At 62.1% G+C, this 56,471-nt stretch carries 54 protein-coding genes (2 of these 54 cut by a window edge); 23 read left to right on the forward strand and 31 right to left on the reverse strand.

The genetic code is table 11. The features are described from left to right. Positions 1 to 459 carry the 3' portion of a glycosyltransferase 87 family protein gene (locus BLW50_RS26480; protein WP_090707906.1) on the forward strand. Its footprint begins 1,206 nt before the window's first position, so the window shows 459 of its 1,665 coding nt (coding positions 1,207-1,665); the start codon falls outside the window, past its left edge; the stop codon is at positions 457 to 459. A 137-nt stretch (positions 460 to 596) separates the two neighbouring features. Continuing rightward, positions 597 to 1,358 carry a sulfite exporter TauE/SafE family protein gene (locus tag BLW50_RS26485; protein WP_090707908.1) on the forward strand — a complete coding sequence of 254 codons (762 nt, stop codon included), beginning with the start codon at positions 597 to 599 and terminating at the stop codon, positions 1,356 to 1,358. Positions 1,359 to 1,362: 4 nt separating this feature from the next. Here the strand turns inward: BLW50_RS26485 and BLW50_RS26490 are convergent, their stop codons facing one another. After that, positions 1,363 to 3,177, reverse strand: coding sequence for a tetratricopeptide repeat protein (locus BLW50_RS26490; protein ID WP_090707911.1), 1,815 nt, complete (start codon positions 3,175 to 3,177; stop codon positions 1,363 to 1,365). A 208-nt stretch (positions 3,178 to 3,385) separates the two neighbouring features. On the opposite strand from BLW50_RS26490, the gene BLW50_RS26495 reads away from it, so the two are divergent. After that, complete coding sequence (locus BLW50_RS26495) at positions 3,386 to 3,667, forward strand: hypothetical protein (protein WP_090707914.1); 282 nt, start codon at positions 3,386 to 3,388, stop codon at positions 3,665 to 3,667. A 207-nt stretch (positions 3,668 to 3,874) separates the two neighbouring features. Here BLW50_RS26495 and BLW50_RS26500 read toward each other — a convergent pair whose 3' ends face one another. Further along, positions 3,875 to 4,057: a YdcH family protein gene (locus BLW50_RS26500; RefSeq protein WP_090707917.1), complete on the reverse strand. Its 183-nt coding sequence runs from the start codon at positions 4,055 to 4,057 to the stop codon at positions 3,875 to 3,877. 260 nt (positions 4,058 to 4,317) lie between these two features. On the opposite strand from BLW50_RS26500, the gene BLW50_RS26505 reads away from it, so the two are divergent. The 5 genes from BLW50_RS26505 (at position 4,318) to BLW50_RS26525 (ending at position 7,860) form a co-directional block, all read left to right on the forward strand. Beyond that, the gene (locus BLW50_RS26505; protein WP_090707920.1) at positions 4,318 to 4,536 is read left to right on the forward strand and encodes a YdcH family protein; all 219 of its coding nucleotides are present in this window, start codon (positions 4,318 to 4,320) and stop codon (positions 4,534 to 4,536) included. A gap of 244 nt (positions 4,537 to 4,780) precedes the next feature. Next, positions 4,781 to 5,242: a 5-(carboxyamino)imidazole ribonucleotide mutase gene (gene purE, locus BLW50_RS26510; RefSeq protein WP_090709770.1), complete on the forward strand. Its 462-nt coding sequence runs from the start codon at positions 4,781 to 4,783 to the stop codon at positions 5,240 to 5,242. A gap of 4 nt (positions 5,243 to 5,246) precedes the next feature. Beyond that, positions 5,247 to 6,362: a 5-(carboxyamino)imidazole ribonucleotide synthase gene (locus BLW50_RS26515; RefSeq protein WP_090707922.1), complete on the forward strand. Its 1,116-nt coding sequence runs from the start codon at positions 5,247 to 5,249 to the stop codon at positions 6,360 to 6,362. Between the two features lie 203 nt (positions 6,363 to 6,565). Next, positions 6,566 to 6,805 carry a 30S ribosomal protein S21 gene (rpsU, locus tag BLW50_RS26520; RefSeq protein WP_090707924.1) on the forward strand — a complete coding sequence of 80 codons (240 nt, stop codon included), beginning with the start codon at positions 6,566 to 6,568 and terminating at the stop codon, positions 6,803 to 6,805. 173 nt (positions 6,806 to 6,978) lie between these two features. Beyond that, entirely contained in the window at positions 6,979 to 7,860 is an 882-nt protein-coding gene (locus BLW50_RS26525; RefSeq protein ID WP_348272870.1) for a tetratricopeptide repeat protein, read from the forward strand. Between the two features lie 36 nt (positions 7,861 to 7,896). Here the strand turns inward: BLW50_RS26525 and BLW50_RS26530 are convergent, their stop codons facing one another. From BLW50_RS26530 to ettA, 10 genes are all read right to left on the reverse strand, one after another. Next, positions 7,897 to 8,874: a D-2-hydroxyacid dehydrogenase family protein gene (locus tag BLW50_RS26530; protein WP_090707929.1), complete on the reverse strand. Its 978-nt coding sequence runs from the start codon at positions 8,872 to 8,874 to the stop codon at positions 7,897 to 7,899. Positions 8,875 to 9,110: 236 nt separating this feature from the next. Further along, positions 9,111 to 9,377: a hypothetical protein gene (locus BLW50_RS26535; protein WP_139267755.1), complete on the reverse strand. Its 267-nt coding sequence runs from the start codon at positions 9,375 to 9,377 to the stop codon at positions 9,111 to 9,113. A gap of 95 nt (positions 9,378 to 9,472) precedes the next feature. After that, positions 9,473 to 10,282: an alpha/beta hydrolase gene (locus tag BLW50_RS26540; RefSeq protein ID WP_090707934.1), complete on the reverse strand. Its 810-nt coding sequence runs from the start codon at positions 10,280 to 10,282 to the stop codon at positions 9,473 to 9,475. Between the two features lie 21 nt (positions 10,283 to 10,303). After that, a complete protein-coding gene (locus BLW50_RS26545; protein WP_090707936.1) occupies positions 10,304 to 11,707 on the reverse strand; it encodes an NAD(P)(+) transhydrogenase (Re/Si-specific) subunit beta in 1,404 nt (467 codons plus the stop codon). A 7-nt stretch (positions 11,708 to 11,714) separates the two neighbouring features. Further along, a complete protein-coding gene (locus BLW50_RS26550; RefSeq protein WP_090707938.1) occupies positions 11,715 to 12,134 on the reverse strand; it encodes an NAD(P) transhydrogenase subunit alpha part 2 in 420 nt (139 codons plus the stop codon). A gap of 21 nt (positions 12,135 to 12,155) precedes the next feature. Then, positions 12,156 to 13,295 (reverse strand): Re/Si-specific NAD(P)(+) transhydrogenase subunit alpha, encoded by a 1,140-nt coding sequence (locus BLW50_RS26555; RefSeq protein ID WP_090707941.1) that lies wholly within the window; start codon positions 13,293 to 13,295, stop codon positions 12,156 to 12,158. Positions 13,296 to 13,436: 141 nt separating this feature from the next. Beyond that, positions 13,437 to 13,586, reverse strand: a complete 150-nt coding sequence (locus BLW50_RS26560; RefSeq protein WP_139267756.1) for an aa3-type cytochrome c oxidase subunit IV — start codon at positions 13,584 to 13,586, stop codon at positions 13,437 to 13,439. Between the two features lie 263 nt (positions 13,587 to 13,849). Further along, on the reverse strand, positions 13,850 to 14,815 hold the full coding sequence (locus BLW50_RS26565) for a DUF1775 domain-containing protein (RefSeq protein WP_090707945.1): 966 nt from the start codon (positions 14,813 to 14,815) through the stop codon (positions 13,850 to 13,852). Between the two features lie 50 nt (positions 14,816 to 14,865). Further along, entirely contained in the window at positions 14,866 to 15,267 is a 402-nt protein-coding gene (locus tag BLW50_RS26570; RefSeq protein ID WP_090707948.1) for a hypothetical protein, read from the reverse strand. Between the two features lie 81 nt (positions 15,268 to 15,348). Beyond that, the gene (gene ettA / locus BLW50_RS26575) at positions 15,349 to 17,001 is read right to left on the reverse strand and encodes an energy-dependent translational throttle protein EttA (protein WP_090707950.1); all 1,653 of its coding nucleotides are present in this window, start codon (positions 16,999 to 17,001) and stop codon (positions 15,349 to 15,351) included. Positions 17,002 to 17,187: 186 nt separating this feature from the next. On the opposite strand from ettA, the gene BLW50_RS26580 reads away from it, so the two are divergent. After that, positions 17,188 to 19,176 (forward strand): hypothetical protein, encoded by a 1,989-nt coding sequence (locus BLW50_RS26580; protein ID WP_090707953.1) that lies wholly within the window; start codon positions 17,188 to 17,190, stop codon positions 19,174 to 19,176. Between the two features lie 101 nt (positions 19,177 to 19,277). Beyond that, a complete protein-coding gene (locus BLW50_RS26585; protein ID WP_090707955.1) occupies positions 19,278 to 19,916 on the forward strand; it encodes a 2OG-Fe(II) oxygenase in 639 nt (212 codons plus the stop codon). A gap of 177 nt (positions 19,917 to 20,093) precedes the next feature. Here BLW50_RS26585 and BLW50_RS26590 read toward each other — a convergent pair whose 3' ends face one another. Next, a complete protein-coding gene (locus BLW50_RS26590; protein ID WP_170850365.1) occupies positions 20,094 to 21,344 on the reverse strand; it encodes an OpgC family protein in 1,251 nt (416 codons plus the stop codon). A 155-nt stretch (positions 21,345 to 21,499) separates the two neighbouring features. Here BLW50_RS26590 and BLW50_RS26595 point away from each other — a divergent pair, with 155 nt between their 5' ends. Further along, on the forward strand, positions 21,500 to 22,351 hold the full coding sequence (locus tag BLW50_RS26595; protein WP_170850366.1) for a CE1 family esterase: 852 nt from the start codon (positions 21,500 to 21,502) through the stop codon (positions 22,349 to 22,351). Positions 22,352 to 22,420: 69 nt separating this feature from the next. On the opposite strand, the gene BLW50_RS26600 is transcribed toward BLW50_RS26595, so the two are convergent. The 5 genes from BLW50_RS26600 to BLW50_RS26620 all read right to left on the reverse strand — a co-directional run bounded on the left by BLW50_RS26600 (position 22,421) and on the right by BLW50_RS26620 (position 27,165). After that, positions 22,421 to 23,626 carry an MFS transporter gene (locus BLW50_RS26600; RefSeq protein WP_090707963.1) on the reverse strand — a complete coding sequence of 402 codons (1,206 nt, stop codon included), beginning with the start codon at positions 23,624 to 23,626 and terminating at the stop codon, positions 22,421 to 22,423. 47 nt (positions 23,627 to 23,673) lie between these two features. After that, positions 23,674 to 24,519 carry a polysaccharide deacetylase family protein gene (locus BLW50_RS26605; RefSeq protein WP_090707966.1) on the reverse strand — a complete coding sequence of 282 codons (846 nt, stop codon included), beginning with the start codon at positions 24,517 to 24,519 and terminating at the stop codon, positions 23,674 to 23,676. A 15-nt stretch (positions 24,520 to 24,534) separates the two neighbouring features. Then, positions 24,535 to 25,230 (reverse strand): cysteine hydrolase family protein, encoded by a 696-nt coding sequence (locus tag BLW50_RS26610; RefSeq protein WP_090707969.1) that lies wholly within the window; start codon positions 25,228 to 25,230, stop codon positions 24,535 to 24,537. 85 nt (positions 25,231 to 25,315) lie between these two features. After that, positions 25,316 to 26,575 (reverse strand): MFS transporter, encoded by a 1,260-nt coding sequence (locus BLW50_RS26615; protein ID WP_090707971.1) that lies wholly within the window; start codon positions 26,573 to 26,575, stop codon positions 25,316 to 25,318. Between the two features lie 263 nt (positions 26,576 to 26,838). Then, positions 26,839 to 27,165, reverse strand: a complete 327-nt coding sequence (locus tag BLW50_RS26620; RefSeq protein ID WP_090707974.1) for a hypothetical protein — start codon at positions 27,163 to 27,165, stop codon at positions 26,839 to 26,841. 340 nt (positions 27,166 to 27,505) lie between these two features. Here BLW50_RS26620 and BLW50_RS26625 point away from each other — a divergent pair, with 340 nt between their 5' ends. Beyond that, positions 27,506 to 28,747: a GGDEF domain-containing protein gene (locus tag BLW50_RS26625; protein ID WP_090707976.1), complete on the forward strand. Its 1,242-nt coding sequence runs from the start codon at positions 27,506 to 27,508 to the stop codon at positions 28,745 to 28,747. Between the two features lie 16 nt (positions 28,748 to 28,763). On the opposite strand, the gene BLW50_RS26630 is transcribed toward BLW50_RS26625, so the two are convergent. Then, on the reverse strand, positions 28,764 to 29,960 hold the full coding sequence (locus BLW50_RS26630; RefSeq protein WP_090707979.1) for an MFS transporter: 1,197 nt from the start codon (positions 29,958 to 29,960) through the stop codon (positions 28,764 to 28,766). Between the two features lie 9 nt (positions 29,961 to 29,969). Next, positions 29,970 to 30,500, reverse strand: a complete 531-nt coding sequence (gene ruvC / locus BLW50_RS26635) for a crossover junction endodeoxyribonuclease RuvC (RefSeq protein WP_090707981.1) — start codon at positions 30,498 to 30,500, stop codon at positions 29,970 to 29,972. A gap of 64 nt (positions 30,501 to 30,564) precedes the next feature. On the opposite strand from ruvC, the gene BLW50_RS26640 reads away from it, so the two are divergent. After that, entirely contained in the window at positions 30,565 to 31,356 is a 792-nt protein-coding gene (locus BLW50_RS26640; protein WP_090707983.1) for a sulfite exporter TauE/SafE family protein, read from the forward strand. Positions 31,357 to 31,404: 48 nt separating this feature from the next. On the opposite strand, the gene BLW50_RS26645 is transcribed toward BLW50_RS26640, so the two are convergent. From BLW50_RS26645 to uvrC, 8 genes are all read right to left on the reverse strand, one after another. Then, positions 31,405 to 32,115 carry a L,D-transpeptidase gene (locus BLW50_RS26645; protein WP_090707985.1) on the reverse strand — a complete coding sequence of 237 codons (711 nt, stop codon included), beginning with the start codon at positions 32,113 to 32,115 and terminating at the stop codon, positions 31,405 to 31,407. Between the two features lie 467 nt (positions 32,116 to 32,582). Continuing rightward, positions 32,583 to 32,807, reverse strand: coding sequence for a formate dehydrogenase subunit delta (locus BLW50_RS26650; RefSeq protein WP_244544410.1), 225 nt, complete (start codon positions 32,805 to 32,807; stop codon positions 32,583 to 32,585). Then, on the reverse strand, positions 32,804 to 33,655 hold the full coding sequence (fdhD, locus tag BLW50_RS26655) for a formate dehydrogenase accessory sulfurtransferase FdhD (protein ID WP_090707988.1): 852 nt from the start codon (positions 33,653 to 33,655) through the stop codon (positions 32,804 to 32,806). Before fdhD ends, BLW50_RS26650 begins: the two co-directional genes overlap by 4 nt. Beyond that, positions 33,642 to 36,488: a formate dehydrogenase subunit alpha gene (gene fdhF, locus BLW50_RS26660; protein WP_090707991.1), complete on the reverse strand. Its 2,847-nt coding sequence runs from the start codon at positions 36,486 to 36,488 to the stop codon at positions 33,642 to 33,644. The genes fdhD and fdhF overlap by 14 nt, the downstream gene beginning before the upstream one ends. 21 nt (positions 36,489 to 36,509) lie before the next feature. Then, positions 36,510 to 38,048, reverse strand: a complete 1,539-nt coding sequence (locus BLW50_RS26665; RefSeq protein ID WP_090707993.1) for a formate dehydrogenase beta subunit — start codon at positions 38,046 to 38,048, stop codon at positions 36,510 to 36,512. Further along, on the reverse strand, positions 38,045 to 38,557 hold the full coding sequence (locus BLW50_RS26670; RefSeq protein ID WP_090707995.1) for an NAD(P)H-dependent oxidoreductase subunit E: 513 nt from the start codon (positions 38,555 to 38,557) through the stop codon (positions 38,045 to 38,047). Before BLW50_RS26670 ends, BLW50_RS26665 begins: the two co-directional genes overlap by 4 nt. Positions 38,558 to 38,724: 167 nt before the next feature. After that, complete coding sequence (locus BLW50_RS26675; RefSeq protein WP_210186135.1) at positions 38,725 to 40,308, reverse strand: ethanolamine ammonia-lyase reactivating factor EutA; 1,584 nt, start codon at positions 40,306 to 40,308, stop codon at positions 38,725 to 38,727. Positions 40,309 to 40,341: 33 nt separating this feature from the next. Beyond that, complete coding sequence (gene uvrC, locus BLW50_RS26680) at positions 40,342 to 42,447, reverse strand: excinuclease ABC subunit UvrC (RefSeq protein ID WP_090707998.1); 2,106 nt, start codon at positions 42,445 to 42,447, stop codon at positions 40,342 to 40,344. Between the two features lie 258 nt (positions 42,448 to 42,705). On the opposite strand from uvrC, the gene BLW50_RS26685 reads away from it, so the two are divergent. Together BLW50_RS26685 and BLW50_RS26690 are read left to right on the forward strand one after the other, a co-directional pair. Continuing rightward, positions 42,706 to 43,317 (forward strand): hypothetical protein, encoded by a 612-nt coding sequence (locus BLW50_RS26685; protein ID WP_090708000.1) that lies wholly within the window; start codon positions 42,706 to 42,708, stop codon positions 43,315 to 43,317. Positions 43,318 to 43,506: 189 nt separating this feature from the next. Next, complete coding sequence (locus BLW50_RS26690) at positions 43,507 to 44,451, forward strand: ribose-phosphate pyrophosphokinase (protein ID WP_090708003.1); 945 nt, start codon at positions 43,507 to 43,509, stop codon at positions 44,449 to 44,451. A 127-nt stretch (positions 44,452 to 44,578) separates the two neighbouring features. On the opposite strand, the gene BLW50_RS26695 is transcribed toward BLW50_RS26690, so the two are convergent. Further along, positions 44,579 to 45,241, reverse strand: coding sequence for a DAPG hydrolase family protein (locus BLW50_RS26695; RefSeq protein ID WP_139267758.1), 663 nt, complete (start codon positions 45,239 to 45,241; stop codon positions 44,579 to 44,581). A gap of 251 nt (positions 45,242 to 45,492) precedes the next feature. On the opposite strand from BLW50_RS26695, the gene BLW50_RS26700 reads away from it, so the two are divergent. The 4 genes from BLW50_RS26700 to BLW50_RS26715 all read left to right on the forward strand — a co-directional run bounded on the left by BLW50_RS26700 (position 45,493) and on the right by BLW50_RS26715 (position 49,680). After that, a complete protein-coding gene (locus tag BLW50_RS26700; protein ID WP_090708007.1) occupies positions 45,493 to 46,449 on the forward strand; it encodes an AraC-like ligand-binding domain-containing protein in 957 nt (318 codons plus the stop codon). A 137-nt stretch (positions 46,450 to 46,586) separates the two neighbouring features. After that, a complete protein-coding gene (locus BLW50_RS26705; protein WP_090708010.1) occupies positions 46,587 to 47,315 on the forward strand; it encodes a DUF1013 domain-containing protein in 729 nt (242 codons plus the stop codon). A gap of 123 nt (positions 47,316 to 47,438) precedes the next feature. Further along, positions 47,439 to 49,139 carry an AMP-binding protein gene (locus tag BLW50_RS26710; protein WP_090708013.1) on the forward strand — a complete coding sequence of 567 codons (1,701 nt, stop codon included), beginning with the start codon at positions 47,439 to 47,441 and terminating at the stop codon, positions 49,137 to 49,139. Between the two features lie 103 nt (positions 49,140 to 49,242). After that, positions 49,243 to 49,680 (forward strand): MaoC/PaaZ C-terminal domain-containing protein, encoded by a 438-nt coding sequence (locus BLW50_RS26715; RefSeq protein WP_090708016.1) that lies wholly within the window; start codon positions 49,243 to 49,245, stop codon positions 49,678 to 49,680. Between the two features lie 117 nt (positions 49,681 to 49,797). On the opposite strand, the gene BLW50_RS26720 is transcribed toward BLW50_RS26715, so the two are convergent. Further along, a complete protein-coding gene (locus BLW50_RS26720; RefSeq protein ID WP_090708018.1) occupies positions 49,798 to 50,229 on the reverse strand; it encodes a CBS domain-containing protein in 432 nt (143 codons plus the stop codon). 399 nt (positions 50,230 to 50,628) lie between these two features. On the opposite strand from BLW50_RS26720, the gene BLW50_RS26725 reads away from it, so the two are divergent. The 4 genes from BLW50_RS26725 to acs all read left to right on the forward strand — a co-directional run bounded on the left by BLW50_RS26725 (position 50,629) and on the right by acs (position 56,345). After that, positions 50,629 to 51,624, forward strand: a complete 996-nt coding sequence (locus tag BLW50_RS26725; protein ID WP_244544498.1) for an extracellular solute-binding protein — start codon at positions 50,629 to 50,631, stop codon at positions 51,622 to 51,624. Positions 51,625 to 51,629: 5 nt separating this feature from the next. Then, complete coding sequence (locus BLW50_RS26730) at positions 51,630 to 53,369, forward strand: ABC transporter permease (protein WP_090708023.1); 1,740 nt, start codon at positions 51,630 to 51,632, stop codon at positions 53,367 to 53,369. 194 nt (positions 53,370 to 53,563) lie between these two features. Next, positions 53,564 to 54,205, forward strand: a complete 642-nt coding sequence (locus tag BLW50_RS26735; protein ID WP_139267759.1) for an invasion associated locus B family protein — start codon at positions 53,564 to 53,566, stop codon at positions 54,203 to 54,205. A gap of 208 nt (positions 54,206 to 54,413) precedes the next feature. Next, a complete protein-coding gene (acs, locus tag BLW50_RS26740; protein WP_090708027.1) occupies positions 54,414 to 56,345 on the forward strand; it encodes an acetate--CoA ligase in 1,932 nt (643 codons plus the stop codon). A 65-nt stretch (positions 56,346 to 56,410) separates the two neighbouring features. Here acs and BLW50_RS26745 read toward each other — a convergent pair whose 3' ends face one another. Beyond that, a protein-coding gene (locus BLW50_RS26745) for an Hsp20 family protein (RefSeq protein ID WP_090709776.1) crosses the window boundary here: on the reverse strand, positions 56,411 to 56,471 show its end. Its footprint extends 419 nt past the window's final position; the window shows 61 of its 480 coding nt (coding positions 420-480); its start codon lies off the right edge, out of view; its stop codon occupies positions 56,411 to 56,413.

Raw genomic sequence — 56,471 nt, forward strand, 5'->3', positions numbered from 1 at the left:
GGCCTGATGGCGGAGATCGGCGCCTTTTCGGTCGTCGGCGCCATTGGCTTTGCGGTCGATGCTGGTTTGACCTTGCTCTTTGCCAAAGGCTTTGGCTTTTCGGGTTATGCGGCGCGTGTGCCGGCGATGATCATTGCCATCGTTGTCACCTGGCTGCTCAACCGGATCTGGACGTTCCGGTCGAGTGAACCGCGTCTGTTGCGCGAATTCGCCCGCTATGGCGCGGCCAATCTGCTGACGGCCGTGTTCAATTTCGGCATCTATACGCTGGTGTTGTGGTGGCTGTCGCACATGGGCTTGGGGCTCTCGGGCAGCGCCATTCTCGTGGCCCTCATTGCCGGCTCCGGTGCCGCTGCCGTGGCCAATTTCGTGTTGTCGAAATATTTCTCTTTCGCCAGCGGCGCGATCAAGCCCGAGATGGATAAGCCTGGGATCACGCCCTCTGCCGGGCCGATGTAGCGTTTCGCTCAGTCAAACGGCAAATCGCTATAGCTCTGTTCAGCCGCGCGCATTCTTTCTATAAGGGCGTTCTATAAACGTTCGATATTTTCGGCGACGACGGCGCTGAACATCGCAGCGATGGGGCGTCGGACCGCATGATCACGGATTGGCATTTCTACGCGGCGGCGATCCCAGGCACGATTCTGCTCGGTCTCGGCAAGGGCGGCTTCGCCGGTATCGGCATGCTCGCCTTGCCGCTGTTGTCCTTGGTGCTGCCGCCGCTGCAGGCGGCGGCGATCCTGCTGCCGATCCTGATGGTGCAGGATATCGTCGGGGTCTGGGCCTTCCGCCGCGATTTTTCCGCCATGCATCTAAAGCTGCTGTTTCCCGGTGGCATGTTCGGCATGCTGATCGGCTATTTCACCGCATCGCGGGTTTCGACCGGCTTCGTTCTGCTGCTCGTCGGCCTGATCGGCGCGGTTTTCGCGCTCTATCAGTTCCTGCGCTCTCCGCCCGCTGATGCGGCCCCGCGCACGCCAGGCGTGGCTGCGGCATCGTTCTGGTCGACGATTTGTGGCTTTACCAGTTTCATCGCCAATGCCGGCGGCCCACCTTTTCAGGTGGTGATGTTGCCGCAGAAATTATCGCCGCGTGTCTATGCCGGAACGCAGGCGATTTATTTCGCCGTCATCAACTATGTGAAGTTCGTCGGCTTCATTCATCTGGGCCAAGTGTCGATGACCAATTTGACAACGTCGGCGGTGCTGTTTCCGTTGGCGATTGTGGCGACGCTGGGCGGCGTATGGTTGCTCAAGCGCGTTTCTTCCGACAATTTCTATCGCGTCGTCGTGACGCTGACTTTTCTGGTCGGTTTGAAACTGATCTGGGACGGCCTGCGGCAGCTCGGGCTTTTTTAAGCTGTTACTTGTCGGCGGCACCGGTGCCGGTGTCGATGCCGGCTTCCGCCAGTTCGCTCAGCAGTCGTTCGGCAATCGCGTCCTTCATGCCCATGCGCTCAAATCCGCTGCGCAGATCGCCGGCGAACAAGGGGAACGATCTTTCCAGCGTGTTCTTTAAGTCCTGCTTTGTGACGATATCGCCGCGACGGTAAGCGGCGAGAATGCCGGCGAGCAGGGAGTAGGGATTGCGCGATGTCGCGGAGACGCGGCCCCAGTTCTGCACGCCGTTGCGATCGTCGTGCATCAATGCGCCGACAAAGAAATAGAAAGCATATTCATCGCGCAGCAATTCATTCTGCGCGATGGCGGCGTTCAAATGGGTCAGCCCTTCGTCGATCTGACCGAGCAGAATGGATGTGGCGCCTTGTTGCGCCAGCGCATAGGCGGCGGAGGGATTGAGATCGATCGCCCGTTGAATGCTCTCCTCATAACCCTGCTGGTTGCCGGACAGGAATTGGACCATGGCCATGGCGACATGGGGGCGGGGGTGTTGGGAATCGCTGGCGACGGCGCGGCGTGCCGAGGCCATGGCGTCGGCCAATGTGTAGCTACTGTCAGGCCCGTTGACCTTGGTGACATAATCGTCGGCGATCAGCATGGCGCGTAGCGCCGCACCCGTGGCGAAATCGGGCCGAGTGACGAGGGCGATGTCGAGGCAGCTTAGCGCGTCGCGGAAGTTTGCCTGGGTTCGGTCCTGGAAATAGTCGAAAGCGCGAATGACACAGAAGAACGGCCGACGCGCACCGCTATCGGGGCGCGTGCGGCTGCGATAGTCGGCGAAGATCAGTCCATAGGGGCGGGAGATGGCCAGGCCGATATCGGAGGGGCGCCGATCCTGGTCGAAAGATTTCGGGTCGAGCGGGAAATCGCGCAGGTTTCTCGACCAGATCAATTCGCCGCTGGAGACATGGGTGACGCGGACGCGCAGCACTGCCCGATTGTTGCCCAAAGACTCGATCGTCAGGTCGACGCGGTAATCGACCCGCGTGGCGCCGTTGCCGATTCGCTCGATGATGGACATGTCGTCGGCGCGCTCGAATTCATGTTCGATAGCGTCCTTGATGCGCAGCCCGAGCTGATTCAGCTCCGGATCGGTGTTTTCGCGCAGTGCTACGGCGATGGTCGGCTCGACTGGCCGGAAACTGTCGGCGGATTCCGGCGGGTCATTGTCGGCGAAACGCGGGGGAGGGGACGGATTCGCCTCGGGCCGGTCCCATTGTTGCCAGCCGATAAAGCCGGCGAGGCCGGTCAGCAGGATCACCCCGGCGACAAGGGGGAGCCAAAGATTGATGGAACGGGGGCGTCCGGCCGGAGGCGTCGGCCGCTCGGAACCGCGACCGCTGCTACGGTCGTCGGCCATCCGGGCGTCGTTGGAGCGATTTTCGTCGAGGCTCGGGCGGGCATCGGGCGCGTCCCGGCGGATGAATTCCGGAACGTAGCGTCCTTTCGGGATGCGGATCTCGATGGGGGCATCGCGGCCCTGCTCGCGGAAATAGCGCTCCAGCATCCGGCGCAGGCGGGTCGCCTCGACACGGACGATCGAATTGGCCTGGGGGTCGAATGTGTCGTCGCGGCCGTAGACGGTGACGGCGATGGTGAACGCCTTCAGGCGATCCGCCCGGCCTTCCAGGGTTTCGGTGACGATGAATTTCAGGAAGGCGCTGAGGCGGCCGGAGGCCTTGAAATCGTCCTGCGCCAGGATATCGCGCAGCGACGATTCTATCTGTTGCTGCTCGACGTCAGAAAAGAGAGGGCGTTGGGAGGGGCTGTCCGACATCACATTCTAATGTAGCACGTTAGTTCATCGTATAGCGCATCATGGGCCAAACCGAAGCAAAATGAGAGTTTTAATTTAGCGCCATGTAACGTGGCCGGCCGTTTCGCCGCCACTAGCAGGTGAATAACATCGTGGGCTTAGGTAAACTCCTGATATTATAGCACACTTTGTCTGGCTAGCGCGGGCCATCCGCGTCGGGAGACGACTTATGTTGCAGAGCTGCTCTAAGGCCATCGACATGGCCAGCGATCATCTGGATCGCGCCGCTCAGGAAATGGCGCGGGCGGTGGCGGCTCTGAGAAGCGTGTCCGAGGCCGTCAGCGGGGACCGTCGCGACCAAGCGCGGATGATCGGCGAGATGGCGCATGTTCAGGTCGAGATGGCGGCCGGATTGGCGATGCTGGTGCGGCACCTGCCGGCCGGAAAAGTCGACCTCCTGCTGAGCGAGCTGGCTCTGCCGATGACCCTTACCCAAGAGCACCAGCACTAGAGCGCACCAGCACTAGAGCTAGACGGAGCGTTAAGCTCGAGGCGGCCCCACGGCGCCAAAATCCGATACCAACTCCCCCAACATCGATCATCAACCAGCGCGGCCGGGTGCGAGTGCCCCCAGCCGCGTGGTCGTTTTGCCGATAGCCCTGGTCCCGGCGATTTGCCGGGATCCTAAAATGGGTGTTGGTGGATGCGGGATCGAGCGTCAGTGGACGGAGGTGCGACCTTTGCGCAGCTTTTCGATTTGGTCCCGAAGTTTGAGCTTTTTGCGTTTAAGTTCCGCGGTTTTAAGGGGGTCGGAGGCGGGGCTTAGGCGGGAAGTCTCGATCTCTTTCTCGAGGACCGTGTGACGGCGTTCCAATTCAGCAATGTGACTTGTCACTGTCATCCTGCATCTCCTTTCGGTGTTGCGGACATAAAAGTGTGCCACAAAACCGAGAAGGCTCAAGCGGATTTCTGTCGTCTATCCTTCACATTTGGTGAAAGGCGCGGCAAACCCCAAGGAAGCCTTCAAGCAAGCTTAAGAGTGAAATTCAGACTGATGCCAACGTGCGCATTGCAAGCGTTGTATAGGTTAATATCATTGCGAAACTGTCTGTCGGCTGGAGCGTCGTCGGGCGATTCGTGTCCTGCGGGTGCTGAAAAGAAATGCCGATCAGACTAAGCGAAGAAGAGCAGGCTGCTTTTACGGCAGAGCTTGAGCGGCTGCGAGAGGAGCATCGCGATCTCGATGCAGCGATTGCCGCCTTGCAGGCCGTGGGCACGGTCGATCAGTTGCAGATGCAGCGTTTGAAGAAGCGCAAATTGCTGTTGCGCGATCGAATCCAGGCCATTGAGGACCAATTGACGCCAGACATCATCGCTTGACCGCTCGTGCAGCGCGGCTTGCGAGGGCGCGACGCTTCGTCTAAGCGGGGTGCGAAAAAGTGGACACCGGTTTTTCGCTAAAATCCCACTCTACTTTTCGGAATCGATCACGTCCCATAGTTTTAGATCGATTCGATCCCAAACTATCGTGATCCAAAACTATCGTGATCTATGTCCGCCAGCGCAGCGGTCCCATAGGGGATATCCAATCGTGATTCAGACCTCCGTTCCGGTCGCCATCATCATGGGAAGCCAGTCCGACTGGGAAACCATGCGTCACGCCGCCGAGACGCTGGAGGTGCTTGGAATCAGCTTCGAGGCGCGGATCGTCTCGGCTCATCGCACCCCCGATCGGCTCGTTTCCTTCGCCAAAGGGGCGCGCGCGGCTGGTTTTAAGGTCATTATCGCCGGCGCCGGCGGCGCGGCGCATTTGCCGGGCATGACCGCGTCGATGACGCCGCTGCCGGTTTTCGGCGTGCCGGTGGAATCCAAGGCGCTGTCGGGCATGGATTCATTGCTCTCGATCGTGCAGATGCCGGCCGGTATCCCGGTTGGAACCCTGGCGATCGGCCGGGCCGGGGCGGTCAATGCGGCGCTATTAGCCGCTTCCGTTTTGAGTCTACAGGATGCGGCGCTCGCGGTTCGTCTCGATAACTGGCGGGCGGCGCAAAGCGACGGCGTCGCTGAAAAGCCGAGTGGTAACTGAGCGGATGGCTATTTCGCATACGCCGCTTCCGCCCGTCGCGCCGGGCGCCACCATTGGAATTCTGGGATCGGGCCAGCTTGGCCGCATGCTGGCGCTCGCCGCGGCCAATCTCGGGCTGAAAACCCATATTTTCGCGCCCGAGCGTGGGCCGGCCTGCGATGTCTCGACCTTTATGACGATCGCCAACTACGACGACGAGCAAGCGCTGGCGAGCTTCGCCGATGCCGTCGCTGTGGTCACCTACGAATTCGAGAACGTGCCGGCCGCGACCGCCGCCTTTCTGTCCGCGCGACTGCCGGTTTTACCCGACGCGCTGGCGCTGGCGACGACCCAGGACCGGCTGGTGGAGAAGGATTTTCTCAACGGCATCGGTATTCCGACAGCGCCCTATAAGGCGGTCGACGATGCTGGCAGCCTGGCCCGCGCGGTGGCGCAGATCGGCCGGCCGTCGATCCTGAAAACCCGCCGTTTCGGCTATGATGGCAAGGGCCAAGCCCTGGTGCGCGAAGGGGCGGATCTTTCCAGCGTTTTCGGCGGCCTCGGCGGTCAAGCCTGCATTCTCGAGGGCATGGTGTCCTTCGTCCGCGAGGTGTCGGTGATCGCCGCGCGTGGCCGCGATGGTTCCTTTGCCGCCTGGGATGTGTGCGAGAACGAGCACGAGCATCATATCCTCGCCCGCACCTTGGTGCCGGCCCGGATTTCCGCCGCCACCGCCCATCAGGCGACGGAAATCACCCGCCGAATCGTCGATGCGCTGGGCTATGTCGGCGTAATCGCGGTGGAAATGTTCGTCGTCGAGGACAAGCGCTCAGGCGCTGAGAGCCTTGTCGTTAACGAAATCGCCCCGCGCGTACACAATTCCGGCCATTGGACCATGGATGGCGCGGTCACATCGCAGTTTTCTCAGCATATTCGGGCGATCTGCGGCTGGCCGCTGGGATCGCCGCGCCGGCACGGGCGTATCGAAATGCGCAATCTGATCGGCGAAGACATCCATTTGTGGCGCGATATCCTGGGCGATGGCGCGGCTGGGCTGCATATTTATGGCAAGCATGAAGCGCGTAGCGGCCGCAAAATGGGCCATGTGACGCGCGTTTTGCCGGAAGAATCGGGCGACTGATCCCTAAAAGGCCCTGGTCAAGCTGCCGAAATTGAAAAAGCGGCGGTTTGGCGGGGGGATCCGTGTGGACATGCTGGACAGAGGGGGGCGATTCTGCTACTTCCGCGCCCACGGTACGGCGCCTCTGTCGCGCCGACAAAAGTCTTTTTCCCTTTTTCCGGGGCGGAAACAGAGTTTTCTGCTCCATAGAACAGGATCGACGCGTGCAAGTTCTCGTTCGCGACAACAATGTTGACCAAGCCCTCAAGGCGCTGAAGAAGAAAATGCAGCGCGAGGGTATTTTCCGCGAGATGAAGCTCCGCGGTCATTATGAGAAGCCGTCTGAAAAGCGCGCTCGTGAAAAGGCTGAGGCCGTTCGTCGCGCCCGTAAGCTCGCTCGCAAGAAAATGCAGCGTGAAGGCCTCATTCCGATGAAGCCGAAGCCGGTTATGGGCGCGCGCTGAGACGGTTAGCAGCGCGTTAAGATTTTTCGCGTTTTTGTAGCTGGCGCCCGTGGGAAAACTCCCTCCGGGCGCCGCCGCATTTAAAGGTTAATTTTGCCGGGCTCCGTGGCTATTTTGCTGGTGTGCCCAGGTTGGAGTGCGCCAGGCCGCTTAGTTGCGGCAGGCAGAAAGACGTGAGTATCAAAATGAATCTTCGCGCCGTTTCGCTGGACCGCCTGCCCGGTATGGGGTTTGTGGTAATCGCCTCGGTTTTGTCCCTGGCGTTGGCCGGGTGTGAAAGTGTCGGCGGACTTGGTTCACGCGGTGGCGTGACGCCTTCGAGCGAAATCAGCGAAGATTGCGCCGCGATCCAGACCAATGTCGCCTCGCTGACCGAAGTGGTGCAGCGCAATCCCAACGATCCGCAGGCCTACAACACCCGCGGCGCCGCTTACGCCAAATGCGGGCGCTATCAGGAAGCGATCACCGACTTCAGCAATGCGATCAAGGCCGATCCGCAGAATGCGCCGGCCTTTACCAATCGTGGTCTTGCTTACCAGCGCATCGGCCGCAACGATCAGGCGCAGCAGGATTTCACCCGCGCCATCGAAGCCAATCCGCGTCATGCGCCGGCCTATCTCGCCCGCGCCAATCTGCTGCGTTCGCAGAACCAGCTCGATCAGGCGATGAGCGATCTCAATCAAGCGATCCGCCTCAATCCGGAGCAGGCGCAGGCCTTTCACGCACGCGGCCTGATCTATCAGCGCAATGGCGATCATGCCCGCGCCATCACCGATTTCGACAATGCGATCGATCGCGATCCGTTCAACGCGCCGCCCTATCAGGCGCGCGGTCAGAGCCTGACGGTCGTCGGCAAGTATGACGCGGCGATCGAAGACTTCAACGCGGCGCTGAACATCAACAACAGCAATGCCGATGCCTGGGCGGGTCTTGGCCTGGCCTATGAGCGCAAGGGCGACCGGACGAAGGCGCAGGAAAGCTATGCCCGCGCTCTGGCGGTCAATCCGAACAATCAGTTCGCCCGGGAAGGCCAGTCGCGCGTCGGTCGCGGCTGAGCCAACTTATAGACGCCGCCTAATGGGCGGCTGTCTCTAGCGCTTCTGTAGTACGTCCGGGTTGACCACATTGGTTGGCGTTCCGGCGGCAAATGCAACGATCTGATCGAAAATGTCTGCGAACTGAAGATCGTACTCCTCGCGGGTGACGTAGCCGATATGCGGCGTGCAGATGACATTGGGCATCGCGAGCAAAGCATGTTTGCCGGGCGGGAGAGGCTCGACCTCATAGACATCGATCGCCGCGAAACCGGGGCGCCCATTGCGTAACGCCGACTCAAGAGCGCCCGGCTCGATCAATCCGGCCCGGCTGGTGTTGATCAATGTGGCGGATGGTTTCATCTGAGCCAGATCGGTCGCCGTGACGATGTGGCGTGTGGCCGGGACGAGGCGCATGTGAAGGGTGATAAAATCGCTCTCACGGAAGAGCGTCTCCTTGTCGGGAGCCGTCGCGTATCCATCCGTTGCCGCCTGGGCGCGCGTTGTCTCGCGTGACCAAACGAGGACGTTCATGCCGAAAGCCACGGCATAGCTGGCCACCGCTTTGCTGATGCGACCATAGCCATAAATGCCGAGTGTTTTGCCGCGTAGGGTTGTGCCAACGCCAATCTGCCAGCCGCCGCTTTGCAGCGACGTCATTTGCTGAGGAATGGCGCGCGCTGAAGCCAGCATCAAAGCGAAGGTCATTTCCGCCGTCGCGTAAGAAGGCGAACCTGCGTGCTGATCGGACGACACAACGATGCCACACTCCGTGCAGGCATCGATGTCGATATGTGGGTAGACACTACGCTGGCTGATTAATTTCAGGTGGGGCAAGCGCTCGAGCAACGGGCGACGGATGGCCGTGCGTTCGCGGAACAGGACGAGGGCCTCGGTGTCTTTCAATCGTTCAGCCAACGCATCGATATTCTCGACATGGTCGTGATGAACCGTGACATCGTGACCGTTCAGCTTTGCAAAACACGGCAATCCGCGCAACGTGTCCTGCCAGTCATCCAAAATCGTGACACGCATCGTTCAACACCACCGTTCTAAGAAGCTCTCCTTTGATTATCGGATTTCTTGTCTTGGCTCCACTCAAGCGGGATGCTGGAAAACTCTCCGTTGTCATTCCCGCCGCGCCGGAGGCGCGAGCGGAGAATCCAGAGCCAGTGGTAACGCCATGCGTTGTTGCCGCGCGTCACCTAAGCCTCGCAAGCAGCGCTTTACCGCTCGCTCCGGACACCCAGGTCTTGAACGTCATGCGCGGATTAAGCGCCGATGTGGCACTTGCGATAAAGTTCGAAGCGGTAGGACCTGACGGTCTGGCCGCCACGACTGGGTGGAATCACCCAACGGCCCCGTGAATTCCGCGCCGCGTAGATCGCGAAGACATCAGCGTAGCACTGCGCATTCTCGGCGAAGTGACCGCGGCGTTGAGCGACAAGCAGGCCCGCTTCCTTTGCGGTCCGCGCATCGGCAGGCGATGCGCAAGCAAGAACGCCAGCAACGCATGTCATCGTGAGAACAGATCGCATGAGAGTCCTCCCCAGTGGCTCACAGGCGCAAGTTAGCAGTGGCGTGCAGGGGCCACAATCAACTGGGTTAGACGAAGATTTGTCGATTTACGAGCTTATCGATTTACGATCTTATCAATCCAGTCCAGCGTGTGCGCCATAACATCGGGGACCGCCAGAACGAGATGGCCGCGTCCCGGCACGTGGATGAACTCCTTCGGCTGTGGCGCCAGCGCGAAGAGTTTTTCGCCGAAGCGGATTGGCACGACGCGGTCTTGATCGCCCTGCATGACGAGGAGCGGCGCTTTGATCTCGCCGATCTTCAGGTCAGAGCGGAATTGGTCGGTGAGCAGCAGTCCGACCGGAAACATCCAATAACGATCCGAGGCGACGTCGAGGATCGACGAATAGGGCGCATCGAGGATGACCCCGGCGGAGGCGAGGCGCGCGGCGAGCGCCACGGCGGGGCCGCTGCCAAGCGATTCGCCGACGATGATGAGGCGCTTGGGCGTGCCGACGATGGCGAGCGCGGCCGCATAGGCGGCCTCCGCATCGCGCATGAGGCCTTCTTCGCTGGGTGAGCCGGTCGAGCCGCCATAGCCGCGCCAGTCGATAGCGAGCAGGCCGTTGCCGTTGGCCGTCAGGCCGGCGAAGCGTGCCGTGCGGCCAGAGAGATTGCCAGCATTGCCGTGCAGATAGAGCAGAATCGGCTTGCCGTCAGCCGGCGGCACGTACCAGGCGTTCAGCGTCTCACGATCGGCGGTGGTGATCTGGCGGCTGACGGCGCCGGGCAGGGCGGCTGGAATCTCTGCCACCGCCGTGTTGGGGACATACAGCAATTGCCGCTGGGCAAAATAAAGAACGGCGGCCGCCCCAAGATAGGCGACCGCCGCGAGATAGAGCAGATATCGGAGCCAACGCATCATTGGTTGGCTCGCGTGTTGCGCTTAGTGCCCAAGAGCCTTGACGATATTTTCGACCATCTTCTTGGCGTCGGCGAAGAGCATCATCGTATTGTCCTTGAAGAACAGCTCGTTCTCGACGCCGGCATAGCCCGAACCCATGCCGCGCTTGATGAACAGCACGGTCTTCGCCTTCTCGACGTCGAGGATCGGCATGCCGAAGATCGGCGACTTCGGATCGGTCTTGGCCGACGGGTTGGTGACGTCATTGGCGCCGATGACGAAGGCGACGTCCGCCTGGGCGAATTCCGAGTTGATGTCTTCGAGCTCGAACACTTCGTCGTAAGGCACGTTGGCTTCGGCCAGCAGCACGTTCATATGGCCCGGCATACGGCCTGCCACCGGATGAATGGCGTAGGAAACGTCGACGCCTTCCTTCTTCAGCATGTCAGCCATTTCGCGCAGCGCATGCTGCGCCTGCGCCACCGCCATGCCATAGCCCGGCACGATGATGACCTTGCCGGCGTTCTTCATGATGTAGGCCGCGTCTTCCGCCGAGCCCTGCTTGACCGGGCGGCTTTCGACCGCGCCGGCAGCAGCCGCATCGGTTTCGCCGCCGAAGCCGCCGAGGATGACCGAGATGAACGAGCGGTTCATGCCCTTGCACATGATGTAGCTCAGGATGGCGCCCGAGGAGCCAACCAGCGCGCCGGTGATGATCAACGCCAGATTGCCGAGCGTGAAGCCGATGCCCGCCGCTGCCCAGCCGGAATAGGAGTTGAGCATCGAGACAACGACAGGCATGTCGGCGCCGCCGATGGGAACGATCAGCAGCACGCCCAGGGCAAAGGCCGCCAGGACGATCAGCCAGAAGGCGGCATGGCTTTCGGTCACCATGAAGATGATGATCAGGATGACGGTCGCCGCTGCCAGCGCGCTGTTGATGACATGACGCTGCGGCAGCATGATCGGCTTGCCCGACATGCGTCCGTCAAGCTTGGCGAAGGCGATGATCGAGCCGGTGAAGGTGATCGCGCCGATGGCCGCGCCGAGCGCCATTTCCACCAGGCTGGCGCCATGGATGGCGCCGACTGCGCCGATGCCGAAGGCCTGCGGCGCATAGAGCGCACCAGCCGCCACGAGCACGGCGGCAAGGCCGACGAGCGCGTGGAAGAAGGCGACCAGCTGCGGCATGTCGGTCATCTTCACGGTGCGGGCGCGCCAGGCGCCAATACCACCGCCGATGGCGATGCCGACGATGACCAGGATCCAGGCCGAGAGGCCCGACGGCATCTTATAGGCAAGCGTCGTCACGACCGCGAGGCCCATGCCGATCATGCCGAAGAGATTGCCCTGGCGCGACGTGGCGGGCGAGGACAGCCCGCGCAGCGACAGGATGAAGAGAATGCCGGAGATGAGATAGAGAAGCGTGGCGAGATTGGCGTTCATAACCGGCTCACCCCTTCTTCTTGTACATGGACAGCATGCGTTCGGTGACGAGGAAGCCACCGAAGATGTTCACGCAGGCCAGGATCAGCGCGACGAAGCCGAAGACACGGGCCCAGAGCGGGCCGTCGTCGCCCGGCGTCGACGCATCGACACCGACCGAGAGCAAAGCGCCGACGACGATGACCGAGGAAATGGCGTTGGTCACCGACATCAGCGGCGTGTGTAGCGCCGGCGTCACCGACCAGACGACGTAATAGCCGACGAAGACGGCCATGACGAAAACGGCGAGACGAAAGACGAAGGGATCGATCGCTCCGCCAGACGCTGCATGGGCGGCGCTGCCAGCGGCGGCGGCGAGCGTGTCAGCGTAGTTCTGCGCGGCTGTGGAGACTGCGTCGATGAATTGTTTGCTTGCTTCATTGGCCATAGGTCGCTCCTCGCGTCAGTCTCACGCCTTCGGCTGGAAATTCGGGTGAACGACGGCGCCGCCCCGCGTCAGCAAGGTCGCCTTGACGAGTTCGTCGTCCCAATTGATCGCCAGCGCCTTCTTTTCCTTGTCGATCATGGTCTCGACGAAGGCGTAGAGGTTCTTGGCGTAGAGGCTGGAGGCCGTGGCTGCGAGGCGGCCGGGCACATTGAGATGGCCGACGATCTTGACGCCGTTGTCGGTGACATAGACTTCGCCGGGCTTGGCCAGTTCGCAATTGCCGCCGCGCTCGACGGCGAGGTCGACGATCACCGAGCCCGGACGCATCGAGCGCACCATGTCGGCAGAGATCAGTTTGGGGGCCGGGCGGCCGGGAATGAGCGCCGTGGTGACGACGATGTCCTGTTTGGCGATATGAGTGGCGGTCAACGCCGCCTGTTTCGCCTGGTATTCTTTGGACATTTCCTTGGCGTAGCCGCCGGCTGTCTGGGCCTGCTGGAATTCTTCGTCCTCGACGGCCAAGAACTTCGCGCCGAGCGATTCCACCTGTTCCTTGGTCGCCGGCCGCACGTCGGTGGCGGTGACGATGGCGCCGAGGCGGCGGGCGGTGGCGATGGCCTGCAGGCCGGCGACACCGACGCCCATGATGAAGATGCGCGCCGCCGGCACGGTGCCGGCCGCCGTCATCATCATCGGCAGAGCGCGGCCATATTCGCCAGCGCCATCGATCACGGCGCGATAGCCGGCGAGGTTGGCCTGCGACGATAGAATGTCCATCGCCTGCGCGCGGGTGATGCGCGGCATGAATTCCATGGCGAAAGCCTCGACGCCGGCATCGGCCATGGCCTTGAGGGCGTCGTCATTGCCATAGGGGTCCATGGTGGCGATGACCGCCGCGCCCTTGGGCACATGCGACAGCAGCTCGGCCGAGGGACGCCGCACGGCGAGAACCACTTCGGCGCCGCTGAGGGCGTCAGCGGCGGACGGTGCGACCTTGGCGCCGGCCGTTTCGAATTCGCTATCGGGTATGCCGGCTTTGATGCCCGCTCCGCTCTGCACCGTCACCGTGGCGCCCAGGCCGATGAATTTCTTCACCGTTTCTGGCGTGGCCGCGACGCGCGTCTCATTGCCTTCGGTTTCAATTGGAACAGCAATGCGCATGCAACGCTCCGGGGTTGGGACGGTCAGGCAGCCGCGCTCAGAAACTGGGAGCGGCGGGTGCGGGCGTGGAAGGGCAGATGGGCCGGCAAATTGTGCAGCTGCAAATTTGCCCAGCCTGCGACACTCAGAGCAGCGTGCCTGCTAGAGCAGGGTGACTGCCATGAAAACCATGATCGCGATGCAGAAAATCGTGGCGCCCTTGGCCAGCGTGAGGAACAGCGCGTAGGTTTTTTCGTGTTCCGCGTAATCCATATCGGGATGCGCAGTTGTTTCAGCGTGGTTATCGGCCATCATATCCTCAAGAAAACTAAAAAAGCCCCGTCCGATGTAGCGGAATTGTGGCGGTGGGGCAATTGCCGACGCCATAATCAGAGGCGACAGATTGTCAAAGATCGTGCCGTGAGCTTGTCAATATAAAGCGTCCATTTTCCGGGCTTTATCAGGCACCGTGTGATTTACCCACGGATCGATGCAGCGCCGCCGGATCGATCAACAGAAAGGCCAGCGCTGTAAGCGCTGGCCTGGGTTGGAAACGGAATGAATGAAGCCCGTTGTTAGTGGTGGTGATGGCCTTCCTCGCCGCCGCCACCGCTCGCGGGGGCCGAGGGCGCGCCGATGGGGCTCACCGCCCAGTTGAGATTGAGCGTACCGGCTTTCTCGAAGATCAGGGTGCCAGAGACTGGCTTGCCTTCGGCGATCGGCGCGGTCAGTCCGTTGAACATCAGGTGATAGCCGCCGGGCTTCAGGTCCACCGTCGCGCCGGGCGCGATTTCGAGGCCCTTCGGCAATTGCCGCATGCGCATCATGCCATTGTCCATGGACATTTCATGCACTTCGACCTTGGCTGCATTGGGGAAGGTGCCGCCAATCAGCCGGTCGGGCTCGGTGCCAGTGTTGGTGATGCTGAGATAACCGCCGCCGACCGGCGCACCCTTTGGCGTGGCGCGTGTCCAAGGCGTCGAGACCTTGATCTTGCCGATCGTATATTCGCTCGGCGCCGGCGCCGTGGCGGTGGCCACGACACGCACCACAGGCGCACCTGCGGCCACGCGTTCCGAACCTGTGGGAATGTCGGTCCAGTTCGCCGTGCCCTTCTCGCATTCTTGCACGGTGGGGAAATACAGCTTCGTGCCGTCTTGGAGGTCCTTGGAGATCGTGCCGATAAAGATGAACTCGTCATAATTGTCGTCGGGCAGCTTGCCGCTCCAGACGATTTCCTTGACGCCTTCGGCTACGGGCGTGCCGTGATCCTGATAGGTCTTGGCGTAGGCGGCTTTCACGGTTGAGAGCTCCCAGCCGGCCTTCGGCATGGGCTTTACCGAATAGATGCCTTCGGGAATGCGGACACGGACTTTCAGCGTGGCGGTGCCTTCGCAGCCGTGCGGCACGCGCAGAACGCCACGATAGGTGGCGCCGGCCTTGCCCTCGCCTTGTTGCAGGGTGGCATGGGCTTGCGCCAGGCCGGTGAAAGCGAGCGTGCAGAGTGCGGCCAGTGCCGCTTTGGTGGGATACGTGGTCATCGATCGATCCTTGCAATGGAAACTATCCGCTGACGCGGACTTTGGGTGTTTCAGGCGATGGGATCGATCATTGGGGGCCCGCGCACGGGGGCGCCTTCGCGGCCGCCTGGTGCGGGGAAGAGAAGCGAGGCATGGACGCCCGTCTGTTCATCGAACGAGGCAGAGCGCTGTGGCGGCTGATAGGCCGGCGCATGGGGCGTCGATGCGACGAAGTGGAAACAGGAGACCGGGCAGAGCGACGAGCCGTCATGGCCGGCGCGGTGTGGCGGTGGATCGCCAGGATTGCCCGACCAATCCGACAGACAGAGCACGCCGACGCCAGCCGGCAGGGACGAGGCGGCGGCCGAGCGCACCACCGCATCGACAAAACCCATGCCGAGCATTGCATGGACGGCCAGAATGACCAGTCCAAGGCGCAGGGAGGTGAAGCGGAATGCGAAAGCGCGGCGCATGGAGCATTCCCGCCATGCCCCTGTCCGCGCGTCAAGCGCGGGCAGGGCCGTTTCAAGCAGCTTTGATGTCGCAGTGTGCGATTATCGGGCGAACTTCTTGTATTTCAGGCGCTTCGGAATGATGCTGTCGTTGCCGAGGCGGCGCTTCTTGTCTTCCTCGTAGTCTTGGAAGTTGCCCTCGAACCATTCCACATGGCTGTCGCCTTCGAAGGCGAGCATGTGGGTGGCGATACGATCGAGGAAGAAGCGATCATGGGAGATGATGACGGCGCAACCGGCGAATTCGGTCAGCGCCTCTTCCAGCGCCCGCAGGGTGTCGACGTCGAGATCGTTGGTCGGTTCGTCGAGCAGCAGGACGTTGGCGCCGCTCTTGAGCATTTTGGCGAGATGCACACGGTTGCGCTCACCGCCCGACAGCATGCCGACCTTCTTCTGCTGGTCCGGCCCCTTAAAGTTGAAGGTCGAGCAATAGCCGCGCGAATTGATCTCGCGCTTGCCGAGATAAATGATGTCATTGCCGCCGGAGATTTCCTCCCAGACGGTTTTCTTGTCGTCGAGGCTGTCGCGCGATTGGTCGACATAGCCGAGCTGGACGCTCTCGCCGATGGTCACGGTGCCGGAATCGGGTTTGTCCTGGCCAGTGATCATGCGGAACAGCGTGGTTTTGCCGGCGCCGTTGGGGCCGATGACGCCGACGATGCCGCCCGGCGGCAGTTTGAACGACAGGCCGTCGATCAGAAGCTTGTCGCCAAAGCCCTTCGACAGATTCTCGAAATCGATGACATTGTTGCCGAGGCGCTCGGCCACCGGAATGATGATCTGCGCGGTTGTCGGCGCCCTGTCATTCTGCTTGGCGAGCAACTCGTCATAGCGCTGGATACGCGCCTTGCTTTTGGCCTGACGGGCACGGGGCGATGACGCGATCCACTCGGATTCGGCTTCGAGAGCCCGCTGACGTGCTTTGTCCTCGCTGCTTTCCTGCGCCAGGCGCTTCTGCTTTTGCTGCAGCCAGGCCGAGTAATTGCCTTCGTAGGGAATGCCCTTGCCGCGATCGAGTTCGAGAATCCAGCTCGTGACGTTGTCGAGGAAGTAGCGATCGTGGGTAACGATCAGGATGGCGCCGGGATAGTCGCGCAGATGGCCTTCGAGCCAATTGACGGTTTCGGCGTCGAGATGGTTGGTCGGTTCGTCGAGCAGCAGCAGTTCCGGCTTTTCCAGCAGCAACTTGCACAACGCGACGCGGCGGCGTTCACCGCCCGAGAGGTTCTCGACGGCCCAATCGTTCGGCGGGCAGCCGAGCGCGTCCATCGCCTGTTCGACCTGGCTGTCGAGATCCCACAGGCCCTGTGCCTCGATTTCGTCCTGCAACCGCGTCATCTCGTCGGCGGTTTCGTCGGAATAATTCATCGCCAATTCGTTGTAGCGATCGAGAATGTCCTTCTTGGGCTTCACGCCGAGCATGACGTTGCCGAGCACGTCGAGGGACGTGTCGAGCTGCGGTTCCTGCGGCAGGTAGCCGACCTTGGCGCCTTCGGAGACCCAGCCATCGCCAGTGAATTCGGTGTCGATGCCGGCCATGATGCGCAGCAGGGTCGATTTACCGGAGCCGTTGACGCCGAGCACGCCGATCTTGGCGTCCGGATAGAACGACAAGTGGATGTTTTCGAGGACTTTCTTGCCGCCCGGCCACGTCTTGTTGAGGCCCTGCATGTGATAGATGAACTGGCGCGCCATGGCGTCACATCCTGTATAAAAAACTCATGGGAGATTGGGCTGCCTTGTAGCCGTGCGGCGTGCTGGGGTCCAGCTATCCTTATCGTCGCGAACGGGCCATATTCGCTGTGTATCGCGATCAGCCCCTTGTGTTAAAAACCGAGGGCTGATTTGCGCCCCCCCAGTTCTCGGCTCTGGAGATTATTCTTGAACGATTCCAGCCAGATTCAGACCCTTAACGGCCGTACCGAACCGGTTTTCGGATCGCCCGCCCTCGCTAACGAAGAACAGGGCATCCCACATTCCGCCGATCGGCCCCATGGCGCGGATGCGCTGGGCCTCGATAATGCCCTCAGCGGCGTCGCCGAACTGATCGCGCATAAGCGCGCACAGGGGCCGCTGACGATCGGTATTTTCGGCGGATCGGGCTCGGGCAAGAGTTTCGCGCTCAACCGTCTGCTCGCCATGGTTGAACAATTGCGCGGTGGCGCGACGGCGGCTGGGGCTACCAGCCCGTTCCTGTCGCGAATCACCGTGGCGCGGCTCGATGCTGGGCGAGCCGATGGCAATCCGGTCAATGCGCTCGCTGCCTCGGTCTACGATGCCTTGCGCAAATCATCGGCCGGCGAACAGGCCGGCCTCGCCGACGAGATCGTCGCCAGTTCGCTCGATCCGCGCGCCGCGGCGCGTGCCGCCACCGAGCGTTTGATGGAACTGCGCCGCAAACTCGATGCGGAACGGCAGGAATTGCACGAATTGTCGGGTCGCCGGGCGCGGCTCGCCGAAACGGTGCTGTATCAGACGTCGGGTTCGCGCATCGATTCTTATGCGCGCTCCAATCGTGGCAGCATCGAGAGCCGGCTGCGTGCCTTTGGCTTCGACAACAATGATCCCGTCGCCACCTATAAGGACTTGGTCCGCGATGTGGGAGAACGGCCGGGCATCGTCGGCCGCGTCTCGACATTCATGCACGCCATGTGGGCGTTCCGCGGCCAGACGAAACTGCTGGTCTATGCGGTTATCTTCTCGGCGCTGGCATGGGCGCTTGGCCATGCGGAATTGAATCTGCCGACTTGGATTAAATGGATCCAGGGGCTTGGCGAACAGGCGCAGCCGGTCGCGGCTTTCGTGCAGAAGAATGCCAGCTGGCTCGGTTCTTTGCGATCGCTCTGCAATTGGTTGGTGCTGGCTATGCTGGCGCTCAACGTGGTGCGGGCGTTCCGCTTCGTCGCGCCGATCTATCGTGGCGTGAGCCATCTCAGCGCCGACATGGATGCGCGCCGGCATGAGCTGGATCATCTGATTTCCAATCAGACGCGGCTTGTTGACGATCTGGGATCTGACGCCGATTCACAGGCGCGTCGGGCCGAGGAGGCTGAGCGCCGCGCCGTTGCTCAAGGCGCGCGTGCTGGCGTGGCGCAGGACGCCGCGTCGCCCTTCGTCAAGAACAGCGGTTCTGCTGATGCGGATGCGCGGGCCTTTCTGGCCGGGCTCGCCACAGCGCCGGAAGAGCGCCGGCCTCAGCGTATTGTCGTTGCCATTGATAATCTCGATGCGGTCGCCGCGCCCCAGGCCCTGGCGCTCCTCGATGACGTCACCCAGGCGCTCTCACACCCGGTCTACGCAACGATCGCCAGTGTTGATGCCGATGTGGTCGGCGCCACGCCGGAGGCGCGCGGCCGTCTGTCGAAACTGCTGCAGACGCCGTTCAATGTCGGCAATGCCATCAGCCGTGGTTACGGCGCCTTTGTGAAAGGCCTGCTGGCGCCAGCCGGCCAAGCCGGTCCGCAACTCGTTGCCAATAACAATGGCTTGCAGGCGCTGGATGCCGCCGTGTCGGTGCTTGATGCGCCGATGCGTGCGGGCGAGGCGAATTTGCTCGAAACCCTGTCTGTGCTTGCTGGCAGTTCGCCGCGCCGGGTGTTGCAATTCATCAATCTCTACAAGCTGGCGCGCACGCGCAGCACCGCCTTCGCGCCGCTCGCTTTGGCGTTGGCGGTGGAGTGCAGTGGCGATGCGCAGCTTAAGCAGGCCCTGCATGGCGGCGTTGCCGGCAAGGCGGACGATGCTGAAGTAGCGTTCGACAATGCAGCTTTGGCGAGCGCCTTGAAGGCGGTCGCCATGGTCAATCGCCACCCGGTGTCGGTTGGCCAGATGCGGGAGGGGATGGCGATCGCGTCGGCCTATTCGGCCTGATCGCTCCCTCTTTATTGTAATCGTTTCAAGGTGCCGGCCGCTTGAGCGGCCGGTTTTCTGTTCAGCCTTGAATTCGCCGTAACGGGGCGTATCGTTTGACCATGACCTATCTTGATTATGCCGCCTTGGAGCGGACACCGCTCGAACGTGATCCTTACGATTTCCTGATCGTCGAGGACTTCATCCGTCCGGATACGTTCACGCAAGTAAGCGCTGACTTTCCCGATGTGCCGGGCGCTGGCTCGCATCCGCCGTCGGAGCTGAAGATCAAGGGCGCTTTCGCCGGCTTGATGGAGGAGCTGGAAGGGCCGCAATTCCGCAAGGCGATCGAAGACAAGTTCGGTCTCGAGCTGACGGGCCGGCCGACCATGTACACGGTGCGCGGCTATGTGCGCGATACCGATGGCGAAATCCATACGGATTCGAAGACCAAGATCATCACCGTCCTGCTCTACATGAATCAGAAGTGGGATTCAGATGGTGGTCGCCTGCGCATTCTGCGCAAGGGCGATGATCTTGAGTCCACGGTGGCCGAAGTGCCGCCCTATGGCGGCACGTTGCTGGTGTTCCGCCGCTCGGAGAATTCCTGGCACGGCCACAAGCCGTTTGCTGGTCCGCGCCGCGCCATCCAGCTCAACTGGGTGCTCGATCAATCGGTCGTCGACCGCGAGCAGGGCCGGCACCGCTGGTCGACGCGGCTGAAGAAGGTCAAGCAAGCGATCTTGCCGCAATCGGTGTGATCTTCGTCATTGCGAGGAGCGTTGCGACGAAGCAAGCCAGGGGCGCGTGGTAGAGTGTCATGAAATGCCTGTAGTGCAGGCATATTCGTCTATGATCCCACATCTTTACTCCTGGATTGCTCGCTGTGCTCGCAATGACGGCATGGCGTTCGCGCGCAGTTCAAAGGCAAAGAAATTTTAGAGCGTTCGTCTCGCGAAGCTGCGTGAGGGCTCGTCAGCGCGCGGTTGTTTTGCCGTTGTGGCTGGTACATCTGGCATCTTAACAGCGGCTTGCGCGGGCATAGCTTTGCGCTGATGCCAAGGGTTCGACTTGAACCAGTGTACCACGAGCGCGGCGATGGTCAGGACGATCAGGCCAAAGAGGTTGACGGCTGTCGTCGCGACGAAGCCGTGGCCGAGCCAATCCATCAGCATGCCGCAGGCCTGGGCCATGAACAGGCCGGTGAGGAACACCGCCAGGGTCTGCTGACCGACCCGGCGCATCAATTCGGTGAACGGGCCTGCGAGCCTGCGTCCACCTTCGCCGACAGCGGCCCAGGCGAGATAGGCGGTCGCGAGAAAATGCACGTAGCGCAGTGGGCCATAACTGGTCTTGTTGTCGAATTGCGCCAGCGCGCGATAGACGCGCTCAAGTCCGATCGACGAGCCCCAGCCGCCGTCGCAGGCAAACATCAATTGGCAAGAGGGCGGGATGAGCAGCACGACTAAGGCTGCCGCTGCGATGACCAGACGCCGGTCAAGCGGCGGGGCAGGCAACCAGCCGCGCATCAGGGCAAAGCCGGTGAAGAAAATCAGCGCCCAGCCGAAGGGATTGAAATACCAGAGGCGGCCGGTGGTGGGATCAGCGACGAGATTGAGACCGAAGACATTGGCACCGATCCACAAGCTGAAGACAAAGAGCGCGACGAGCCATTTGTTGATCGCGGCGAGCGCCATGACGATCGGGATCATCGCCAGCAGCACGAGATACATCGGCAAGATGTCGAACCAGTCGGGCACATAGGTGAGGGTGGCGAGCCGCGCCAGATTCATCGGCGCGTCGGCGAAGAAGGGATCGAGGCCGAGGCGCTGGCTGGCATAGAGGTTGGTGCCGAGCCAATGATCCATCGCCACCGCGAAGGACACGACGACAATGAACGAACCGATATGGGCCCAATACACCTGCCACACCCGGTAGAGGATGCGGGCCGCGCCGATCAGCCAGCCGCGCGCGGCGAACACACCGCCGAAGGCGATGGCCGATGCCATGCCGGAACAGAAGACGAAGAGATCGGCAGCGTCACTGAAGCCAAAGCGCGCCGGAATCCATTGGGCCCAGAAATTTTCCGGCGTATGGGCGACAAAGATGATGAACATGCCGATGCCGCGGAAGAAATCAAGACGCGGATCGCGCACCCGTTTCGCCGGCTGGGTTATGGCGCTGTCCATAGATCGCTTCCCAGTAAATAAATGCCCACGCGCATGGGGCATCAGCAAGTTAAGGTCATGGCATGCGGGTGTGAGGGCTTCAAGGCGGCGGTATTCACGTTCGCTTGTTCATGGCTCCAAACCCTATAGTCTTGCGCAAACGGCGGGAGGATCGCGTGATCCAAAACCGGGTGGTTCGAGCTTTCTGGGCTGTCTTGTGGGTGCTGGCCTTCAGTGCGGTGAGCGCCGCCTGGGCCTGTTCCGACAGCACGCCCTGCGTGGTCGCGGGAGGCTCCTATCTGGTGCGCCCGCCGCCCCACTGGGACGGTAAATCGGCTCTGCCGGCGCTGTTTTATTTCCATGGTTATGGCGACAGCGCCGCCACCACCATGGCCGACGTCTACATGAAGCCGCCGCTCGATGAGGCCGGCATTTTGCTGGTGGCGATGGATGGCGAGGACCATTCATGGTCGTTTCCCGGCAAGATCAGCGGCAGCCGCGATGATTTTGCTTATGTCGCGGCGGTGCTGGCCGATGTGAAGAAGCGCTTTCCGATCGATCCGTCGCGGACGCTGGCGGCGGGCTTTTCCGTCGGCGGTTCGATGGTCTGGTATGTCGCCTGCCGGATGGGGCCTGCCTTCGCCGGCTATGCACCGATGTCGGGCGCCTATTGGGAGCCGATGCCGACAGACTGCCCTGGCGGCCCGGTGATGTTGCGTCACATTCACGGCATGGCCGACAAGACGGTGCCGATCGCCGGGCGTTCGCTCCGCAACGGTCTCTACAAACAGGGCGATGCCAACGAGAGCTTTCGCCGGCTGCTGGTGCGCAATGGCTGTGGGGCGGAGCCAGATCGTGTTGCCGTGCGCGGTCCGCTCACTTGCCGGAGCTGGACTGCGGCGACCTGTACCAGCGGCAAGGCGGCGGAGTTCTGCCGGCACGATGGTGGTCATACGATCGAAGCGAGCTGGATCGTTGATAGTTTCAATTGGCTCAAGGGGCAAATGGCAGCGACGGCGCGGCGTTAGAGCAAATTACGTTCGATAGAAACGCGTCTTTGTGCGTTTGACTAAGTCAAACTGCAAAACGCCATGAATCTATTTGTCCGTCGAGGTGTTGCGGCTGACCAGAATGAAGACCAGGGTCGAGGCCACCAGCAGGCCGACATTGGCGAGAATGCCGCCGTTGTGGCCGAAGCCCGAGAGATCGTCGACGAGACCGATGAGCACGGGCCCTGCCACATAGCCAATATCGCTGATGGTGCGTTGCAGGCCCAGGCCAGAGCCGAATTGCCGGCGTGGCAGGATGGCGATGGAATAGGCGCCGACGGCCGGGGCGTTGAAGCCGCCGGTGAGGCCATAGAGCACCATGCACAACCAAAACCAATATTGCTGCGGGCCGATGACGATGACGGCGAGGCCGGCGGCCATGCCGAGCATGGAATAGACCACGGCCATGCGGGCGCCGACTTTTTCGATGAACAATTGGCTGAACGGCATGACGAGCATCATCGTGCCGGCGATGATGGCGATGCCGATGCCGATCTGGCTCACATCGAGGCCGAAGTTGTCCTGGCCCATCAGCGGGATGAGCTGGAACATGCAGGCGGTGCGGGTGAAGAAGGCGATGCAGCTGACGAAAGAAATGCCGAGAAACGGCGCGCTGAACATGCCGCGCTGTTCGCTCGCCAAAGCGCCCGACAGGCTGCGTCCCGGCGCGGGCTTGCTGTCGCGAAAGCTGAAGACGGCGACAAGAGCGGTGGCGAGCGAGATGACCAACATTGCCCAGAACGGCGCGGTGAGGCCGAACAGTTTGGCTATGAAGCCGCCGAAGACCGAGCCTAGGGTGGCGCCCATCTGTAGGGCAAATTGATAAAGGCCGACGATGCGGGCGCGGGTGGCGGGCGTCGAGATATCGGCCAGGGCGGCGAGCGAAACGGTCAGGTACATGCCGGAACCGACGCCCTGAACGAAACGCCAGAAGCACAGTTCGACGAAGCCCGAGGTGAGCGCGGCGCCGAGGCTGCCGACGGCGACAATGACGGGGCCTGCCACCAGCAGCGGGCGGCGGCCGACGTTCTGGCTGAGCCAGCCGGCGGGAAAATTGGCGAGGAGCCGGCCGATGCCGAAAATTGTCACCAACATGCCAACCAGCGTGCTGGTGACGCCGAATGTGGCGGCATAGACCGACAGCATCGGCACGACCATGCCGGTGCCCATCATCGAGCAGCAGATCATGATCAGCAGCGGCCAGATGTGCCGGTCCTGCTTGAATGTCGTGCGCATGGTGTCGAAAGCGGACATGAGGGCTTTTCGCAGTCCGGTTCGTTCAGGTCAAACGGTGGGTGATCTTAAGGTTCGGGAAGGTCCTGCATTTTGTAGGCGTCGATGATCTCCACGCCGCGCGCGAACCAGACACTGTCGTGCGCCGAAATATGCTGTAAAGCGCGGTTGAGAACGCCGATCCGGCTGGGCGTGCCGATCAGATAGGGGTGCAAGGCGATTGCCATCACCCGGCCGCCGCTTTCGCCCTCGCGGTAAAGCGTGTCGAAGCTGTCGCAGATGCGGCGCAGAAATTCGTCATTGCTGATGCTGGGCGCGTTGAACAGCGGCATGTCGTTGAGTTCAAGCGAATAGGGGATGGCATAGAGCCCGTTGTTCATGCGGTAGGGTAGATCGTCGTTGACCCAGTCGGCGACATAGGTGCAGCCCGCTTCCTTCAGCAGGTCGAGCGTCTTCCACGTCTCGCCAAGGCCGGGGCCGAGCCAGCCGTGCATTTTGCGGCCATGCTGTTCGATGATGCGCTGGGTTTCAAGAATGGTGTTGCGTTCGCCGTTTTCATCAAGGCCGACCAGCAGGGTGGAATTGGTCAACCCGTGGCCCATCACCTCCCAGTCGAGCCTGACGAGTTCCTCCATGATGCGGGGGTAATAGAGGCCGACCTCGCCATTCAACGCCACGGTGCCTTTGATTCCGTATTTTTCCATCACCTCGATGATGCGCCACACGCCGACACGGTTGCCGTAGTCGCGGCGTGAATGATTGCGCACGTCCGGCATGGGGCCGGGGCGTTCGACGTGGAAATGCTCGACATTGGGAATGATCCAAACGGCGACGCGGGCGCCGTTGGGCCATTTCACCGGCGGATGATCGACGATGGCGCGATAGGGAAAGTAAGGAAACGGATTGTCCTTCACCGCGCCACCGCTTTCTCAACCTGCTTTTGCAGGTTCCAACTGTTTGCCGAGCAGCGCAACCTCGAGTTCGCTCAGCGAAACGACGGTGGCGTATTTGGCGTTCATGTCGAACAGATTGGCGCAATGGGCAAAGTTCGAGCGGTCGAAACAGCAATCGTCGACCACGAAGGTCGAGAAGCCGTTGGAGAAGCAATCGACGACGGAAGCGCGCACGCAGCCTGATGTGGACACGCCGCAGATTACCACAGTATCGATCTGCTGGCGGACCAGATAGGCGGCGAGCGACGTCTGGAAGAAGGCGCTCGCCTTGGTCTTGTCGAGGATCCATTCGCTTTCGCGCGGAGCGATGTCGGGCGGGAATTCGTTGAACTTTCCGGCGTATTTCACCGCCCGCTTACTCTTGGTGGCATGGCCGGAGAACTGCGTGTCGTAGGCATCGCCGCGCGTGTAGACGACGGGGCGGCCGAGATCGCGGAACATGGCGATGAGCCGGGCGATGCGCGGCATGGCTTCCCAGGAGGCAGGGCCGCAGGCGGGGCCGTATTCCTTGATCGCTTCCTCAAGCGTCAGGCCGCGCGAGCCGGTGAAGCCATAGGTGACATCAACGACGATCAGCGCCGTGCGTGCGCCAATCTCGCCAGCGCCCATGAAGCCGCCTGATTCATAAGCTTTGCGCTCCTCGGCCGGAACGACTTTCATCCATTCCTTCATCTCGTCCTCCTTTGATCGTTATCGTTGCTTGATCGTTGTTCAGGGCATCATAGATCGCCGCTGCGGTCTGTCCACCTCGTCGGGCTTATGCCGGTGGACGGCGCTGAGGGTTTTCAAAATTGGCGGCGATGGCCGCCCGCTTCGGCAGGATGGTCAACAGGAAAGCCAGGCAGACAAGGGCAGCAAGCGCGCCGGCCATTTGCAGGCCGAACAGGCTCGATACAAAGCCGATGGCCAATGCGCCGAGCGCCGGCATGCCACGATAGATGACCAGATAGAGCGACATGACACGACCGCGCATCGCATCGTCGGTGGCGAGCTGCATCAGGGCTTGCGTGCTGGTCGACATGATATTGAGAAAGAAGCCGATGCCGGCGCAGCCAAGGATGCCGACCCAGACATTTTCCGTGGCAATGAATACAAGCGCCGCGAGCCCCGCGCCGCCATAGCCGATCATGGTGATGCGGGTGAGGCCGGCGAGCCCGCCGCGCCAGGCGATGTAGAAGGCGCCGATCATGGCGCCGACACCGACACTGGATGAGAACCAGGCGAGCTCGCGCGCGCCGCCTTGGAACACATCACCGGCAAAGCCGGGCAGCATGTCTTGCAAGGGACGCACGCAGACCGAGGCAAAGGTCAGCAGCAGCAGGATCGGACGCAGCCCGTCGTGGCAGGCGGCATAGGCCATGCTGTCGGCCACTTGCGCCAGAAGATGGCGGCCGCGCGCCTGCGAACGATCCGGCGGTTTCAGGCGCAGCATGAGTAGCGCGATCAGGCAGATCGCGCTGCCGAAAATATGAGCGACGAATGTGCCTTGCACGTCATAGAGCGGAATGATGAAAGCGGCGATCGCCGGCCCGATAAAGCGGGTGGAGTGGAAAGAGGCGGAATCGAGCGCCACCGCTGGGGCGAAGTCGGCACGCGCGATCGTCGCAGGGATGATCGATTGTCGTGCCGAGGAATGGAACGGATAGACACAGCCGACGAAGATCGTCAGGGCGAGCAGGACTTCGATCGACATCCATCCAGCATACATCAGCGCCGACATCAACACGGCCTGCACGACGATCATCGCTTGCGCGGCGCGGATCAGGGGCAGTGGGTTGATCCGGTCGGTCCATGCGCCAGCGAGCGGCGCCAGGACCAGCATGGGGGCAAGATCGGCGGCGGCGATCACGCCGAGCCAGGCCGGCGACTCAGTCAATTCCCAGGCGAGCCAACCGGCGCCGACCCGTTGAATCCAGCCCGTCAGATAGTGGGGCAGCAGGCCAGCCTCGAAGATCGCGAAATTGCGATGGGACAGCGCACGCTTGATTGATGATCTTTGCGGCGAGACTTCCGTCATGATTGTTGTCTTGACGGTCGTTGTTCTTGCCCGACGTCACATAGGTTCGACATGAACGATCACACGCGTGCCATATCGTGACGCGCGACGATGTTGGAGCGGTGAGGCAGGTCGCGCGTGATGGCAGGGAGCGTGCGTGGCATCGATTCCTCGAAGGCTTATTGTTGTCACGCGACCATGGCACAGCCGCGCGCTTGTTAGAAGCCGGAATTGTTTCGAAGAAATGCCAGGCAAAATGTATTGCGCCGACAAGGCGCGTTGCTTCAGCCGAAGATCGTCTCGTCGTGACGGATCACGTTGTCAGGCTGCGGGCCGTTCTTTGAGTTCGGCTCGACGTTGCCCTCACTGACGGTCTGCAGTTTGGCGACGAGATCGGCGAAGCTGTGGGGCGGCAGATCGAGCACGGCCTGGCGCATGTCGCGCATGGCCTGTTCGGTGTCGCGGCGGGCTTGCGCGGTCAGGCGGCGTGACTGCAACCCGAATTTCAATTCAAGCATACGCAGGCGCAGGACCGCCGGGCCCTCGGCCCAGATGTCGCGCTTTGTTTCGCCGCTCGTGACTTCGCCGTTTACCATCGGCCCCATCATCATCGTCCTGTCCGGCCCGTCCGGCTGTCCCGGGCGTTGCCTGTGGTGGCCAAAGATCCGGCTTGAGAGGCGCGAATCATCTGGTTTCAATGGATTAGGCCATTCAAAGCCGGCGAAATGTCGTTCAAAGCATTGAAGATTGTGGCGGGCTGGTTACCAGCGGCTGTGCGCGCCGGAACGGTGCCCAGCCCGGCCGAGGGCTCATTAACCTTCTCAAATCACGGTCACTTCGGAAATGACTCGATCTTGAGCCACCGATCTCGTAACCAGTCCTTAGCCGTCGGTCTTCATACTACCGGCATAAATAGGGCTACGCTGCCGCACCGGGGATACAGGCGGTGAAATGACAGTTTCGTTGTTGACGATCGCGCGTCAGTGGTTGGAGGGCAATCCACGACCGGCCGATGCTCCGCTGCCCCCAGCCACGGCTGGGCGGGTCCGGGCGGTGCAAATAAGCGCTATTGCCCATAATTCCCCCGTGGTGATGTTGGCGGCGATCTTCAATGCGCTGGTGCTGCGCATCGGTCTCAATCGCGTCGCTGATCCCTTTCTGAATATCTGGACCGTGCTGGTCGTCGGTCTCTCGGCCTGGTTCTTCCTGCGACTCATCCTGCGGCGCGATAAGCCGCGGCCAGCCGTGGCCTCTCAGCGCGGTATTCGGCTGGCCATTGTTCGGGGTGGCCTGTTTGGCGTCTTGTGGGCGACGATCCCGTTTCTGTATTTTGCCGGCGCTTCGCCGGATGAGCAATTGATCCTCACCTGCGTCGCCGTCGGGATGATTTTCGGTGGCGCCTTCACCCTGGCGTCGGTGCCGGCGGCGACGTTTGTTTTCATGGTGCCGATTGTTGTCGGGTCAGCCACCGCCATCGCTTCGCTGGGGCATCAGACAAGTCTGCTCCTCGCCGGCTTGCTGGTTGTCTATACCGCCGTGCTTCTCAGCACCGGCGCCCGCTATGCCGCGCAATTGGGTGCGCGCGTCGTCAGTCACGCCGTTGATGAAGAAGCGGCACGCTTGGATTTTCTAACAGGCCTGCCGAACCGGTTGGCTTTCAAGGAGCATCTGTCGGAACGGCTGGCTGACGAACGGCAGGAAGCGCCGCGATTGGCCCTGTTCTATTTCGACCTCGATCACTTCAAGGACATCAATGATCGGATGGGCCATGAAGCGGGGGACCAGATCCTCGTGCAGACCGGCAAGCGGCTGCGCGAAATCACCCGGCAGACGGATTTCATCGCGCGGCTGGGTGGTGATGAATTCGTTCTCGTGGTCGAAAGCTTTCCTGCCGACGACATGGTGCTGCAACTGGCCGAGCGCATCAACGAGAGCTTCCGCGAGTCCTTCGGTATTTTCGGGCAGGACGTGCAGAGCACGATCAGTATCGGCATCGCTTTCTGTCCCGAGGCGGGGCGCGACTTCGATCTGGTGCTGCGCCATGCCGATGCGGCGCTCTATACGGCAAAGCAGGATCGCGGTTGCTATGCGGTATGGCAGAAAGCCGTCATGCCGTTCGCGGCCGAGGAACGCCTGGCGGCGCGCGATATCTCGACCAATGTCGCGACGTCGCACCCGCAAAGCCAGCACTAACGGCCAGCACTGATCCTCAGGCCGTCTGGGGCGTGAACTTGCGCTTCAGCAGCAGGAAGGCAACGATCGCCACGTTGAGCAGGTTCCACAACAGGCCGTTGAGGAAGGCGAGGCGGTAGGAGCCAGTCCAATCAAAGATCAGGCCGGAGAACCAGCCGCCGAAGGCCATGCCGAACAAAGTGGCCATGATGATCAAGCCGAGCGTGGCACCCGCCTTTGAGCCCGGGAAATATTCACGCACGATCACCGCATACATGGGCACCAGGCCACCCTGGAACAGGCCGAACAGTGCGGAAATGATATAGAGCGACGCCAGTCCATCGAAAAACAGATAGAAGAACAGGGCGATACCCTGCAGGGTCGAGCTGATGATCAGCGCGGAAAGGCCGCCGATGCGGTCGGCGACAAAGCCGGCGGCGATGCGGCTGATGATGCCGCTGCCAAGCATCACCGATAGCATTTCGGCGCCGCGCGCCGGGCCATAGCCGAGATCGGCGCAATAGGCGACGATATGGACCTGGGGCATCGCCATGGCGACGCAGCAGGAGACGCCGGCGATGACGAGCAGCACCAGCAGAACATTCTGCGACAGCTCGAGCCGGCCGAATTTCGAGGCCGGCGGCGTGCTGGCGCGCGCTTCGGCGGGGGCGCGTTGGCGCATCAGGAAGGCCAGTGGTAGCAAGGTGACAAGGCAGATGACGCCGACGGCGAGATGCACCGTGCGCCAGCCATGCGTCGCGATGAAAGCCTGCAACAGCGGCGGCCACAACGTGCCGGCGAGATAATTGCCGACGGAGGCTATGGCCACGGCAATGCCGCGCCGCCGCGCGAACCAGAACGAGATATCGGACATCAAGGGCGCGAAGCTGGCGGAAGCGCCGAACCCGACCAGGATATGCATCAGCCCGAACAGGGCCAGTGTTGGCATGAAGGACGAGCTGGCATAGCCAAGCGACAGGGCGACCGCGCCGATGAGCAGCGGCACGAAAACGCCGAAGCGATCGGCGAGGCGGCCCATGAAGACGCCGCCGAAGGCAAAACCGACCATCGTCAGCGTATAGGGCAGGGAAGCTTCGTTGCGCTGCACACCGAAATCGGCCTGGACTGCCGGCAGTGCGACGACGAAGGACCACATGCCGATCGAGCCGATCGTGCCAATGACGACGGCGGCGGAAAGGCGGCGCCAGGACGTGGCGGAATCCACATATTGCATGGGAACACCTTAGCCGGTTTTGCGGCCCGTTGGCGCGATGGCTTGCAGGCGCGCGTGGGCGCCACGATGCTGTGCGTGGCAAATGGCGACAGCGAGCGCATCGGCAGCGTCGGCGCTGCGCGCGTCAGCTTTCGGCAGCAGGACTTTGATCATCATGGCCACCTGCCGTTTTTCCGCATGGCCGGCACCGACCACGGTTTTCTTGACCAGATTGGCGGCGTATTCGGCGACCGGAATACCGGCCAATGCCGGCACTACGAGGGCAACGCCGCGCGCCTGGCCAAGTTTCAGCGCCGATTGTGGATCGCGGTTGACGAAGGTCTCCTCAACGGCGGCTTCTTCGGGCATATGCGTCTGAAGCACATCTGCCAGACCGAGGTGGAGTTGTCGCAGACGTTCCCCAAGAGATAGAGCAGCATCTGAATGAATTGTGCCGCAGGCGACGAATGTCAGGCGTGAGCCTGCGGATTCGACGATGCCCCAGCCGAGATTGCGCAGGCCGGGATCGATGCCAAGGATGCGAATCGCCTGGGAGGACATACGGTGTTCATATCAGTCTTCGGCCGCCGGCCGCTAGCAGACGGGCCTGCCGCCGGAGCGCCAGATGTTCGATAGTCAATGGTTCGCTTCGCTTGGCCATGAGGTCGCGGGGCTTTTGGCGCAGAAGACCACCTGGTTTGTCGCCTGCGTCGTGTTCATCTCGGGCATCACGCGCGGCTTTTCCGGCTTCGGCGGCGCTCTGATCTTCATCCCGCTGACCGCAGCCGTTCTGGGGCCGCGCAAGGCAGTGGCGGTGTTCTATCTGTTCGATCTGGTCAGCGCGACGCCCTACGGCTTCTCCTATCTGCCCAAAAGTCGCTGGCGCGAGGTGGCGCCGATGGCGATCGCGGCCATCGCCATGCTGCCGGTGGGCGCCTGGGTGCTGAAGACCACCGATCCAATGGTGCTGCGCTGGATCATGGCGGGACTGGTTTCGGTCATGCTGCTCGTACTGGTCACCGGCTGGCGCTATCGCGGACAGCCGACGCCGCTCGCTTCGACCGTGGTTGGGCTTGGCGCCGGGCTGACAGGCGGGGCCACGGGCGTGTCCGGGCCGCTTGTCATTGCCTATTGGCTGTCGAGCACAGCCGAAGCAAGCGTCATCCGCGCCAATATCATGGTGTTCTACGCGTTTGCCTCGTTCTCGACCGACGTGGTCTATTTCTTCAACGGGTTCTTCACCTTCGACGTGGTGGTCTATGCCTTGATTGCGTGGCCGCTCTATACCATCGGCCTGGCGTTAGGCGCGCGCTTCTTCAAGGGCACGTCGGACAGTCAGTACCGCATCGCGGCCTATGTGCTGATCGCGCTGTCGGTCGTGTTCAGTCTGCCGCTGTTCGACCACTTCATCCGCTAGCTCAAGCCAAATGCGTTTCGATGGAGACGCATTTGGGCGCTGCTGAACTCATACCGGAAGTACGGTCACGGGCGTGCCGGGCGCAACGCGGGCGTAGATATGGGCGATGTCTTGGTTGATCATCCGAATGCAGCCCGACGACACGTTGCTACCCACGGTTTCCGGCTCCAGTGTGCCATGAATGCGATAGCCGAGATCGCCCTCGCCGTGGGCGCCAAACAGGTACATGGCGCGCGCCCCTAGCGGGCTGTTCGGTCCGCCGCGCACGCCAAGTCCGCGCGGCGTCATTTCCAGGCGTTTCTTGATGTCGGGCTCGCGCTCGACCATTTCGCGCGGCGGCACCCAGTCCGGCCAGTCGCGCTTCATGTTGATCCGAGCTTCGCCCGTCCAGCCAAAGCCTTCGCGCCCAACACCGACACCATAACGGGTCGCGACCTTGGCCGATTCGACGTAATAGAGATGATAGGAGCCGGGATCGATAACGATCGAGCCTACGGGCGCGCTTCCCGTGAATTCGACTGTCTGACGCAAATAGCGTGGATCTATGTTGCGGTAGTTGACCGCGAGGATCGGCGTGCTTTCGCCGGGATAGGCCGCATAGACTTCCGCGTAATTCGGAACCGATAGCGTGCGGGATAAGGTGCGCCGTTTTGTGGACGATCCTTCGGGTAGCGATGGAATGCCGATCGAGGAACAGCCGGCAAGACCGGTAGCCACTGAACAAAGAGCGGTGAGAGCAAGAGTACGGCGAGTCAGCATGGGACAGTTCATGGAGAGGAGTACGTAGCAGCACTATCGCCTGGAATGGTTACGATGGCATGAATTTCGAGCTGAAGGGATTTACCACGTTCTGCCAAAGCGCCTGGTTTCAATGACCTAAGTCACTTTCGCAGAGCGGCGCGCGTTTTTAGTCTGGGTGCTACTTCGCTTTGGAGCGGGCGGAGGAGTGGATGTGATGTTCAGGAACGAACCCGACGCAGTGTCAAAGCTGCTTATCTGCGCGACCTTTAGCGTATTGTTTTTTACCGTTGCCTTTATCGGTCATGATGCCTGGGCCAAATGGCATTAAAGTCGTTCACCGCTTCATAGAAGCGGCGAAAGACTTCAGGCTTTCGTTCGAACGCGTTTTCTTTACGCGAACCGGTGCCCTTCGCTCGAAAAGGCTATGGAGCAAACCGCGTTTCGATAGAGCAGAAGCGCACGAGCGCTAAAGGACGATTGCCGTACTAGCTCTTTTCGTTGGCGCGCAATTGCTCCAGCGCTTTCAACGCCAAGGGATCGAGGCCGTCGCCACCTTGGTCCATATAGGCGTAGATGTCACGGCGCATGACTTTGTTCCAGTAGGCGTGGATGTGCTCGGCCGTGCCGGAAACGGCCTGATCCGCGGGCTGGGACTTGAAGAAGGTGGCGATCTGGTTGGCCATGCGCACCAGCGTCGTCTCGTTGTTCACCGCGTCGTTTCTCCTGTGACGATCGTGCCCGCATTACCAAAGACCATGGCGCCGTCCGAACGGGCGATGGCCACCAGCGTCATGCGATAGGCATTGGCGCGCTCGATGGCGAGCGAGGTCGGCGCTGAAATGGCGACCAGGGCCGAAGCGCCGAACACGGCGGTTTTTTCCACCAGTTCGAACGAGCAGCGGCTGGTGATGAGCACGAAACCGTTGGTCGGATCAGCCTTCGTGCGCAGCAGATGGCCGATCAGCTTATCGAGCGCGTTGTGGCGGCCGACATCCTCGCGGATAGCGCGGATCGTGCCGTCGTAGGCGCACCAGGCGGCGGCATGGACAGCCCCCGTCTCGACGTTCAAGGGCTGATGCCGGCGTAACTGGCTCAGCGCCGCCTCAATAGCGTCGGCGCGCAGCGCCGTGCCGGAAAAGGTCCGTTTGACCTGCGGTAGCGAGGCCAGATCGTCGATCCCGCAGATGCCGCAGCTGGTGAGCCCGGCGATCTTGCGGGCCCGCGCCAGATGGCGCTGCAGTTTGTCGGCGGCGAGCGAGACGATGAGCTTGACGCCGCGCTCATCCTCTTCAATGGCGATGGAGCGGATGTCGCTGGCGCTATCGATCATGCCTTCGGTGAAGCTGAAACCGACGGCGAAATCTTCAAGATCCTGCGGCGTCGCCATCATCACGGCGAAGGGCACCGGCGCATAGACGATGTTGATCGGTGTCTCGACCGGCACGTTGCGCGCGACCGCGTCGGAAATGCTGTCGGTATAATCGAACCGCTGTGCCAGGCTGCGGGTGAAGGCCGCGCGTGTTTTGTCGTTAGGTGTCTTGTCGTTACTCGGCGGCATGGCTCATGCTGCCTTCGATCATGCGCAGGAGATCGGCATTCTCGCGTTCTTCGTTCTGCCAATCGGAATAATGGTTGGTGCGTTGCACCTGCACCGCAGTCACCTTGTATTCCGGGCAATTGGTCGCCCAGTCGGAATAGTCGGTGGTGATGACGTTCACGCCGCTCTTGGCATGATGGAAAGTGGTGTAGACGACGCCCGGCTGCACGCGGTCCGTGATCGTGGCGCGTAGCGACACATCGCCAGAGCGGCTCTGCAGGGATACGAGATCGCCTTCACGGACGCCGCGCTCCTCCGCGTCGAAGGGATGGATCTCGAGTCTGTCCTCCGAATGCCAGACATTGTTGTGCGAGCGCGAGGTCTGCACGCCGACATTATATTGTGAGAGGATGCGACCGGTGGTCAGCAGCAGCGGGAAGCGCGGCCCGGTCTTTTCGTCGGTGGGGACATATTCCGTCACCATGAACTTGCCCTTGCCGCGCACGAAACGATCGATGTGCATGATCGGCGTGCCTTCCGGCGCATCCTTGTTGCAGGGCCATTGGATGGAACCGAGTTCGTCGATCCGCGGATAGGAAACGCCGGCGAAGGTTGGCGTCAGGCGTGCGATCTCGTCCATGATCTCGGAGGGATGATCATAGGTCATCTGATAGCCAAGAGCTTCGGCGAAGCGCAGGGTGATTTCCCAATCGGCGAGGCCCGACGGCGATGGCGTCACCTTGCGCACGCGGCTGATGCGCCGCTCCGCATTGGTGAAGGTACCGTCTTTTTCCAGGAAGGAGGAACCAGGGAAAAACACATGGGCGTATTTCGCAGTCTCGTTCAGGAACAGATCCTGAATGATCACGCATTCCATGCTGCGCAGGCCGGCCGTCACATGTTTCGTGTTCGGATCGGACTGGGCGATGTCTTCGCCTTGGATGTAGAGGCCCTTGAAACGGCCGCCGACCGCCTCATCCAGCATGTTGGGAATGCGCAGGCCCGGCTCCGCCGACAGCCCGACACCCCAGAAGCTCTCGAACATCTCGCGGGTGGCATCGTCGGAGACATGGCGATAGCCGGAGAATTCATGGGGGAATGAACCCATGTCGCAGGCGCCCTGCACATTGTTCTGGCCGCGCAGCGGATTCACGCCGACGCCATCGCGCCCGATATTGCCAGTCGCCATGGCGAGATTGGCCATGGCCATCACCGTGGTGGAACCCTGGCTGTGTTCGGTGACGCCAAGGCCGTAGAAAATCGCGCCATTGCCACCGGTGGCGTAGAGCCGTGCGGCGCCACGCACATCGGCCGCTGGCACACCGGTCTTGGCTTCTGTAGCTTCCGGCGAATTGATATCCTGAGCGATAAAGCGGGCCCAGATTTCGAAATCCTGCCATTCGCAGCGTTCGCGCACGTAGTCTTCTTTCACCAGGCCTTCGGTGACGATGACATGGGAGAGCGCGTTGAGCAGGGCGACATTGGTGCCGGGCATGACCGGCAGATGATAGGCGGCCTCGACGTGCGGCGTGCGCACCAGATCGGTGCGGCGCGGATCGGCGACGATGAGCTTGGCGCCCTGACGCAGCCGCTTCTTGAGGCGCGAGCCAAAGACCGGGTGACCATCGGTGGGATTGGCGCCGATGACGAGCACGACGTCGGCTTTCTCGACCGAGCGGAAATCCTGCGTGCCGGCGGAGGTGCCGAGCGTGGTCTTCAAACCATAGCCGGTTGGCGAATGACAGACGCGGGCGCAGGTGTCGACATTGTTATTGCCGAAGCCGGCGCGGATCAGCTTCTGCACCAGGAAGGTTTCCTCATTGGTGCAGCGTGAGGAGGTGATGCCGCCAATCGAATCGCGGCCATACTGGCCCTGGATGCGCTTGAACTCGGACGCCGCATGGGCGAAGGCTTCTTCCCAGCTCACCTCGCGCCAGGGATCGGTGATCTTGGCGCGGATCATCGGCTTGGTGATGCGGTCCTTGTGGGTGGCGTAGCCCCAGGCGAAGCGGCCCTTGACGCAGGAATGGCCGTCATTGGCCTTGCCGGCTTTGTCGGGCACCATGCGCACCACTTTGTCGCCCTGGGTTTCGGCGCGGAACGAGCAGCCGACACCGCAATAGGCGCAGGTGGTGATGGTCGCCTTGGTCGGCGTGCCCATTTCGATGACGGTCTTTTCATTGAGCGTCGCTGTCGGGCAGGCCTGCACGCAGGCGCCACAGGAGACGCATTCGGACGTCAGGAAATCAGCGGTGCCGGTCGATACCTTTGAAGCGAGGCCGCGCGCGTCGATGGTCAGCGCGAACGTGCCTTGCACCTCCTCGCAGGCGCGCACGCAGCGCGAGCAGACGATGCACTTCGAAGAGTCGAAGGTGAAATAGGGATTGCTCTCGTCCTTGGCGACGGTGCGATGCTTTTGGCCGTCCTGGCCATAACGCACATCGCGCAGGCCTACGACGCCGGCCATGTCCTGCAATTCGCAATCGCCATTGGCGGAACAGGTCAGGCAATCCAGCGGATGATCGGAGATATAGAGCTCCATGACGCCACGGCGCAAAGTGCTCAGGCGCGGCGTCTGCGTGTGCACGACCATGCCGTTTTCGGCCGGCGTCGTGCAGGAGGCCGGCGTCCCGCGCCGTCCCTCGATCTCGACGAGGCAGAGGCGGCAGGAGCCGAAGGCTTCGACCATGTCGGTGGCGCAGAGTTTGGGGATCTGCGTGCCGGCATGCATGGCGGCCGCCATCACCGATGTGCCAGCCGGCACGGTGATAGCAGCGCCATCGATGGTTAGCGTCACGGTGGTGGCGCTGGTGCTGGCCGGGGTTCCAAAATCAGGTTCGCGATCGAGGGGCATGATGTTTCTCGGCGATCTTTATTATTCGGCGGCGGCGCGTAGGGCGCCACGATGAAAGTCATCAGGAAAATGGGTGAGGGCGCTCATTACCGGCATTGGCGTTAACCCGCCAAGGGCGCAGAGCGAGCCGTCGGTCAGCACGGTGCACAGGTCTTTCACCAAAGCGATATTGGCTTCGACATTCTGCCCTTGCGTGATTTTGTCGATGGTCTCGACGCCGCGCGTCGAGCCGATGCGGCAGGGCGTACACTTGCCGCAGCTCTCGATGGCGCAGAAGTCGAAGGCGAAACGAGCCTGGTGGGCCATGTCGACCGTGTCGTCGAAAACGACGATGCCGCCGTGGCCGAGCAGGCCGGCCTTCGCCGCCATGGCTTCATAGTCGAGCGGCGTATCGAGCAGGCTCTCGGGGAAATAAGCGCCAAGGGGACCGCCGACCTGGACGGCGCGCAGCGGCCGGCCGCTGGCGGTGCCGCCGCCGATGTCCTCGATGAGGGTGCGCAAGGTCAGGCCGAAGGGCGCCTCGAACAGGCCGCCGCGTTTGACATTGCCGGCGATCTGGAACGGCAAGGTACCGCGCGAGCGGCCCATGCCATGCGCCGCATAGGCCATGCCGCCCTCAGCCAGAATGGTTGGCGCGGCGGCCAAGGTCAGCACGTTGTTGATGATCGTCGGGCAACCGAACAGGCCCTTGTGTGCCGGCAGCGGTGGCTTGGCGCGCACTTGGCCGCGCTTGCCTTCGATGCTTTCGAGCAGCGACGTTTCCTCGCCACAGACATAAGCCCCGGCGCCGACACGGATCTCGATATCGAAACGCGCGTTGAGCACATCGGCGCGTCGGGCGATAGCGACGGCTTCGCGCATGGTGGCGATCGCGTGCGGATATTCTGAGCGGATGTAGATGACGCCGCGTGTCGCGCCCGTGGCGAGGCCGGCGATGGCCATGCCTTCAATCAATAGGAAGGGATCGCCCTCCATCAGCATGCGATCGGCGAAGGTGCCGCTGTCGCCTTCGTCCGCATTGCAGACGATGAATTTCTGCGGTCCCTGGGCTTCCAGCACCGTGCGCCATTTGATGCCGGCGGGGAAGCCGGCGCCGCCACGTCCGCGCAGGCCAGAGGCCATGATTTCTTCGACGATGGCGGTCGGCGCCAGGGCGCGCGCCTTCTCCAGGCCGATCAAGCCGCCATGGGCGCGATAGTCATCGAGCGATAGCGGATCGATCACGCCGACGCGGGCGAAGGTGAGGCGTTGCTGGCGTTTGAAATAGTTGTGCTCTTCGACGGGGCCGATGCAGAGCGCATGGCTTTTGCCTTCGAGTAAGCCGGCATCGAGCAGGGAGGCTACGTCGGCTGCGCACACGGGGCCGTAGCCGATGCGCCCTTGCGATGTCTCGACCTCGACCAGCGGCTCGAGCCAGAGCAGGCCGCGCGAGCCGTTGCGGACGATGGTGATATCGAGGCCACGGGCTTTCGCTTCGCGGGCGATGGCGGCGGCGACATCGTCGGCGCCGACCGACAGAGCGGCGGCGTCGCGGGGAACGAAGAGGCGCACCGTGCTCATCGGGCCGCCTCCGCCACAAGCGCATCGAGCCGCGCTTCATCAAGACGGCCGACAAGGCGGTCGTCGAACAGCGCCGCCGGCGACAGAGCGCAATTGCCGAGGCAATAGACATTCTCCACCGTCAGCCCGCCATTGGCGGAGGTGTCGCCCGGGTTGAGGCGATGGTGGCGGCTGAGATGATCGGCCAGGGCTTCGACGCCCATCGATTGGCAGGCTTCGGCGCGGCAGAGTTTCAGCACATGTCGCCCGGCCGGGGCGTGGCGATAGTCATGATAGAAACTGGTGGTGCCGCGCACCTCAGCCTGGGAAATGTTCAGCACCTGGGCGATGATCGGCCAGCTCTGTTCGTCGACATAGCCGAAGGTCTCCTGCAGGCGATGCAGGATCGGCAGCAACGCGCCCGCCAGGCCGCAGGCCTCGCCGAAGAAGGCTCGAGCCTTCGTTTGTTCGTCGCGCGCGATCTCCTCCACGAGAGCCGCGTCGAAGGCCTGTGTCGTTCCCGAGGTCATTTCTATCACTCACTCTCGACCTGGATTTTCATGTTGCGGAGAGTATAGGCCGATTTTGTTTATTTTAGCACTAAAGAGCGTCTTGTCGAAAAGGCTGGTGCGGCGCTTGGGCGCGGTCATCGTGGGATGCTGCCTATTCAAGCCTTCGTGATTCCGCGGGGCGAACGTCAGCGATTTGCGAACGTCAGCGATTTGATGGTGACGGGCAGGGTGCCCGAGGGTAGGCGGATGCGGCCGAGATCGACATAGTCGAAATCGCGCAGGACGATGCCGTCGATCACCAGAATGTCGTTGGCGAGGCCGAGTTCGTCGCGCAGCAGGCCGCCGAGATTGAGGGCGACATCGCCCTCGCAGATCAGCCACAGGGGCCCGCCGGTGGCGATGCGGTCTGCCAGGCCTCGCGACAAGCCGCGCGCGAAAGCGGTGAGCCTCGGCCAGGAGGCATCACCGCGCCAGCGGAAGGCGAAGGCCCGTTCGGTCGCCGGATCGTCGTCGCCGAAGGCGCGGCGGTGATCGACAATGGCTTGGGCGAGGGCATCGGCGTCGATGGCGCCGGAGAAATCATAGGGCGGTTGCAGCACCGGCAGATTGCGGCGCGGCAGCAGCGTGGCGTGCGATGAGATGAAACTGGTGGCGCCGCTCATCTGCACGGTGAATTCTGAGGCGCCGAGCACGGTGGCGCCAATACATTCGCCTGATGGCAACAGCGGCCAGGGAATGGTGCCGTCCGCGCAGCGTCGGCGCAGCGCCCGGCCGAGCCGCCAGCCGAGATCGCCGAAATCGCGCTTTTCCCGATCGTAGACATATTCGGCGACGCCGCCGGAAAATTGGAGGCCGTCGATGTCCTGCAACGGCGGCAGCGGTGCGGTGAGCAGGCTGTCGCGGTCTGGCGTTGCCTCCGCTGCGAGCGCGCTGGCGATGGTGTCGGCGATGGTCTCGGCCAGGCTTTGCAGGTCGTCGCGTGTCGCTATGGCGCCGATCCGCAGATCGAGGCCAATGCGTGCGGCGAAGGCGCGGGCGTCATCGTCGAGCCTGACGATGCGATCCTCTCGATCGAGGGCAACAAGGCGGCCGCCGCCGCGCAGCGCCGCCGTGGCGTGCACGCGGCCGGCCTCGACCAGCGCCAGTTTGGTGGTGGCGCCACCGACATCGACATTGAGAAGTCGCGTGCCATCGCGGCGCGAGGTCTCAACCGCGCCCGAGCCATAGGCCGCAAGCGCCGCTTCCATATGGTGGCCGGCGACGGCGGCGATCAGCTCGCCGCTCTCCGCGCTCAACGTATCCAGAATGGTGCGCGCGTTGTCGCGCTGTGCGGCTGCGCCCGTCAGAATGATGGCGCCGGTCTCTATATCATCGGGGCTGAGGCCGGCGGCCGTATAGGCGCGGTCGATGGTGGCGTGCAGTCGCGCGGCGTCGATCATATTCGCATCTGTGAAGGGCGTTATCGCGATCGGCGAGCGATACAACGTCTCGCGGCTCTTGGCATTGCGGCGCATGGCCAATGGTTCGCCCGGCCCGCGCATCATCAGCCGCGAGAACACGACCTGGGTGCTGGAAGAGCCGATATCGATGCCGAGGCTGAGGAGCGGTACCAGTTCGAGAGCTGTCGAGCCTGGCTCCAGCGTTTCGTGGCCATCGTGGTCATGGTCGTGATCCTCACCCGGCCCATGCACATGGCCGGTGTCGGCGCCGAAACGGTGATCGGCTAAGGTGTGGGGCTTGCCCGGCTTGGGCCTTTCACCCGGTGACATGAGGGGCGCCTGTCTTTCTGACGGTCGGTGTCGTCATGCCTTGTCGTGGAAGAAATCATAGATCAGTTTGGCGGTCGCTGCATTGACGCCGGGCACCTTTTCAAGGTCCGAGAGCGCGGCGCTGCCCACGGCCTTGGCGGTGCCGAACGTCTGCAACAAAGCGCGTTTCCGGGCGGGGCCGATGCCGGCGATCTCGTCGAGCGGGCTGCGCACGAAGTCTTTCTTGCGACGGGCGCGATGGGTGCCGATGGCGAAGCGATGCGCCTCGTCGCGCAGGCGTTGGATGAAATAGAGCGCGGGATCGCGCGGCGGCAGTTTGAACGGTTCGCGGCCTTCGACGAAGAACGTCTCGCGGCCGGCGTTGCGGTCGGGCCCCTTGGCGATGGAGGCGAGTTCGACACCTTCGATGCCAAGTTCGGTCAGCACCTTGCGGGCTTCCTCGAACTGGCCTTTGCCGCCGTCGATGAGGATGAGGTCGGGACGCGAGGGAAAGGCGTCGCTCGGCTTGCTCTCAGCATCGGCTGATGTCTCTGTCTCGGCCTCCGTCGCGGATGCGGTTTCTTCCTTCTTCAGCCGCGAGAAACGGCGCATCAGCACTTCACGCATCATGCCGTAATCGTCGCCGGGCGTGATGTCAGTGCTCTTAATGTTGAAGGTGCGGTAATGGGCCTTCATGAAGCCGGTGCGGCCGGCGACAACCATGGCGCCGATGGCATTGGTGCCCATGATGTGGGAGTTGTCGTAGACCTCGACGCGCTGCAGGGGGCGCTTAAAGCCGAAGGCCTCGGCGAGCGCCGCCAAAAGCTTCTCCTGCGCCGCGGTGTCGGCGAGCTTGCGGCCGAGGGTTTCGCGAGCGTTCTGGGTGGCGTGCTCGACCAGTTCGCGGCGTTCGCCGCGCTGCGGCACAGCGACTTCCACCTTACGACCGGCGCGGGCACTCAGAGCGTCGGCGAGAATCTCGCGATTTTCAATCTCATGCGACAGCAGCACCAGGCGTGGCGCCGGCTTGTCGGCGTAGAACTGCGCCAAGAACGCGTCGAGCACTTCGCCTGATGTCAGGCTGCGGTCGGCGCGCGGGTAATAAGCGCGGTTGCCCCAGTTCTGGAAGGTGCGGAAGAAGAACACCTCGATGGCGAACTGGCCGGCTTCCTCGATGATGGCGAAAACGTCGGCCTCTTCCACCGTGCGTGGGTTGATGCCCTGGGTGCCCTGGATGGCCGAGAGCGCGGCGATCCTGTCGCGCAGCCGCGCGGCGGTTTCGAATTCAAGCGCCTCGGCGGCGGTGTTCATGTCCTGCGCCAAGCGCTCGCGCACGGCGCGGCTCTTGCCGGAGAGGAAGTCGCGCGCTTCGCCAACGAGCGCGGTGTAATTCTCGTGGCTGACTTCGCCGGTGCAGGGGCCGGCGCAACGCTTGATCTGCCAGAGCAGGCAGGGCCGCGTGCGGTTCTCGTAAAAGGAATCCGTGCAGGAGCGCAACAGAAAGGCGCGCTGCAAGGCGTTGAGCGTGCGATTGACCGCCTGAACATTGGCGAACGGGCCGAAATAATCACCCTTGCGGGCGCGGGCGCCGCGATGCTTGGTCAGTTGCGGCGAGACATGGTCGCCGGTCAGCACGATATAGGGAAAGGACTTGTCGTCGCGCAGCAGAACGTTGAAGCGCGGCTTCATTTGCTTGATGTAGTTGGCTTCAAGCAGCAGCGCCTCGGTTTCCGTCGCGGTCGAGACGAAAACCATGGAGGCGGCGAGCGCGATCATGCGCGCGATGCGGTTCGAGTGACCGGCCTCGCGCGCATAGGAGGCGATGCGGCGGCGGATGCTGCGCGCCTTGCCGACATAGAGCACTTCGCCATTGGCGGCGATCATGCGGTAGACGCCGGGGCCTAGCGGCGCATGTTTGAGATTGGCGCGGATAACCTCGACACCATGGCGGATCGAGCCCGGCTCCGGTGGCGTCTCGTCATCGGCCACCAGAACCGGACCAAAATCTTGCTCGAGATCTTGGTCAAGATCGCTTGGGCCCTCGCCATTCGCCGCGTCGGAAAAATCCGGCGCGTCGGGCGATTTCTCGTCCGTCGGCAAGGCGGTGTCCGCTTTGGCTGCGGCTGGGGATGGGGGCGTGCGGCTGATGACGCGGCTCATGGCGGAGATTTAGGCGCATTGGCGCCGGGTTGGAAGGCGTCTAGGCGCCTTTGCCCCTGTCAGCTTGTGGCAGGGTGCAAGAGTTTCCCCCTGATCAAGAGTTTTCCACCGATCACGGGGATTTGGCTCGTTTCGAGCCAGCTCTCCCTTTTCACATTCTGCCCTCAGCTAGACCGATCCGGCATTTCCCGGTACCACTCGGGTTAAGGCCGCGCGGTTCGCCGGAGCAGGCCAAGGCGTAACAGGTTCAGGTTTGGCATGATGAAGACGCGGCATTTGTGCGCGGCGTCGGTGCTGCTGGCGTTTTCGCCGTGGCTCGGCGGCTGTTCCGACACGGGAGGCGGCTTGATCGCCAGCGCGACGGACGCGCCCCGCACGTCGATCGCCCTGCGGCCGGGCGTGCGCCCGTCGAGCGTGACGGTGGCCTTTAAGTCCCTGGACGGGGCGCCGCCGGAGGTGACGAGCCGATTCGTGCCCCTCTTATCCACCGCTTTGGCCAGTCGCGACATTGTGACCGCCGATTCGGGAAGCGCCAATTTTATCGTTCAGGGGCACCTCAGCGCCTATCCGGCCGAGGGCGGCGTCGCCGTGGCCTGGGTCTGGGACGTGTTCGATCGGAAGCGGTTCCGCCGCCAGCGCATGGACGACGCCATTACGGTACGGGGATCGCCCGGTAACCCCTGGGGGGCGGTCGACGACCAGGTTTTGAATAGTATTGCCGGGCTAACGGCCGAGAATCTGGCTGGTTTCCTCACCAATTCACCGGAAGCGGTAGCCGCCACAGGGGCTGCCGCCGGGGCGGCGGTGGCGGAAGCAGCACGCCCCGCGGCCCTGCCGGCGCGGGCGCAGGGGTTCGCGCCCCTCGATTGATGTTGCCATAACGTCACGCCGCGCGATTAACGGTGGAAGATTTACCTCGTCCCGCCCATCGTGTTGTCGGCTCTGCCTCAGCTTGATAAGGAGCGGCGCACCAGATCACGTTTCTTTAGAGTTTAGAGCGGGGTTATGCGAAAACGGGGTCGTTTTCGCATCCTGCTCTAAGGCGCGGGGCCTTCAGGCATGGACGAAAAATTCAAAATCCTGGCAGGTAATTCAAACCGTGCCTTGACCGAAGCCATTGCCGCCTATCTCGGCATGCCGTTGGCCAAATGCCAGGTTCGGCGCTTTGCCGACATGGAGATTTTCGTCGAGATTCAGGAGAATGTGCGCGGTCTCGACGTATTCGTCATTCAGTCGACGGCGTTTCCGGCCAACGACCATCTGATGGAACTCCTGATCATAATGGATGCGCTGCGCCGCTCCTCGGCCCGCCGCATCACCGCCGTCGTCCCCTATTTCGGCTATGCCCGCCAGGACCGTAAGCCCGGCCCGCGCACGCCGATTTCCGCCAAACTGGTCTCCAACCTGATCACCCGCGCCGGTGCCGACCGGGTGTTGACCGTCGATCTCCATGCCGGCCAGATCCAGGGCTTTTTCGATATTCCGGTCGACAATCTGTTCAGCGCCCCGGTCATGGTGCGCGACATCAAGGAACGGCTCGACCTCAAGAACACCATGGTGATCTCGCCCGACGTCGGCGGCGTGGTGCGCGCCCGCGCGCTCGCCAAGCGTATCGATGCGCCGCTCGCCATCGTCGACAAGCGGCGTGAACGCGCCGGCGAATCCGAGGTGATGAACATCATCGGTGACGTCAGAGGCAAGAGCTGCATTCTGGTCGACGATATCGTCGATTCCGGCGGCACGCTGTGCAATGCCGCCGATGCGCTGATGGAGCAGGGCGCCCGCGAGGTCTATGCCTATATCACGCACGGCGTGCTGTCGGGCGGTGCCGTGGCGCGTATCTCCTCGTCGAGCATCAAGGAACTGGTGCTGACCGATACGATCGAGCCGACGGCGGCGGTGCGGGTGGCCAAGAACATCCGCGTCATTTCCATCGCCCAACTGATCGGCGAAGCGGTGCGGCGCACCGCCGAAGAGCGCAGCGTGTCGAGCCTGTTCGACTAGAGCAAATCACGTTTCGGTAGAAACGTGATTTGCTTAGATCCTCTTATTTGGACGCGTCTTCATGGCGTTCGACGATTCCGTCGAGCTGTGAAACGCTATGAACGCGCCGCGCTTAAAGGCTGCTCGTTTAAAACGTGTTGTCCTGCGTGACGCGGCGATAGAGCGTTGGCAGGATTTCGGCGAGATAGCCCATTTCTTCCACCGCATGCTGGTGCAGTCGGCGGGCCAGCTCTTCCGTCACATGCTGGCGGCGCAAGTCGCGCTGCTGTGGTTCGGTGAAAGCTGCTGTAGGATCGCGGCTGGCCATATAGCCGAGCCAGAAGCGACTGCGCATTTCACATCCGTAATCGGTGTCGCGGATGAAATGAGTCATGCGGCCGAAATTCACCGGATGTTCGAGATCGCCGATGATCGCGGTGATGGCGAACGCGCCCGACTGTTCGAAGCGCTTGGGATCGTAGAACTCCTTGGGGTCGCGGATGTTGATGCGTAGCTTGTAGAGCGGGCTGCCTTCGCCGGCGAGATATTCGTGCACCAGATGCGAACTGCCGATGTATTTGCCGTCGATGCGGTTCTCCCAATCGCTGAACACATGGTCGCGCGGATGCCAGAGCTTGTATTGGTCGATGCCGCCAAGCCAGGAGAACCACCAGTCGATCATCTTGGCGCGGCAACCCGGCATGCGGGTTAACGCGGCGACAAGCCAACGGTCGTCCTTGAGGGGCTTGTAACCTGACTCGAACGGCAGATAGCCGGGGTTCAGCAGGTCGTTGATGGTTTCGATTTCCATGCGGTTCTCCTTGCGATGGTTGCGGAGAGGCAGGGCCGTGTGAGCGGCGCGCGCGTCATTGGCGTCATCGTTCCCTCCGCGCCCCTCTGCGCCGCCAGGGGTGATGGGCGAGGCGGACACAGCGGACAAGGCAGGGACGCTGGAATGCGCTGCGGCGAACGCTTTCATGCGCTCAGCTGAAAAGCACATTGCTTTCGAGCGTTTCGTCATTAAGCTTTTGGGCTAGGTCTTGCCGTCACGGGGAGGGCACCATGGTCGGCGGACAGTCGGCGCGGATCGCCAGTACAGGGCATGCTTGGAACAGCATCATCAACGATGCCTTCGGTCAGGTGGCGTTGCGCACCCGCGAGGGCATGCCGTTTTTTGGCCGCTTCCGACATGTGCCGATCGCCGGCCTCGCGGTTGCCGAAGTGGCCAGTTCGAACGAAGAGGCGATCCGTACCCGCAGGCATATTGCCAGAGATGATGAGGAAGCCTTCGCCTTCGTCCTGTTGCGCGAGGGTGAACTGGAGATCGAACAATACGGCCGTAGCCTGCTGTTGCGGGCCGATTGCTTCACGCTTCTCGATCTCGGCGCGCCCTATCGTCTGGCGCATGGGCGGCGCACCGATCTGATGGCGCTGACGATCCCGGCCGGCTTCCTGCGTACCGCGATGGTGGCGCCGCAGCGCCGGGTTCTCGAAGTCTTTCCGGCCACCGGCGGCATTGGCCGGATTTCCGCCGACCTGCTGCATGCGCTGGCCGCCGAGGGCGCCGCTATTCCGGAAAAACTGGCCACGGCCTATGCCCAGCGGCTGACCGATATGTTCTGCATGCTGGCGGATCACCGAGCCGGCGAGAGCCGGGGAACGCTATCGGCAACCCAGGACCGACTTTACGACCGTTGCTGCGCCATCATCGACAATCGGCTGGCCGATGCCGATCTCGATCCGGCCCAGGTGGCGGCCGCCGCCGGTATTTCAGTCCGAGCCCTGCACCAGCTCTTCCAGAAGGCTGGCCAGAGCGTTGGCCTGCAGATCAAGCTGCGCCGGCTCGATCGCGGCCGTCGCATGTTGCTCGATCCAGCCAGAAAGTCCGAAACAATCAAGATGATAGCGCTGAGTTGCGGGTTCCGCAGCCAGCAACATTTCTCCACTTTGTTCGGGCAGACTTACGGTTGCTCGCCTGGCGCGGCCCGGCGCGGCGGATTACCGGCGGCGAACGGTTAGCATTGCCATTTCGGGGGCCGGAAAGTATATGTCCTCTATCCCCGTCATGGATGTGTGTATGTGAGGCTTAGCCTCGGCCGGGCCGGAAGCCCGGCGCAGCGCGCCCACGTCCTCGCCACGGCTTTCAGGAGATTACGATGAACAACGCCCCGCTGATGCCCAAAGCGACCGCGGTCTGGCTCGTGGAGAACACCTCGCTGTCCTTCGATCAGATTGCTGATTTCTGCAAATTGCATCCTCTCGAGGTCAAAGGCATTGCCGACGGTGAAGTGGCGGCGGGGATCAAGGGCCATGACCCGATCACCTCGGGTCAGCTGACCCGCGACGAAATCGCCCGTGGCGAGGCCAAGCCCGAATACAAGCTGGTTCTGGCGGCCTCGAAAGTGCGTCTGCCGGAGATCAAGCGCCGCGGTGGCCCGCGCTATACGCCGCTGTCGCGCCGTCAGGATCGCCCCAATGCCATTCTCTGGCTGCTGCGCAACCATCCGGAACTGAAGGATGCGCAGATCATGCGGCTGGTCGGCACGACCAAGACGACGCTGCAGGCCATTCGCGACCGCAGCCATTGGAACTCCGCCAATCTGTCGCCGCTCGATCCAGTGACGCTGGGCCTGTGCTCGCAGATCGATCTCGATTTCGAAGTGGCGCGCGCCAACAAGGACCGGCCGCCGCAGCCCGACAATGGCGCCACCCTTGTGCCGGCCGAGATCACCACCGCGCCGCGCGACCATGACGCCGAGCGTGCCTCGCCGACCAGCGAGGAAGACGTCTTCGGCGCCCGCCCGGCGCATAAGGAAGAAGTGGAAGACGACATCGACGTCGACTCCGTCTTTGCCAAACTCAAAGGCCTCAAGACCAAAGAATAAGTGCTGGGGCATTTCGCCGAATTGCCGAATGCCGATGGCGATGCCATCTTGACCGGTGCGGGGGCAATCCCGCACCGGCTTTAGTTTGATGATCGCCCGAGGGGAGGGCGTGGGAGAGGAACGATGGACGCCAAAACGGCGCTGAAACCTTGGCTCGCGCATTATCCGGCCGGTGTGCCGACGGAAATCGATGCCACGCCGCTTGGTACACTGGTCGATGTTTTTCGCGACAGCGTCGCCAAATATGGCAGCCGCCCGGCGCTTGAGAGCTTTGGCAAACGCCTCAACTATACTCAATTTGGCGAACTGGCTGACGCGCTCGGCTCCGGCCTGCAGCGCATGGGGTTGAAGAAGGGCGATCGCGTTGCGATCATGATGCCCAATGTGATGGCCTATGCGCCGATCCTCTTTGGGATTCTGGCCGGCGGCTTCACCGTGGTCAACGTCAATCCGCTCTATACGCCGCGTGAAGTGACCCATCAGCTCAACGATGCCGGTGTGCGTATCCTCTTCGTGCTGGAGAATTTCTGCCACACGATTGAGGAGGCGCTGCCCGATCTGACGACGGTGGAGCGCGCGATCATCGTCTCGCCCGGCGATCTGCTTGGCCTGAAGGGCGCCATTATCAATTTCGTTTCGCGCTATGTGAAGAAAGGCGTGCCGCGCTATTCGCTGGCCGCGACACTGCGCTTCGGCCGCTTCCTCGCTTTCGGCCGCGAGAAACCGATCGAGAAGGTCGATCTGTCGATCGATGACGTGGCCTTCCTGCAATATACCGGCGGCACCACTGGCGTCGCGAAAGGCGCGACCCTGCTTCATCGCAATATCGTGGCCAATGTGCTGCAATGCGAGGCGTGGACGCGGCCGTTCATCGGCGACACAGCGCATTATTCGGTGGTAACGGCCTTGCCGCTCTACCACATCCTGTCGTTGACCGGTTGTTGCGTGTTCACCTGTCGCATCGGCGGTCTGCAGATCCTCGTCGCCAATCCGCGCGATGTCTCCGGGCTGGTCAAAACACTGCAGACCTCGAAGCCAAACGAATTGGTGTTGGTCAACACGCTCTACAACGCGCTGGCGCTGCATAACGACATTTCCAAAGTCGATTTCTCCAACCTGCGCGTCTGCATCGCTGGCGGCATGGCGACACAAGCGCCGGTGGCGCAGCGCTGGAAAGAGGTGTCGGGCAAGCCGATCGTCGAAGGCTACGGCCTTTCCGAAACCTCGCCGGTGGTGTGCCTCAACCGTCTCGATATCGAGGAGTTCACGGGATCGATTGGTTATCCAGTGCCATCGACCGATGTGTCCATCCGCTCGCCCGATGGTGAGCTGATGCCGATCGGCGAGGCGGGTGAGCTCTGCGTCAAGGGTCCTCAGGTGATGGCGGGCTATTGGGAGCGGCCCGACGAAACCGAGAAAGTCATGACGCCGGACGGTTATCTGCGCACCGGCGACGTCGCTGTCCTGGACGCGCAAGGCATGGTCAAGATCGTTGATCGGATGAAGGACATGATCGTCATGTCCGGCCTGAAAGTGTTCCCCAACGAAGTCGAGGAAGTGCTCGCCAGCCATCCGAAAGTGCTGGAAGCGGCGGTGATCGGCGTGCCTGATCCGCATTCCGGTGAGGCGGTAACGGCCTTCGTTGTGCCAAAGGATCCGTCGTTGACGCATGCGGAATTGCGGGCTTTCGCGCGCGAGAAGCTGACCGCCTATAAAGTGCCGAAGAACATCGAGTTCCGCGAGACGCTGCCGAAGACCAATGTCGGCAAGATTCTGCGGCGCGAATTGCGCGACGAGATATTGGGCAAGCCGAAGGTGGCGTGATTACCTCAAGGGTAGTGGCCCGTTTTTCGAACAACGCTTAACCAATGGCGGGTAGCGGCCGCCGTTGCGCGGCCGATCGGCCCTCGTCGCGAGGATGTCCAGGATGCTCTACGCTGAAGACCTTCATGAAGGGCAGACATTTCAGTTCGGCACTTACATTCTCTCCGAGGCCGAAATCCTGAACTTCGCCCGTCAATATGATCCCGTGTCGATTCACGCCGATCCTGTTGCCGCTGCCGCCGGGCCGTTCAGCGGGTTGATTGCCAGTGGCTTCAATACGGTCGCGATCTATCAGCGGCTCGTGGTCGAGGCTGTCTGGAACAAGGTCGCGGGTCTGGTCGGGCGCGGCTGCGACGTTCGCTTCGCACGGCCGGTCCGTCCCGGCGCTGCTCTGACCGGCCATGCGCGCGTTCAGAGCGTGACGCTGAGGCCTGAAAAGCAGAACGCGGTCGTGGTTCTCAAGAGCGAACTCATCGATGACGCCCGCGAGCCGGTCCTGATCATCACATTGGATGCGCTCGTGCGCATGCGGCCTGTTTGATGAATGGCAAACCGCGTTTCCTGAAAGCGCGGTTTGAGGCTGATGCAGGCGGCTCTGGATTGCGTCGCTTGCTCTGCGAGCGAAGCAATCCAATTTCCCACTTTGACAGAACTTACTTCAGGCGTTGGCGATATATTCGCGCATCGCCCGATGTTCGGATTCGATTTCCTCGACCCGCCATTTCACCGCATCGCCGATGGAGACGAGGCCACATAGTCGTCCGCCTTCAACGATGGGCATGTGGCGGAAACGGCCGGCGGTCATCTGTTCTGTGAGATGATCGATGCTGGTCTCGCGCGTCGCCGTAACGACCTTCGGCGTCATGTGCCGGCTCACGGCGTCGTTCAAGGCTTCGGCGCCGCTGCGTGCGAGAACGCGCACCACATCGCGCTCGGAGATGATGCCCATCAAGGCGCCATCAGCACTTGTGATGACGACAGCACCGATGCCTTTGTCGGCGAGGATATGCGCGATCTCATGCAAGGTGCGGTGCGGCTGCGCGGTGATCACGTCGCTGCCCTTGGATTTGAGAATGTTCGAAACTTTCATTTCGCTCCTCCTTCGATCGATCAGGGCCGGGCCAGTCTCGAGCACTCTAGCGCTGGTGGCCTCAGTCTCGATCAATTCTGCACCTGAGAAGAGAGTTCCTTTAGAGCCTTGCTGGAGCCTCGCCAGAATTCTTCTCTTGGCGTGATCTTGAGCGATGGCGAAAGCAAGTCAAGGGTAAGTCAGAGGCCGTGATCATACATCTTCACAGTATAAGTACGGATGTGATCTCTCGCGCATTTGGCGTGCTATTTTAGAATTCTTCTAAACTATTGATTTTAAAAGAAATTCTGTTGACCCTCGGAGCTGTCTGAGTAAGTTCGCGCGGTTTGGTTTTCGCCCGTTTTTTGCGGGCTTGAGGAGAGACACATGTCCATCGGCAAACATTCCATGCTGGCAGCGATGATCGCGGCGGTTGCACCGGCGGTTTTTGCCAGCGCTGCGAGCGCCCAAGGCGAAGTGAATGTCTACAGCTATCGCGAAGCGAAACTGATCGCGCCGCTGTTTGAAGGTTTCACCAAGGCCACCGGTATTAAGGTCAATGTGATCTCGGCCAGCTCGGGTCTTGAGCAGCGTATCGTCTCGGAAGGCGCTAACAGCCCGGCCGACATGCTGCTGACCGTCGACATCGGTCGCGTGCAGGATGCGCTCAATGCCGGCATCGTGCAGCCTTTCAAGTCGGAGATTCTCGAGAAGGTGGTGCCGGCGGAATATCGCGATCCGGCGGGCAATTGGTACGCCATGTCGATGCGTGCCCGTGTGGTCTATGCCTCGAAGGAGCGGGTCAAGCAGGATGCGATTACCTATGAGGATCTCGCCGACCCGAAGTGGAAGGGTAAGATCTGCATTCGCTCTGGCCAGAATATGTATAATACCGCGCTGTTCGCGGCGGTCATGGCGCATCACGGTGCCGAAAAGGCGGAAGCCTGGTTGAACGGCGTGAAGGCCAATCTGGCGCAGAAGCCGAGCGGCGGCGACCGCGAAGTGGCGCGCGACATCGCGGCGGGCAAATGCGACATCGGCCTCGGCAACACCTATTACTGGGCGCTGATGCTCAATCGCGAAGCTGATCGCAAGCCCTGGGCCGATGCGACCAAGGTGATCCTGCCGACCTTTGCGGGTGCCGGCACCCATGTGAACGTTTCGGCGGCGATGATGATCAAGACTGCGCCGAACCGCGCCAATGCGGTGAAGCTGGCCGAATGGCTGGTCAGCGAAGATGCGCAGCACATCTATGCGGATATCAATTTTGAATATCCGATCCGCGCTGGCGTTAAGCTCAATCCGACCATTGCCGATTATGGCACGCTGAAGCCCGATGCCATGCCGCTCGTCAAGATCATGGAGTTCCGCAAGCCGGTCTCAGCTCTTGTCGATAAGGTCGGTTTCGACAATTAAGGCGCATGTTGGAACGCACGCCAGTCTCTGAGACTTTGGCGGGCGCGGGTGTTGTCGGTGAAACCGGCGCATCCGCGCCGTTGCCGTTGCGCGCCGGCTTCAAGGAGCGGGTGAAGGCGTTGCATCCGCTGGCGGTGGTGATCGCCATTGTCGTGGCGCTCTTCGCCCTCGCGCCGATCGCGGGACTGCTACATCGCGCGCTCTCCGGCCAGGCCGAGGTCTGGTCGCATCTGATCGCCTATGTGCTGCCGCATGCCTTATGGGAAACCACGCTGCTCCTCCTCGGGCTCGCCATCGTTTGCGGTACCGTTGGGGTTGGCACGGCGTGGCTGATCGCTTCCTATCGTTTTCCCGGGAGCCGCGTTCTGGCCTGGATGCTGGCGCTGCCCTTAGCCTTTCCCACCTATATCGTCGCCTATGTGTATGTTGAAGTGCTGGGGCCGTTCGGGCCGGCGCAGATGGCGCTGCGCGGGGTGACAGGCTGGCGCTCGGCCGCCGACTATTGGTTTCCCGAAGTGCGCTCGCTGGGCGGGGCGATCTTCGTGCTTGGCTTCGTTCTGTTTCCCTATGTCTATCTGACGGCGCTCGTCATGTTCCGGGCGCAGAATTTCGCTTTGGCCGAGAGTGCGCGCGTGTTTGGCGCCAGCACCTGGCGGGTGTTGCGCGATATCGTTTTGCCGATGGCCCGTCCCGCGGTCGCGGCGGGTCTCGCGCTGGTGCTGCTTGAAGCGCTCAACGATATCGGCGCGGCCGAATATCTTGGCGTGCAGACGCTGACTTTGTCGGTCTTTACCACCTGGCTCAATCGTGGCGACCTCGCCGGCGCTGCGCAGATCGCCTGCGTGCTTCTGTCGGTGATCGCCATTTTCATTTGGCTGGAACGCTATGGCCGCCGCTTGAGCAGCTTTGTCGGCCATAACGCCAGCACGCACGGAACGCGCCGGCCGGTCCTGCGGGGATGGCGGGCCTTCGGGGCTGTCCTCGCCTGCGCTCTGCCGGTGGTTTTGGGCTTTCTGGTGCCGTTCGGCTATCTGGCGCAGGAGGCCTTCGTGCGCGCCAGCCGTGACGGCATCGATCCGACACTGCCGGCGCATCTGCTGTCGACTTTCACCTATGCCACGGCCGCCGTGGCGCTGACCCTGGCGCTCGGTTTCGGCACGGCCCTGTCGGCGCGGCTCATCGGGCGCCGCTGGGCGCGGCTGTGCGCCTCGATCGCCGGGCTCGGCTACGCGGTGCCGGGCACGGTGCTGGCGCTCGGGCTGCTGACGCCCTTTGCCCTGATCGACGGGGCCATCAACGCCGTCGCCCACAGCCTGTCGGGATCAACGGTCGGGCTGGTGGTCGCCGGCTCCGGTGGCGCCATGGTCATTGCCTTCTCGCTGCGCTTCCTGGCGGTGGCGACCGGCGTCGCTGATGCGGGGCTGGCTCGTATTCCAGGCGATTTCGACGGCGCGGCGCGGGTGGCAGGCGCCGGCCCGCTGACGTTGATGCGCACCATTCACCTGCCGCTGCTGCGGCCGGCGCTGGCGGCCGCAGCCCTCTTGGTCTTCGTCGACAGCCTGAAGGAATTGTCGATGGCCCTGCTGCTGCGGCCGATGAATGTCGAGACCCTGTCCACCTATGTCTATCAGTTCGCTGTACGCGGGGTGTTCGAGGATGCGGCCCTGGCCGCCCTGCTGATCGTGGCGCTCGGCATCCTGCCCGCCGTCCGCACGGTGATGGTGACGCCGGCCTCGCGCGCCTAAAACGTCGCAGTGCCCGGCTAAAGCCGTCGTTGTCCGATTTTCGCCCGGATCAGCCCGCAAAAAGCCTGCCGTAAAAAGCGTCATAAAAATCGCCGTCCCAGGTTTTGGGCTGGGATGGCTTGCTTTATGGTCGCGCCCACAGACTTCAATGTTCTTTCCGGCGATTCGCCGGCAAAACAAAGATGGAATCGCAGATGCGGATTTTGATGAGCGCCCTTCTCGCCACATGTTTCCTCGCTACCGGCGGGCAAATGTCGTTTGCGCAGTCGAACGCTCGCAACAAGCCGGCGGCCGAAAAGCCCAGCGCTAAGAAACCCGAGACGAAGAAGCCCGAGACCAAACAGGAAGCCCGCAACGCCAGGGGCAAGCCGGCGGCGGAGACCGCCGCCAAGCCGGGCAAGCCGGCCCTGGTCGCCTCGTTTGGGGATTGGGGCGCTTATGTCGCCTCGGCCGGCAAGGCGAAGACCTGTTACGCGCTGGCCGAACCGAAGGAGCGCCAGCCGTCGGGGCTCAAGCGCGACAAGGCCTATATCTTTGTCTCGACCCGCACGGGCGAGGGCGTCAGCAACGAATTGTCGGTCATCATGGGCTTCGACGTGAAGGGCGACAGCACGCCGCGCGCCGAAATCGGCCCAACCGGCTTCGACATGGTGGCGCAGAAGGATAAGCTCTGGGTGCGCAACGCGGCCGAGGAAGGCCATATGCTCGATGCGATGCGCAAGGGCCAACGGCTTTCGATCAAGGCCCAATCCTTGCGCGGCAGCACCACGACGGACAATTATTCGTTGTCGGGTCTGGGCCAGGCGCTCGATCGCGTCCGCAAGGAATGCCAATAGGCATCTGCCTGAAAATCCGTCGTTAATCGCCTTTGCCGGCTGAGCCGTCGCCCCGTTGCGGGCGGCGAATCATATGCTGCTTCTGGGCCGAATGTCGCGCGACCAAAGTGGCACGCACGAGCGCTTGTCGGTGAGGGGTGACTGCGCCTAAATGCGGCCCATCAGGGCGGCTTTGGCCGTCACATGTCGTTTCGTTCGGGAGGCCTGCATGTCCGACAAGATTTACCCCGTCGCTCCGGAATGGGCCAAAAAGGCCTATGTCGATGGCGCCGGCTATAAGGAAATGTATGCCCGCTCGATCAAGGATCCGGACGGTTTCTGGGCGGAGCACGGCAAAAGAATCGATTGGATCAAGCCCTTCACCAAGGTGAAGAACACGACCTTCGGGCCGCCCGATGTCTCGATCAAATGGTTCGAAGACGGCCAGCTGAATGTGTCAGCCAATTGCGTCGACCGCCATCTGCCCAAGCGCGCCCAGCAGACCGCGATCATCTGGGAAGGCGACGATCCGTCGAAGTCCAAGAACATCACCTATCAAGAGCTTTACGAGAACGTCTGCCGCTTCGCCAATGTGCTGAAGGCGCAAGGCGTCAAGAAGGGTGATTGCGTCACCATCTATCTGCCGATGATCCCCGAGGCGGCCTATGCCATGCTCGCCTGCACGCGCATCGGCGCGGTGCATTCGGTGGTCTTTGGCGGTTTCTCGCCGGATTCACTTGCCGGCCGTCTCGAGGATGCGAAATCCACGGTGCTGATCACCGCCGATGAAGGCGTGCGCGCCGGCCGGCCGATCCCGCTGAAAGCCAATTCCGACGCGGCGGTGAAGAAGGCCCCGGTCAAGAGCGTGATCGTCGTCCAGCACACTGGCGGCAAAGTCGATATGCAGGCCGGCCGCGACGTCTGGTATCACGAGGCGGCGGCGAAAGTGCCGGCCGAATGTGCGCCCGAGGCGATGAATGCGGAAGATCCGCTATTCATTCTTTATACGTCAGGCTCGACCGGCAAGCCGAAGGGCGTGTTGCACACCACGGGTGGCTATCTCGTCTATACGTCGATGACGCATCAATATGTCTTCGACTATCACGATGGCGATATCTACTGGTGCACCGCCGACGTCGGTTGGGTGACGGGGCACAGCTACATCATCTATGGACCGCTCGCCAATGGCGCGACGACACTGATGTTCGAAGGCGTGCCGAATTATCCCGACGAGTCGCGCTGCTGGCAGGTGATCGACAAGCACAAGGTCAACATCTTCTACACCGCGCCGACGGCGATCCGCGCTCTGATGCAAAAGGGCGATGGGCCGGTGAAGAAGACCAGCCGCGCGTCGTTACGTCTGCTGGGTTCGGTCGGCGAACCGATTAATCCGGAAGCCTGGGAATGGTATCACCGCGTCGTCGGCGATGATCGTTGCCCGATCGTCGATACCTGGTGGCAGACCGAGACCGGCGGCATTCTGATCACGCCGCTGCCGGGCGCGACGCAGCTGAAGCCGGGCTCTGCGACCAATCCGTTCTTCGGCGTGCAGCCGCAGATCGTCGATGGCGAAGGCAAGGTGTTGGACGGGGCCACCGAGGGCAATCTGTGCATCACCGATTCCTGGCCGGGGCAGATGCGCACGGTGTTCGGCGATCACGAGCGTTTCGTGCAGACCTATTTCTCGACCTATCCGGGCAAGTATTTCACCGGTGATGGCTGCCGGCGCGATGCCGACGGCTATTACTGGATCACCGGCCGGGTCGATGACGTGATCAATGTCTCGGGCCATCGCATGGGCACGGCGGAAGTGGAAAGCGCGCTCGTTGCTCATGACAAGGTGTCGGAAGCAGCCGTCGTCGGCTATCCGCACGACATCAAAGGCCAGGGCATCTATGCCTATGTGACCTTGATGGCGGGCGAGAATGCGTCGGAAGATCTGCGCAAGGAATTGGTGATGTGGGTGCGTAAGGAGATCGGGCCGATCGCTTCGCCCGATGTCATCCAGTTCGCGCCCGGCCTGCCGAAGACGCGTTCGGGCAAGATCATGCGCCGCATCCTGCGCAAGATCGCCGAGAATGAAATCGGCGCGCTGGGCGATACATCGACGCTCGCCGATCCGTCGGTGGTCGACGATCTCGTCGCCAACCGGGCGAAGTAAGTTCGCTTAACCTCGAATACAAAAAAGGCCGCGCCAAAAGCGCGGCCTTTCGTATGAGATGTTGATTACGCGGCGAGCTTCGGCCCGGCTTTCGCAACTTGCGCGGTGCCGATGGCAATGCGGCGC

The organism is Beijerinckia sp. 28-YEA-48 (assembly GCF_900104955.1).
Lineage (GTDB): Bacteria > Pseudomonadota > Alphaproteobacteria > Rhizobiales > Beijerinckiaceae > Terripilifer.

Bases quoted from the DNA above. Each gene is read 5' to 3' on its own strand.
- BLW50_RS26485 (WP_090707908.1), top strand. From the start codon at position 597: ATGATCACGGATTGGCATTTCTACGCGGCGGCGATCCCAGGCACGATT.
- BLW50_RS26490 (WP_090707911.1), bottom strand. From the start codon at position 3,177: ATGTCGGACAGCCCCTCCCAACGCCCTCTCTTTTCTGACGTCGAGCAG.
- BLW50_RS26495 (WP_090707914.1), top strand. From the start codon at position 3,386: ATGTTGCAGAGCTGCTCTAAGGCCATCGACATGGCCAGCGATCATCTG.
- BLW50_RS26500 (WP_090707917.1), bottom strand. From the start codon at position 4,057: ATGACAGTGACAAGTCACATTGCTGAATTGGAACGCCGTCACACGGTC.
- BLW50_RS26505 (WP_090707920.1), top strand. From the start codon at position 4,318: ATGCCGATCAGACTAAGCGAAGAAGAGCAGGCTGCTTTTACGGCAGAG.
- purE (WP_090709770.1), top strand. From the start codon at position 4,781: ATGGGAAGCCAGTCCGACTGGGAAACCATGCGTCACGCCGCCGAGACG.
- BLW50_RS26515 (WP_090707922.1), top strand. From the start codon at position 5,247: ATGGCTATTTCGCATACGCCGCTTCCGCCCGTCGCGCCGGGCGCCACC.
- BLW50_RS26530 (WP_090707929.1), bottom strand. From the start codon at position 8,874: ATGCGTGTCACGATTTTGGATGACTGGCAGGACACGTTGCGCGGATTG.
- BLW50_RS26535 (WP_139267755.1), bottom strand. From the start codon at position 9,377: ATGCGATCTGTTCTCACGATGACATGCGTTGCTGGCGTTCTTGCTTGC.
- BLW50_RS26540 (WP_090707934.1), bottom strand. From the start codon at position 10,282: ATGATGCGTTGGCTCCGATATCTGCTCTATCTCGCGGCGGTCGCCTAT.
- BLW50_RS26545 (WP_090707936.1), bottom strand. From the start codon at position 11,707: ATGAACGCCAATCTCGCCACGCTTCTCTATCTCATCTCCGGCATTCTC.
- BLW50_RS26550 (WP_090707938.1), bottom strand. From the start codon at position 12,134: ATGGCCAATGAAGCAAGCAAACAATTCATCGACGCAGTCTCCACAGCC.
- BLW50_RS26555 (WP_090707941.1), bottom strand. From the start codon at position 13,295: ATGCGCATTGCTGTTCCAATTGAAACCGAAGGCAATGAGACGCGCGTC.
- BLW50_RS26560 (WP_139267756.1), bottom strand. From the start codon at position 13,586: ATGGCCGATAACCACGCTGAAACAACTGCGCATCCCGATATGGATTAC.
- BLW50_RS26565 (WP_090707945.1), bottom strand. From the start codon at position 14,815: ATGACCACGTATCCCACCAAAGCGGCACTGGCCGCACTCTGCACGCTC.
- BLW50_RS26570 (WP_090707948.1), bottom strand. From the start codon at position 15,267: ATGCGCCGCGCTTTCGCATTCCGCTTCACCTCCCTGCGCCTTGGACTG.
- ettA (WP_090707950.1), bottom strand. From the start codon at position 17,001: ATGGCGCGCCAGTTCATCTATCACATGCAGGGCCTCAACAAGACGTGG.
- BLW50_RS26585 (WP_090707955.1), top strand. From the start codon at position 19,278: ATGACCTATCTTGATTATGCCGCCTTGGAGCGGACACCGCTCGAACGT.
- BLW50_RS26590 (WP_170850365.1), bottom strand. From the start codon at position 21,344: ATGGACAGCGCCATAACCCAGCCGGCGAAACGGGTGCGCGATCCGCGT.
- BLW50_RS26600 (WP_090707963.1), bottom strand. From the start codon at position 23,626: ATGTCCGCTTTCGACACCATGCGCACGACATTCAAGCAGGACCGGCAC.
- BLW50_RS26610 (WP_090707969.1), bottom strand. From the start codon at position 25,230: ATGAAGGAATGGATGAAAGTCGTTCCGGCCGAGGAGCGCAAAGCTTAT.
- BLW50_RS26615 (WP_090707971.1), bottom strand. From the start codon at position 26,575: ATGACGGAAGTCTCGCCGCAAAGATCATCAATCAAGCGTGCGCTGTCC.
- BLW50_RS26620 (WP_090707974.1), bottom strand. From the start codon at position 27,165: ATGATGATGGGGCCGATGGTAAACGGCGAAGTCACGAGCGGCGAAACA.
- BLW50_RS26625 (WP_090707976.1), top strand. From the start codon at position 27,506: ATGACAGTTTCGTTGTTGACGATCGCGCGTCAGTGGTTGGAGGGCAAT.
- BLW50_RS26630 (WP_090707979.1), bottom strand. From the start codon at position 29,960: ATGCAATATGTGGATTCCGCCACGTCCTGGCGCCGCCTTTCCGCCGCC.
- ruvC (WP_090707981.1), bottom strand. From the start codon at position 30,500: ATGTCCTCCCAGGCGATTCGCATCCTTGGCATCGATCCCGGCCTGCGC.
- BLW50_RS26640 (WP_090707983.1), top strand. From the start codon at position 30,565: ATGTTCGATAGTCAATGGTTCGCTTCGCTTGGCCATGAGGTCGCGGGG.
- BLW50_RS26645 (WP_090707985.1), bottom strand. From the start codon at position 32,115: ATGCTGACTCGCCGTACTCTTGCTCTCACCGCTCTTTGTTCAGTGGCT.
- fdhD (WP_090707988.1), bottom strand. From the start codon at position 33,655: ATGCCGCCGAGTAACGACAAGACACCTAACGACAAAACACGCGCGGCC.
- fdhF (WP_090707991.1), bottom strand. From the start codon at position 36,488: ATGCCCCTCGATCGCGAACCTGATTTTGGAACCCCGGCCAGCACCAGC.
- BLW50_RS26665 (WP_090707993.1), bottom strand. From the start codon at position 38,048: ATGAGCACGGTGCGCCTCTTCGTTCCCCGCGACGCCGCCGCTCTGTCG.
- BLW50_RS26670 (WP_090707995.1), bottom strand. From the start codon at position 38,557: ATGACCTCGGGAACGACACAGGCCTTCGACGCGGCTCTCGTGGAGGAG.
- BLW50_RS26675 (WP_210186135.1), bottom strand. From the start codon at position 40,308: ATGTCACCGGGTGAAAGGCCCAAGCCGGGCAAGCCCCACACCTTAGCC.
- uvrC (WP_090707998.1), bottom strand. From the start codon at position 42,447: ATGAGCCGCGTCATCAGCCGCACGCCCCCATCCCCAGCCGCAGCCAAA.
- BLW50_RS26685 (WP_090708000.1), top strand. From the start codon at position 42,706: ATGATGAAGACGCGGCATTTGTGCGCGGCGTCGGTGCTGCTGGCGTTT.
- BLW50_RS26690 (WP_090708003.1), top strand. From the start codon at position 43,507: ATGGACGAAAAATTCAAAATCCTGGCAGGTAATTCAAACCGTGCCTTG.
- BLW50_RS26695 (WP_139267758.1), bottom strand. From the start codon at position 45,241: ATGGAAATCGAAACCATCAACGACCTGCTGAACCCCGGCTATCTGCCG.
- BLW50_RS26700 (WP_090708007.1), top strand. From the start codon at position 45,493: ATGGTCGGCGGACAGTCGGCGCGGATCGCCAGTACAGGGCATGCTTGG.
- BLW50_RS26705 (WP_090708010.1), top strand. From the start codon at position 46,587: ATGAACAACGCCCCGCTGATGCCCAAAGCGACCGCGGTCTGGCTCGTG.
- BLW50_RS26710 (WP_090708013.1), top strand. From the start codon at position 47,439: ATGGACGCCAAAACGGCGCTGAAACCTTGGCTCGCGCATTATCCGGCC.
- BLW50_RS26715 (WP_090708016.1), top strand. From the start codon at position 49,243: ATGCTCTACGCTGAAGACCTTCATGAAGGGCAGACATTTCAGTTCGGC.
- BLW50_RS26720 (WP_090708018.1), bottom strand. From the start codon at position 50,229: ATGAAAGTTTCGAACATTCTCAAATCCAAGGGCAGCGACGTGATCACC.
- BLW50_RS26725 (WP_244544498.1), top strand. From the start codon at position 50,629: ATGATCGCGGCGGTTGCACCGGCGGTTTTTGCCAGCGCTGCGAGCGCC.
- BLW50_RS26730 (WP_090708023.1), top strand. From the start codon at position 51,630: ATGTTGGAACGCACGCCAGTCTCTGAGACTTTGGCGGGCGCGGGTGTT.
- BLW50_RS26735 (WP_139267759.1), top strand. From the start codon at position 53,564: ATGCGGATTTTGATGAGCGCCCTTCTCGCCACATGTTTCCTCGCTACC.
- acs (WP_090708027.1), top strand. From the start codon at position 54,414: ATGTCCGACAAGATTTACCCCGTCGCTCCGGAATGGGCCAAAAAGGCC.